The 56,141-nt window shown below is 68.0% G+C and carries 53 protein-coding genes and 2 pseudogenes (2 of these 55 running past the window's edge); 36 read left to right on the top strand and 19 right to left on the bottom strand.

Annotated features, from left to right (window positions below; all coding sequences use genetic code 11):
• The 4 genes from U1F38_RS06030 to fghA form a co-directional block, all read left to right on the top strand.
• Positions 1-782: the 3' end of a heavy metal translocating P-type ATPase gene (locus U1F38_RS06030; protein ID WP_409986139.1), read on the top strand. The gene continues 1,561 nt to the left of window position 1, outside the view; only the last 782 of its 2,343 coding nucleotides appear in the window; the start codon falls outside the window, past its left edge; the stop codon is at positions 780-782.
• Positions 783-867: 85 nt separating this feature from the next.
• On the top strand, positions 868-1,446 hold the full coding sequence (locus U1F38_RS06025) for a hemerythrin domain-containing protein (protein ID WP_409986138.1): 579 nt from the start codon (positions 868-870) through the stop codon (positions 1,444-1,446).
• A gap of 68 nt (positions 1,447-1,514) precedes the next feature.
• Complete coding sequence (locus U1F38_RS06020; protein WP_409986137.1) at positions 1,515-2,627, top strand: S-(hydroxymethyl)glutathione dehydrogenase/class III alcohol dehydrogenase; 1,113 nt, start codon at positions 1,515-1,517, stop codon at positions 2,625-2,627.
• A gap of 77 nt (positions 2,628-2,704) precedes the next feature.
• Positions 2,705-3,538, top strand: coding sequence for an S-formylglutathione hydrolase (fghA, locus tag U1F38_RS06015; protein ID WP_409986136.1), 834 nt, complete (start codon positions 2,705-2,707; stop codon positions 3,536-3,538).
• 249 nt (positions 3,539-3,787) lie between these two features.
• Here the strand turns inward: fghA and U1F38_RS06010 are convergent, their stop codons facing one another.
• The 5 genes from U1F38_RS06010 to U1F38_RS05990 are packed head-to-tail and all read right to left on the bottom strand — an operon-like array spanning position 3,788 to position 8,853.
• Positions 3,788-4,798 (bottom strand): spore coat protein U domain-containing protein, encoded by a 1,011-nt coding sequence (locus U1F38_RS06010; RefSeq protein WP_409986135.1) that lies wholly within the window; start codon positions 4,796-4,798, stop codon positions 3,788-3,790.
• Positions 4,795-7,203 (bottom strand): fimbria/pilus outer membrane usher protein, encoded by a 2,409-nt coding sequence (locus tag U1F38_RS06005; RefSeq protein WP_409986134.1) that lies wholly within the window; start codon positions 7,201-7,203, stop codon positions 4,795-4,797. The genes U1F38_RS06010 and U1F38_RS06005 overlap by 4 nt, the downstream gene beginning before the upstream one ends.
• Entirely contained in the window at positions 7,157-7,885 is a 729-nt protein-coding gene (locus U1F38_RS06000) for a molecular chaperone (protein WP_409986133.1), read from the bottom strand. The genes U1F38_RS06005 and U1F38_RS06000 overlap by 47 nt, the downstream gene beginning before the upstream one ends.
• 28 nt (positions 7,886-7,913) lie before the next feature.
• Positions 7,914-8,282, bottom strand: coding sequence for a hypothetical protein (locus U1F38_RS05995; protein ID WP_409986132.1), 369 nt, complete (start codon positions 8,280-8,282; stop codon positions 7,914-7,916).
• A gap of 34 nt (positions 8,283-8,316) precedes the next feature.
• Positions 8,317-8,853 carry a spore coat U domain-containing protein gene (locus tag U1F38_RS05990; RefSeq protein WP_409986131.1) on the bottom strand — a complete coding sequence of 179 codons (537 nt, stop codon included), beginning with the start codon at positions 8,851-8,853 and terminating at the stop codon, positions 8,317-8,319.
• A gap of 493 nt (positions 8,854-9,346) precedes the next feature.
• On the opposite strand from U1F38_RS05990, the gene U1F38_RS05985 reads away from it, so the two are divergent.
• Genes U1F38_RS05985 through U1F38_RS05975 form a run of 3 tightly spaced genes read left to right on the top strand, consistent with a single transcriptional unit; the run spans position 9,347 to position 13,188 of the window.
• The gene (locus U1F38_RS05985) at positions 9,347-10,081 is read left to right on the top strand and encodes a gluconate 2-dehydrogenase subunit 3 family protein (protein WP_409986130.1); all 735 of its coding nucleotides are present in this window, start codon (positions 9,347-9,349) and stop codon (positions 10,079-10,081) included.
• A gap of 2 nt (positions 10,082-10,083) precedes the next feature.
• Positions 10,084-11,850, top strand: a complete 1,767-nt coding sequence (locus U1F38_RS05980; protein ID WP_409986129.1) for a GMC family oxidoreductase — start codon at positions 10,084-10,086, stop codon at positions 11,848-11,850.
• 15 nt (positions 11,851-11,865) lie between these two features.
• A complete protein-coding gene (locus tag U1F38_RS05975) occupies positions 11,866-13,188 on the top strand; it encodes a c-type cytochrome (RefSeq protein ID WP_409986128.1) in 1,323 nt (440 codons plus the stop codon).
• A gap of 30 nt (positions 13,189-13,218) precedes the next feature.
• Here the strand turns inward: U1F38_RS05975 and U1F38_RS05970 are convergent, their stop codons facing one another.
• Positions 13,219-14,346, bottom strand: a complete 1,128-nt coding sequence (locus U1F38_RS05970) for an alkene reductase (RefSeq protein WP_409986127.1) — start codon at positions 14,344-14,346, stop codon at positions 13,219-13,221.
• A gap of 95 nt (positions 14,347-14,441) precedes the next feature.
• Between U1F38_RS05970 and U1F38_RS05965 the strand changes: the two genes are divergently transcribed.
• The gene (locus tag U1F38_RS05965; protein ID WP_409986126.1) at positions 14,442-15,674 is read left to right on the top strand and encodes a YbfB/YjiJ family MFS transporter; all 1,233 of its coding nucleotides are present in this window, start codon (positions 14,442-14,444) and stop codon (positions 15,672-15,674) included.
• Here U1F38_RS05965 and gstA read toward each other — a convergent pair.
• From gstA to U1F38_RS05950, 3 genes are all read right to left on the bottom strand, one after another.
• Positions 15,671-16,276, bottom strand: coding sequence for a glutathione transferase GstA (gstA, locus tag U1F38_RS05960; RefSeq protein WP_409986125.1), 606 nt, complete (start codon positions 16,274-16,276; stop codon positions 15,671-15,673). The two genes, U1F38_RS05965 and gstA, sit on opposite strands and share 4 nt — an antisense overlap.
• A gap of 135 nt (positions 16,277-16,411) precedes the next feature.
• Positions 16,412-16,846, bottom strand: a complete 435-nt coding sequence (locus U1F38_RS05955; protein WP_409986124.1) for a lysozyme inhibitor LprI family protein — start codon at positions 16,844-16,846, stop codon at positions 16,412-16,414.
• A gap of 87 nt (positions 16,847-16,933) precedes the next feature.
• The gene (locus U1F38_RS05950) at positions 16,934-17,440 is read right to left on the bottom strand and encodes a DUF3011 domain-containing protein (protein ID WP_409986123.1); all 507 of its coding nucleotides are present in this window, start codon (positions 17,438-17,440) and stop codon (positions 16,934-16,936) included.
• Positions 17,441-17,765: 325 nt separating this feature from the next.
• On the opposite strand from U1F38_RS05950, the gene U1F38_RS05945 reads away from it, so the two are divergent.
• Together U1F38_RS05945 and U1F38_RS05940 are read left to right on the top strand one after the other, a co-directional pair.
• Positions 17,766-18,614 (top strand): helix-turn-helix domain-containing protein, encoded by an 849-nt coding sequence (locus U1F38_RS05945; protein ID WP_409986122.1) that lies wholly within the window; start codon positions 17,766-17,768, stop codon positions 18,612-18,614.
• A 186-nt stretch (positions 18,615-18,800) separates the two neighbouring features.
• The gene (locus U1F38_RS05940) at positions 18,801-19,199 is read left to right on the top strand and encodes a hypothetical protein (RefSeq protein ID WP_409986121.1); all 399 of its coding nucleotides are present in this window, start codon (positions 18,801-18,803) and stop codon (positions 19,197-19,199) included.
• A 52-nt stretch (positions 19,200-19,251) separates the two neighbouring features.
• Here the strand turns inward: U1F38_RS05940 and U1F38_RS05935 are convergent, their stop codons facing one another.
• Positions 19,252-20,562, bottom strand: coding sequence for a Glu/Leu/Phe/Val family dehydrogenase (locus U1F38_RS05935; RefSeq protein WP_409986120.1), 1,311 nt, complete (start codon positions 20,560-20,562; stop codon positions 19,252-19,254).
• 248 nt (positions 20,563-20,810) lie between these two features.
• Between U1F38_RS05935 and mnmG the strand changes: the two genes are divergently transcribed.
• From mnmG to U1F38_RS05860, 15 genes and pseudogenes are all read left to right on the top strand, one after another.
• Entirely contained in the window at positions 20,811-22,793 is a 1,983-nt protein-coding gene (gene mnmG, locus U1F38_RS05930; RefSeq protein ID WP_409986119.1) for a tRNA uridine-5-carboxymethylaminomethyl(34) synthesis enzyme MnmG, read from the top strand.
• Between the two features lie 8 nt (positions 22,794-22,801).
• Entirely contained in the window at positions 22,802-23,443 is a 642-nt protein-coding gene (gene rsmG, locus U1F38_RS05925; RefSeq protein ID WP_409986118.1) for a 16S rRNA (guanine(527)-N(7))-methyltransferase RsmG, read from the top strand.
• A 63-nt stretch (positions 23,444-23,506) separates the two neighbouring features.
• Entirely contained in the window at positions 23,507-24,124 is a 618-nt protein-coding gene (locus U1F38_RS05920; RefSeq protein ID WP_409986117.1) for a LysE family transporter, read from the top strand.
• 195 nt (positions 24,125-24,319) lie between these two features.
• Complete coding sequence (locus U1F38_RS05915; RefSeq protein ID WP_409986116.1) at positions 24,320-25,102, top strand: ParA family protein; 783 nt, start codon at positions 24,320-24,322, stop codon at positions 25,100-25,102.
• Positions 25,103-25,339: 237 nt separating this feature from the next.
• Positions 25,340-26,509: an acyltransferase family protein gene (locus U1F38_RS05910; RefSeq protein WP_409986115.1), complete on the top strand. Its 1,170-nt coding sequence runs from the start codon at positions 25,340-25,342 to the stop codon at positions 26,507-26,509.
• Positions 26,510-26,634: 125 nt separating this feature from the next.
• The gene (locus tag U1F38_RS05905; protein WP_409986114.1) at positions 26,635-27,198 is read left to right on the top strand and encodes an RBBP9/YdeN family alpha/beta hydrolase; all 564 of its coding nucleotides are present in this window, start codon (positions 26,635-26,637) and stop codon (positions 27,196-27,198) included.
• A gap of 18 nt (positions 27,199-27,216) precedes the next feature.
• Complete coding sequence (locus tag U1F38_RS05900; protein WP_409986113.1) at positions 27,217-28,176, top strand: ParB/RepB/Spo0J family partition protein; 960 nt, start codon at positions 27,217-27,219, stop codon at positions 28,174-28,176.
• 49 nt (positions 28,177-28,225) lie between these two features.
• On the top strand, positions 28,226-28,828 hold the full coding sequence (locus U1F38_RS05895) for a midcut-by-XrtH protein (protein ID WP_409986112.1): 603 nt from the start codon (positions 28,226-28,228) through the stop codon (positions 28,826-28,828).
• A 65-nt stretch (positions 28,829-28,893) separates the two neighbouring features.
• On the top strand, positions 28,894-29,667 hold the full coding sequence (locus U1F38_RS05890; protein WP_409986111.1) for a sterol desaturase family protein: 774 nt from the start codon (positions 28,894-28,896) through the stop codon (positions 29,665-29,667).
• Positions 29,668-29,769: 102 nt separating this feature from the next.
• Entirely contained in the window at positions 29,770-30,480 is a 711-nt protein-coding gene (locus U1F38_RS05885) for a class I SAM-dependent methyltransferase (protein WP_409986110.1), read from the top strand.
• Between the two features lie 122 nt (positions 30,481-30,602).
• Entirely contained in the window at positions 30,603-31,664 is a 1,062-nt protein-coding gene (locus tag U1F38_RS05880) for a peptidoglycan-binding protein (RefSeq protein ID WP_409986109.1), read from the top strand.
• A 59-nt stretch (positions 31,665-31,723) separates the two neighbouring features.
• Positions 31,724-32,215 (top strand): BON domain-containing protein, encoded by a 492-nt coding sequence (locus U1F38_RS05875; RefSeq protein WP_409986108.1) that lies wholly within the window; start codon positions 31,724-31,726, stop codon positions 32,213-32,215.
• A 55-nt stretch (positions 32,216-32,270) separates the two neighbouring features.
• On the top strand, positions 32,271-32,582 hold the full coding sequence (locus U1F38_RS05870; protein WP_409986107.1) for a HigA family addiction module antitoxin: 312 nt from the start codon (positions 32,271-32,273) through the stop codon (positions 32,580-32,582).
• Between the two features lie 64 nt (positions 32,583-32,646).
• Positions 32,647-32,982 carry a multiprotein-bridging factor 1 family protein gene (locus U1F38_RS05865; protein ID WP_409986106.1) on the top strand — a complete coding sequence of 112 codons (336 nt, stop codon included), beginning with the start codon at positions 32,647-32,649 and terminating at the stop codon, positions 32,980-32,982.
• A pseudogene (locus U1F38_RS05860) lies at positions 32,982-34,268 on the top strand (type II toxin-antitoxin system HipA family toxin). The gene U1F38_RS05865 and the pseudogene U1F38_RS05860 overlap by 1 nt, the downstream one beginning before the upstream one ends.
• Before the next feature lie 39 nt (positions 34,269-34,307).
• Here the strand turns inward: U1F38_RS05860 and U1F38_RS05855 are convergent.
• From U1F38_RS05855 to U1F38_RS05830, 6 genes and pseudogenes are all read right to left on the bottom strand, one after another.
• Positions 34,308-34,459: pseudogene (locus tag U1F38_RS05855) on the bottom strand (FAD-linked oxidase C-terminal domain-containing protein); the annotation flags it as partial.
• A gap of 390 nt (positions 34,460-34,849) precedes the next feature.
• Positions 34,850-35,158, bottom strand: coding sequence for a CRISPR-associated endonuclease Cas2 (cas2, locus tag U1F38_RS05850; RefSeq protein WP_409986105.1), 309 nt, complete (start codon positions 35,156-35,158; stop codon positions 34,850-34,852).
• A 35-nt stretch (positions 35,159-35,193) separates the two neighbouring features.
• On the bottom strand, positions 35,194-36,102 hold the full coding sequence (cas1, locus tag U1F38_RS05845) for a type II CRISPR-associated endonuclease Cas1 (protein ID WP_409986104.1): 909 nt from the start codon (positions 36,100-36,102) through the stop codon (positions 35,194-35,196).
• On the bottom strand, positions 36,089-39,502 hold the full coding sequence (gene cas9 / locus U1F38_RS05840) for a type II CRISPR RNA-guided endonuclease Cas9 (RefSeq protein ID WP_409986103.1): 3,414 nt from the start codon (positions 39,500-39,502) through the stop codon (positions 36,089-36,091). Before cas9 ends, cas1 begins: the two co-directional genes overlap by 14 nt.
• 176 nt (positions 39,503-39,678) lie before the next feature.
• Positions 39,679-41,106 (bottom strand): FAD-binding oxidoreductase, encoded by a 1,428-nt coding sequence (locus U1F38_RS05835; RefSeq protein ID WP_409986102.1) that lies wholly within the window; start codon positions 41,104-41,106, stop codon positions 39,679-39,681.
• Positions 41,107-41,270: 164 nt separating this feature from the next.
• Positions 41,271-42,083, bottom strand: coding sequence for an IclR family transcriptional regulator C-terminal domain-containing protein (locus tag U1F38_RS05830; RefSeq protein WP_409986101.1), 813 nt, complete (start codon positions 42,081-42,083; stop codon positions 41,271-41,273).
• A gap of 201 nt (positions 42,084-42,284) precedes the next feature.
• Between U1F38_RS05830 and U1F38_RS05825 the strand changes: the two genes are divergently transcribed.
• The 8 genes from U1F38_RS05825 (at position 42,285) to U1F38_RS05790 (ending at position 49,656) form a co-directional block, all read left to right on the top strand.
• Complete coding sequence (locus U1F38_RS05825; protein WP_409986100.1) at positions 42,285-43,205, top strand: shikimate dehydrogenase family protein; 921 nt, start codon at positions 42,285-42,287, stop codon at positions 43,203-43,205.
• Positions 43,206-43,257: 52 nt separating this feature from the next.
• Positions 43,258-44,652 (top strand): MFS transporter, encoded by a 1,395-nt coding sequence (locus U1F38_RS05820; RefSeq protein WP_409986099.1) that lies wholly within the window; start codon positions 43,258-43,260, stop codon positions 44,650-44,652.
• A 16-nt stretch (positions 44,653-44,668) separates the two neighbouring features.
• On the top strand, positions 44,669-45,547 hold the full coding sequence (locus U1F38_RS05815; protein ID WP_409986098.1) for a sugar phosphate isomerase/epimerase family protein: 879 nt from the start codon (positions 44,669-44,671) through the stop codon (positions 45,545-45,547).
• Positions 45,548-45,558: 11 nt separating this feature from the next.
• Positions 45,559-46,392 carry a shikimate dehydrogenase family protein gene (locus U1F38_RS05810; RefSeq protein WP_409986097.1) on the top strand — a complete coding sequence of 278 codons (834 nt, stop codon included), beginning with the start codon at positions 45,559-45,561 and terminating at the stop codon, positions 46,390-46,392.
• Positions 46,393-46,401: 9 nt separating this feature from the next.
• A complete protein-coding gene (locus U1F38_RS05805) occupies positions 46,402-47,652 on the top strand; it encodes an MFS transporter (RefSeq protein WP_409986096.1) in 1,251 nt (416 codons plus the stop codon).
• A gap of 69 nt (positions 47,653-47,721) precedes the next feature.
• On the top strand, positions 47,722-48,561 hold the full coding sequence (aroE, locus tag U1F38_RS05800) for a shikimate dehydrogenase (RefSeq protein ID WP_409986095.1): 840 nt from the start codon (positions 47,722-47,724) through the stop codon (positions 48,559-48,561).
• A 56-nt stretch (positions 48,562-48,617) separates the two neighbouring features.
• Positions 48,618-49,067: a type II 3-dehydroquinate dehydratase gene (gene aroQ, locus U1F38_RS05795; protein WP_409986094.1), complete on the top strand. Its 450-nt coding sequence runs from the start codon at positions 48,618-48,620 to the stop codon at positions 49,065-49,067.
• A 7-nt stretch (positions 49,068-49,074) separates the two neighbouring features.
• Complete coding sequence (locus tag U1F38_RS05790; protein ID WP_409986093.1) at positions 49,075-49,656, top strand: cob(I)yrinic acid a,c-diamide adenosyltransferase; 582 nt, start codon at positions 49,075-49,077, stop codon at positions 49,654-49,656.
• Positions 49,657-49,818: 162 nt separating this feature from the next.
• On the opposite strand, the gene U1F38_RS05785 is transcribed toward U1F38_RS05790, so the two are convergent.
• A complete protein-coding gene (locus U1F38_RS05785; RefSeq protein ID WP_409986092.1) occupies positions 49,819-50,451 on the bottom strand; it encodes a peroxiredoxin in 633 nt (210 codons plus the stop codon).
• 214 nt (positions 50,452-50,665) lie between these two features.
• Between U1F38_RS05785 and U1F38_RS05780 the strand changes: the two genes are divergently transcribed.
• The 3 genes from U1F38_RS05780 to U1F38_RS05770 all read left to right on the top strand — a co-directional run bounded on the left by U1F38_RS05780 (position 50,666) and on the right by U1F38_RS05770 (position 54,328).
• Positions 50,666-51,625 (top strand): TAXI family TRAP transporter solute-binding subunit, encoded by a 960-nt coding sequence (locus U1F38_RS05780; RefSeq protein WP_409986091.1) that lies wholly within the window; start codon positions 50,666-50,668, stop codon positions 51,623-51,625.
• A 163-nt stretch (positions 51,626-51,788) separates the two neighbouring features.
• On the top strand, positions 51,789-53,858 hold the full coding sequence (locus tag U1F38_RS05775) for a TRAP transporter permease (RefSeq protein ID WP_409986090.1): 2,070 nt from the start codon (positions 51,789-51,791) through the stop codon (positions 53,856-53,858).
• A 47-nt stretch (positions 53,859-53,905) separates the two neighbouring features.
• Positions 53,906-54,328: a DUF1850 domain-containing protein gene (locus tag U1F38_RS05770; protein WP_409986089.1), complete on the top strand. Its 423-nt coding sequence runs from the start codon at positions 53,906-53,908 to the stop codon at positions 54,326-54,328.
• A gap of 64 nt (positions 54,329-54,392) precedes the next feature.
• Here U1F38_RS05770 and U1F38_RS05765 read toward each other — a convergent pair whose 3' ends face one another.
• Both U1F38_RS05765 and cadR read right to left on the bottom strand, forming a co-directional pair.
• Positions 54,393-55,682, bottom strand: a complete 1,290-nt coding sequence (locus tag U1F38_RS05765) for a solute carrier family 23 protein (protein WP_409986088.1) — start codon at positions 55,680-55,682, stop codon at positions 54,393-54,395.
• Between the two features lie 96 nt (positions 55,683-55,778).
• Positions 55,779-56,141: the 3' portion of a Cd(II)/Pb(II)-responsive transcriptional regulator gene (cadR, locus tag U1F38_RS05760; protein WP_409986087.1), read on the bottom strand. The gene runs 93 nt beyond the window's last position; 363 of the gene's 456 nt are visible here — the last part of the coding sequence; its start codon lies off the right edge, out of view; the stop codon is at positions 55,779-55,781.

Below are 56,141 nucleotides of genomic sequence, written 5' to 3'. Positions count from 1 at the left end.
TGGCGCTTGACCATCAAGCGCAGGGCGCTACGGTTTCGATAGTTGCGGTGCAGGATGAAGCCAACGCGACCCCGCGCCCGCTGGCTCTGCTGGCCTTTGGCGACGAGCCCAAGCCCGGCGCGCGCGCGGCCATCGAACGCCTGCACGCGCGCGGCGTGCGCACGGTGATGATCTCGGGCGACAACCGCGGCGCGGCCGAGGCCATGGCGCGCCGCCTGGGCATGCGCCCCGAGGCCGGCGAGGTGATGGCCGAGGTGCTGCCGGGGGACAAGGCGCAGGCGGTGCGGGCGTTGCAGGGTGGCGTTGACTCCCTCCCCCGCTGGGGGAGGGTTGGGGTGGGGGCCAGCGGCGATGAAAAAGACGGCATGGTCGTGGATGCGCCCTGGCCCCCATCCCAACCTTCCCCCAGAGGGGGAAGGGGTGAAGACCGTCATGTCGTCGCCATGGTCGGCGACGGCGTCAACGACGCGCCCGCGCTGGCTGCGGCCGACGTGGGCCTGGCCATGGGCAGCGGCACCGACGTGGCCATGCACGCGGCCGGCATCACGCTGATGCGCGGCGACGTGGGCCTGGTGGCGGCGGCGCTGGACGTGTCGCACCGCACGGTGGCCAAGATCCGGCAGAACCTGTTCTGGGCCTTCGTCTACAACGCGGCCGGCATTCCGCTGGCGGCGCTGGGCTATCTCAACCCGGTGCTGGCGGGCGGGGCGATGGCGCTGTCGTCGGTCAGCGTGATGAGCAATGCGCTGCTGCTCAAGCGCTGGCGGCCGCCGCAGGCCTGATGGCCCTGTCTGTGCGGGCCTTGATCCATGTCAGTTTCAAAAGCGGACGGGCGCACTAGACTGAACGCAACCGAGGAGACTTGTCATGACCCCCAGCAGCCTGAAGATCATTCGCGATGAGCATTCGTCGCTGGCCGCCATGTTGCAGTCCACGCGCATGCTGGTCGAGCGCGGGCCGCAGGACGATGCGCGCAACTTCTTCGACGTGTTGCGTGCGATGCTGTTCTACATCGACGAGTTTCCCGAGCGCCTGCATCATCCCAAGGAGACGGAGCTGCTGTTTCCGCGCGTGCTCAAGGCCGCGCCCGAGACGGCCACGGCCATCGCCCGGCTGGACCACGACCACGAATACACCGAAAAGGCGGTGCGCGATTTGCAGCACCTCTTGATCGCGTGGGAGCTGATGGGCGAGAGCCGGCGCGCCGCCTTCACCAAGGCCTTCACGCGCTATGTCGATCTGTACCTGGCGCACATGCACCTGGAGGAGCAGGAGATCCTGCCCGCCGCCGTCAAGCACCTGACGGCCGAGGACTGGAAGGCGCTGGACGCGGCGTTCGAGGCCAACCGCGATCCGCTGACGGGCCATCACGCGCCCGAGAAGGACTACGAGCGCCTGTTCTCGCGCATCGTGATGGCGGCGCCGTCGCCCATCGGCCTGGGCTGAGCCGCGGGCACCTGGCGCGGGGCGCTGCGGGCTAGACTCGGGGTGTTTGCCCCTGAGGAGTCCGCCCCATGAAATCCCGCGCCGCCGTTGCCTTTCAGGCCGGCCAACCCCTGCAGATCGTCGAGCTTGACGTGGCCCCGCCCAAGAAGGGCGAGGTGCTGGTCCGCATCACCCACACCGGCGTGTGCCACACCGACGCCTTCACCCTGAGCGGGGACGACCCGGAGGGCGTGTTCCCCGCCGTGCTGGGCCACGAGGGCGCGGGAATCGTCGTCGAGTGCGGCGAGGGCGTGACGTCCGTCAAACCGGGCGACCACGTGATTCCGCTGTACACCGCCGAGTGCGGCGAATGCCTGTTCTGCAAGAGCGGCAAGACCAACCTGTGCGTGGCCGTGCGCGCCACGCAGGGCAAGGGCGTGATGCCCGACGGCACGACGCGCTTTTCGTACAAGGGCCAGCCGATCTATCACTACATGGGCTGCTCCACCTTCAGCGAATACACGGTGGTGGCTGAGGTGTCGCTGGCCAAGGTCAACCCCGGCGCCAATCCCGAGCAGGTGTGCCTGCTGGGCTGCGGCGTGACCACGGGCCTGGGCGCCGTCAAGAACACGGCCAAGGTGCAGCCCGGCGACAGCGTGGCGGTGTTTGGCCTGGGTGGCATCGGCCTGGCGGTGGTGCAAGGCGCCAAGCTGGCCGGGGCCGGACGCATCATCGCCATCGACATGAACCCCGACAAGTTCGCGCTGGCCAAGACCTTCGGCGCGACCGACTGCGTCAACCCCAAGGACCATGACAAGCCCATCCAGCAGGTCATCGTCGAGATGACCACCTGGGGCGTGGACCACAGCTTTGAATGCATCGGCAACGTGAATGTGATGCGCGCGGCGCTGGAATGCGCGCACCGCGGCTGGGGTCAGTCGGTCATCATCGGCGTGGCCGGCGCGGGGCAGGAAATCAGCACGCGGCCGTTTCAGCTCGTCACCGGCCGCCGCTGGCTGGGCACGGCGTTTGGCGGCGTCAAGGGGCGCAGCCAGTTGCCCGGCATCGTCGAAGACGCCATGGCCGGTCGCATCCAGCTCGCGCCGTTTGTCACGCACACCATGCCGCTGCATGAGATCAACCGCGCGTTCGACTTGATGCACGCGGGCGAGTCGATTCGCTCGGTGGTGCATTTCGCTTGATTTTCGGTCCAATCGGTGCTTGGCCGGCCGTGGGCAAGCGCAACATGCTATTGAATTGATAGATTGGGGCGAGCAACGTGGAACGCATCGAACAACACGCCAGTTTTGGTGGCCGGCAAGAGGTGTGGCAGCACGCCAGCCGCAGCACGCACTGCGATATGCGCCTGGGCGTCTATCTGCCGCCGCAGGCGCTGGCGGGCGAGCGCTGCGCGGTGCTGTACTGGCTCTCGGGCCTGACCTGCACCGAGCAGAACTTCATCACCAAGGCCGGCGCGCAGCAGCACGCCGCTCGCCACGGCCTGATCGTTGTCGCGCCCGACACCAGCCCGCGCGGCCCCGGCGTGCCCGACGACGCGGCCTACGACCTGGGCCAGGGCGCGGGCTTTTACGTCAACGCCACGCAGCCGCCCTGGGCCAATCACTTTCAAATGCAGGACTACGTGGCCGAGGAATTGCCGGCGCTCATCGAGCAGCACTTTCCCGCCACCGACGCGCGCGGCATCTTCGGCCACAGCATGGGCGGGCACGGCGCACTGGTCACCGCGCTGCGCCATCCGGGGCGGTATCGCAGCGTGTCGGCCTTTGCACCCATTGCCGCGCCGGCGCAGGTGCCCTGGGGGCAAAAGGCGCTGGCGGCGTATCTGGGCGATGACCCGAAAGCCTGGGCCGAATGGGACGCCGCGGCGCTGATTGCCCAAGCCCGCGGCGAGCGCCTGCCGCTGCTCATCGACCAGGGCGAGGCCGACGAATTTTTGCCGCAGCTGCGCCCGGATTTGCTGCAGGCGGCGTGCGCCCAAGTGGGCCACCCGATCACCCTGCGCATGCAGCCGGGCTACGACCACAGCTACTACTTCATCGCCAGCTTCATGGGCGAGCACGTGGCGCATCACGCGGCGGCATTGCGCGGGTGAATTGCGCGGTTGTTGGGGGCCGAACGTCGGGTTTTCGTGCCTCAACCCGACCTGCGAAGACCTTGGGCGGCGTGCAACGCAGTCGGTCGGGTCGGCGAAGCGTAACCCGACATGATCCTGAAATGATAGCTGTCGTCGCTTGTCCATCAATCGCTACAACCCTGTACGTCGGGTTGGCGAAGCGTCACCCGACATGACGCGCACCCGAGCGGGCGCCACTGCTTGCGCGCCGGCGGGCTTCGGTGGCGCTCAGTAATTGACGACCACCGTCACCGTGTCGCTGTAGCTGTCGGGCTGGTAGTCGGCCGAGGGCGCGCGCACGTATACCGTGTGGGATTTGGCGACGCCGGTGCCGCTGCCGGCCACGCCGTTGCCGGCGCTGGAGGCCGTGGCGGTATTGCCCCAGAGGGTGGTCATGCCGGCGTTCTGGTACAGCTGATACGGCACCTTGTCGGTGTTGCCCGCGGGGGCGGACATCAGGCCGGCGCCCACGGTGCTGTTGTTGGACGGACGCAGGCCGACGTAATACGGCGTGGTGTTGCTGCAGGTGATGCTGATGTTGCCGTTGTTGGCGACGTTGGTGGCGCTGGCGGGGACGGTGCCCAGGTCGACGTCGGAGACGGCGTTCACCACGCATTGCTTGGTGACGGTGGCGCTGACGGTGAAGGGGAAATAGCTGCCTTGATAGGTGCTGGGGCAGGTGCTCGGCGGGGTGCTGCCCGTGACCGCGTTGATTGAAATGGCGGTGTCGACCTGCTGATAGACGTCGGTGTAGTTGCCGGGGATCGCACCCGTTTGCCCGCCGACGACGCGGCCGTACAGCGGGATCGTGCCGCTGGTCCTGGAGCCGGCGCCACTGCTCCCAACCAGCGTGAACTGGACGGCTGCGGGCGTGGCCGAACCAAAGCCGTAGCTGCCCCAGATCACCGAGCGGCCGGGGTCCTGGTAGAGCTGGAACTGAAGCGTGTTGGAGCCGCTCAGCATCAGCCGCGGGTTCCATTGCCGGCCCAATGGTTCGCCGATGTGAAAGCACACCATGGCGGAATCGGTTCCCCCGTCGTTCTTGCTGCAGTTGTAGGTCAGGCTCGCGACGGCGTCGGCCTGACTCGACAGCGGGTTGACGGAGCCGAAATTGACGTCGGTCATCGCGGCGGTGCAAGTGAGGACAGCGTGTGCCGGAGCGCTTGCCAGCATCGACACCAGCAGCACACCGATGGCAGGGAGCGTGCCGAGGAAAAAGGATCGCAGCGACAGTTTCATGGCCGGGTCTCCGGGGTGCAGCGCAGCGGGCCGATGCGGGGAATGGCGCCGTCGGCGTCCTTGCGGTAGTTCAAGCGTACGCTGCAACGGCCGGCAGGGGTTTGCGCGGCCAATTGGTTGTGTTCGTCCAGCGTGTCCAGATAGACCTCGCCGTCATAGCCCACCACCGCCTTGCTCGATTGGCCGTTGACCGTGACGGCGCTGCCCAGCGGCAGCGGCTGGCCGGCGGCGTCGACCAGGATCACCAGCGCCGAGCGCACCGGGGTGATGCCGAACTGCACCAGCGTGCCGGCGCGGTCGGGCGGGGTGGCGATGGCTTCCACGCGGTCGATGCGCAGGTCGGCCGGCAGGTCCATGGGGTTGATGCCCAGCTTGTTGTTCTGCCAGGCGTTCAGCGGCGTGACCAGCAGGTGGCCGCTGGCGTCGGTGGTGCCGATGGGGCGGTTTTCCAGCCGCACGGGCACGCCGGCCACGCCGTCGGTGGACACCAGGGCGAAGGCGTCGTAGATGGGGCGCGCCGCAAACAGGTGCCCGCCCATGAAGACCAGCGCGCCGTTGGCGTCGCCATACGCGGTGCTGGCGCCGTTCATCACGTTCACGCCGGCGGCGTAGCGCCCGTAGGTGCCCAGGTAGTTGACCTCGCCCTGCGCGCCATGCTGGCCGCTGCCGGCGCGCGCCATCGCGTTCCAGCCCCAGCCGCCGTCGCTGGGCGTGGCGTGGCTGGCGCTGGCCGTGATCTGGGTGCCGCCGTTGTCGCGCTGCACGCCGCTGCTGAGACTGGTGCGGCTGTCCAGCGCCCAGCTGAGGTTGACGAACACGCTGTAGAGCTTGCGATCGCTCAGGTCGCGGTTGGCGGTGAGCGAGAGCGTGGCCTGCCGGCCCAGCGACTTGAACCAGCCGGCGCTGGCGTAGCGCGCGGCGGCCTGGCCGGGGTAGTTTTGATAGAGGTAGCTGAGCGAGAAGCTGCCGATGTCGCCCGCGTTGTAGCCCACGGTGGCGCTGCCGCTGGCGCGCGCCAGCGCGGTGCCGCTTTGCGCCGCCACGTCGCGGTATTGGCCCTGCGTGCGCGTGCCGGTGAAGGCGACGTTGAAGCGCTCGTTGTTCCAGTTGTAGCCCAGGTTCAGCTGCGTGCCGTGCTGGCCGCCGCCGCTGGAGCCGGCCAGCGCGCCGCTGGCCACGCCGGCGTTGCCCAGCAGCCAGGCTGCGTCGGCGCCCACGTTGGTCAACCCGCGCGTGGCCTCGGCGTGGGCGGCCACCGTCAGGGTGTCGCTCAGGCCGCGGCGCCAGCTGCCGCTCAGCATGGGGTCGTGGCCGTAGTCGTTGGAGACCAGGCCGTAGTTCTGGCGCACGCGCCCCAGCTCGACCGACCAGCTGGTCAGGCCCGGCTTGAGCAGCTGCTGCGTGCCGTAGAGCGAGAAATTGAGCGTCGTGCTGCGCCCGAACGCGTCGGTCAGCACCACCTGCGCGTTGCCGGCGCCGCTGATACTGGGCAGGGTGTTGAGCTGAAACGGGCCGGCCGGCACCTGGCCGTTGTACTGGCGCATGCCGTTGACGTACAGGTCCAGCTGCGAGGGCAGCGTCGCCGAGCCCAGCAGCGAGGGCACGGGCGTGGTGCTCAGGTAGGGTTGCAGCGCGAAGTTGCTGCCGATCTGGATGCCGCCGATGCGCGTGGCGCGCGTCCACGGCAGGGCCTGGGTCAAGGTGTCGCCCACGCGCACCGTCAGCAGGCGATCGGGCCAGGACTGGGACCAGCTGGTGTCCAGCCGCACGGTGCGGGGCTGCTGCTGGGTGTCCACGTTGCCGTGCGTGCTGCGCGCCAGCATCGTGTTGCTCAGCACACCCCAGTTGCCGAAGGCGCGCAGCTCGGTGAAGGCGCTCAACGAGCCGGTGCTGGCCGAGCCCGCGCCTTGGCTGCGCGCACCGTAGAGGTCATAGTTGAGCAGCAGGCCGGGCGCGCTGCTGACGGGCTGTGCCGCGATGCCCGGCACGGTGAGCGTGGTCTCGGGCAGCTTGAGCAGCTCCAGCGGCGCGATCAGGACGGCGCGCTGCAGGGCGCGGTCGTACTGCTGCTGCACGCCGGGCAGGTCGCGCAGCGCCACCGGATCGGGGCTGTCCACGGGCAGCACGAAGCCGAGCGCGCGCAGGCTGGCCGCCGAGGCCCAGAGCTGGCCGGCGCGCTCGCCAAAGTGCACCAGGCCGCGCGCGCTGCCGTTGAGCGTGACGTCCAGGTACACGTCGTGGCCGCTCGCGCCCGCCAGGCTGGGCTCGGCCGCGCCCAGCACCGCGCCCGCCGCGACCGCCGGGGCATCGGCGGCGTGGGCGGGCAAGGCCAGCAAGGCCGGCGCCAGCAGCAGGGCCTCAGCGAGGACGCTCGGCCAGCGGGACGCTTTGGTCGGTCTTGCCATTGATCATTGCTTCCCAGCGGCCGCCCGCTTGCTGCGCCGCGGCCGGCAGCTTGAGGGCCCAGCGCATGCGCGCGCCCGGCAGGGCGTAGCCCAGCAGGCCGGGCGCCACGGGGGTGCGCTGGCCGGCGGGGTCGATGTAGGTCAGGTCGGCCAGCTGCGCGTGCGTGCCGCCGCTGTTGGCCACTTCCAGCAAGGTCTTGTCGCCCTCGCGCTGCAGCGCCCATTGCAGCTGCGGCTCGCTGGCCGGCGCGCCCAAGGGCTGCACGAACACCGGCACCGAGTAGCGCAGCACGTATTGCAGGCCCTTGCGCGCCGGGTCTTCGCTGGGCAGCTCGTCGATGATGAGGCGGTAGGCCTGCTCGGCGCCGCCGGTGGGCGGCGCGCCCAGGCGAATGGCGCGGATCAGCTGGCGCTCGCCCACGGCCAGCTCGATCATGGGCGGGCTGGCCAAAAGCTCCTTGGTGGGCGTCAGCTGGTCGGCGTCGTTTTCCTGCGTCCAGCGGAACACGCGCACCTGCGCGCGCACCGGGGTGTCGCCGGTGTTGGACAGCCACAGGCCCTCGGCGTTTTGCGTGGCCGGCACGTCGATGGACACCGGGGCCACTTGCAGGCCGCTGGCGCTGGCCGAGGTGCCTGCCAGCAGGGCCGCGCCGGCGAGGACGCAGGAGAGAAATCGGCGCATGGGATGCCTGAGGAAGAAGAGGACCGAGTCAATAGTCCACGTGGACCGTCACGGGTGATTCGGCGGTGCTGCTCGCGCGCACGGTGTCTGCCGCCAGCGTGGCACTGATGGCGTCCATGCCGCGCCCCGTGGCCGCCAGGCCGGCCGTGTCCGGTGCGGACAGGGCGATGGCAAACGGCGTCTTGCGCGAGCAGCGGATCAGCAGGGCCGACGCGCTGCCGCCTGTTGCCACCGGTGCATCGAGCAGAACGCCGTGAGGGGGCTGTGCCGACACCAGACAGGTGGACAGCACTCGCAGCCGAACCGGGAACGTCAGGCTGGCTTGCCCCGCCTGGGCTGCCGTCGCGCCGGCGCACAAGGCCAGCAGGGCGGCTTGGGCGATGGGGCGAAGACGCACGAAAAGCCCGGCCGAGTGCAAGCAGCGCGCCCGATCAGTAGTTGACGTTGACCGTCACGGTGTCCTTGTAACTGTCCGGGGTGAAGTCGGAATTGGTGGCCTTGGCGTAGGCAATGAACGAAACGGTGTTGTCCGTGGGCGTGTTGGACATGCCCTTGCCGGTGCCCTGCTTGCCGTTACCCACCGCGGTCGTGGTGGCGGTATTGCCCCAGACGGTCGAATAGCCGGAGTCCGAATACAGGTTGTAGGGCACCTTGTCGGTGTTGCTGCCGGTGCCCGACATCACGCCGGCTCCATTCGCATTGCCGTTCGACGGTGCCAGGCCGATGTAGAACGGGGTGCCCTTCGAGCAGTTGACCTTGAAGGTGGTGCTGCCGGTCTGGCTGACCGCGACGTCCGTGGCGGCCACGGTTCCCAGGTCGATGTCGGCGATCGAGGCGGTGTTGACCTTGCAGGTCTTGGTGATGGTCATCTTGACCACGAAACTGCTCGTGGTCTGGTCGGCGTGCGCCGCACCGGCGACGGTGCCCAGGGCGATCAGGGCCAGCTTGGCGATGAGTTGCTTATTCATGATGTGTGGACTTTCGTGCGGCGTGCCGCGGAGGTTTATGGGGTGATCAATGGGTATCGGTGAGCAAAGACCCGGAAGTAAAAAGTAGTCTTTGCGGGCGGCGAATCTTAGGGGCGAAGTGGCCGCGGCACCTAATTTTTTCTGCTCAAAATCTGTGCAAAACAACACGCTGTCGCGGGGCAACGACAGGGGTGCTCAGCGGCTTTCGACGTTCCGTGAACAAGTTCACGCGGCAAGGCGCCGGGAGATACGGCGGTTCGCGGGACGAAGTCCAAGGAATTACATGGGTGAACGTGCTCGGGGGCGGGTCCCGGACGAATGGCTTGGGTCTTTCGGTGGACCGCGCGCGCCCGCTTGCCCGGCGAGTCGATCGAGTCCCTCTCGGGCCCGGTCCAGGGTTCTGGCGCCGTGGACAGCGCGGGCGCCGGCGCGTTCACGGAAGTTGTGATACGGTGACCCCGCCTGAACTTTCGCGATGCGAGGGAGCGCGCAAATGAACGACGATCGGCAGCCACCCACCACATGGCATGCGTTGAAGCCGCCGGAAAGCCGGCCCAACCGGCGCTTCATGCTGAAGGCGGCGGTGGGCAGCGGGGCGGTGCTGCTGGCCGGCGGGCCGTCGGCCACGCAAGCGGCCAAGGCGCTGCTGGACGAGTACAAGCCGGTGTACTTCAGCGGTGCCGAGTGGGCCTTCGTGCGCGCGGCCTGCGCGCGCCTGATCCCGTCGGGCGGCGACGGGCCGGGCGCGATCGAGGCGCAGGTGCCGGTGTTCATCGACCGGCAGATGGCCGGTGATTTCGGCAAAGGCAGCGACTGGTTCATGGGCGGCCCGCACGACCCCAACGCGGACCCGCAGCGGGGCTTTCAGTCGCCCCTGGCGCCGGCGCAGATTTACCGCGAGGCCATTGCGGCCGTCGATGGCTGGTGCACGCTGAACAAGGGCAAGCCCTTTGCCGTGCTGGACGAAGCGGCGCAGGACGAGGTGCTCAAGACGCTGCAGGCCGGCCAGCTGGGCCTGCGCGCGGAGCTGCGCGACTTCTTCACCTTCTTGCTGCAGAACACCAAGGAAGGCTTTCTGGCCGACCCGATGTACGGCGGCAACCACCAGATGGTGGGCTGGAAGCACATCGGCTTTCCCGGCGCGCGGGGCGCGTATCTGGAATGGGCCAACGACCAGGGCAAGCCGTATCCGCTGGGGCCGGTGGCCATTTCCGGTGAAAGGGGTTGAGCATGGCGCGGCAGGAGAAAAAAACCGATGCGGTGATCGTGGGCCTGGGCTGGACGGGCTCGATCCTGGCGATGGAGCTGGCCGAGGCCGGGCTGCAGGTGCTGGCGCTGGAGCGCGGCGAGGACCGCGACACGGTGCCCGACTTTGCCTATCCCAGGATGATCGACGAGCTGAAGTACGGCATCCGGCTCAAGCTGATGAACCGGCCCGCGGACTCGACGCTGACGATTCGCCGCTCGCTGCAGGAAACGGCGCTGCCCTATCGCGTGCTGGGCAGCTTTTTGCCCGGCAACGGCGTGGGCGGCGCGGGCGTGCACTGGAACGGCCACACCTGGCGCGCGCTGCCCGAGGAGCTGCGCCTGCGCTCGTACGTGACCGAAAAATTTGGCGCCAAGGTCATCGGCCCCGACCTGACGATCGCGGACTGGGGCGTGACCTATGACGAGCTGGAGCCGTACTTCGACCGCTTCGAATACGTGTGCGGCATCTCCGGCCAGGCGGGCAACCTGGGCGGCCAGACGCAGGCGGGCGGCAACCCGTTCGAAGGGCCGCGCAAGCGCGCCTACCCGCTGCCGCCGCTGCCCACGCTGCTGAACGGCAAGATGTTCGGCGATGCGGCCAAGGCCATGGGCTACCACCCGTTTCCGCTGCCTTCGGCCAACCTGTCGGACACTTGGACCAACGAGTACGGCATGCAGCTGGGGCCATGCAATTTCTGCGGCTTTTGCGAGCGCTTCGGCTGCATCAACTATTCGAAGTCGGCGCCCCAGACTTGCATCCTGGGTGCGCTCAAGCACAAGCCCAACTTCAGCTACCGCACGCGCGCCGAAGTCATCCGCGTGGAGCTGTCCGCCGACAGGAAGACCGCCACCGGCGTGACCTATGTCGATGACCAGGGCGAGGAGGTGTTCCAGCCGGCCGACCTGGTCATCCTGGCCGCCTACCAGTTCTACAACGTGCACCTGCTGCTGCTGTCGGGCATCGGCAAGCCCTATGTGGCGGAGACCGGCGAAGGCGTGGTGGGCAAGAACTACGCCTACCAGATGTCCGGCGGCACCAGCCTGTTCTTCAAGAACGTCAACTTCAATCCGTTCGTCGGCGCCGGCTCCAGCGCGATGGTGATCGACGATTTCTCGATGAACCAGGTGGACTTCGGCCGCGAGGGCTTCATCGGCGGCAGCTACATCAGCAGCGGCCAGTTCAACGGCCGGCCGATCGCCTCGATGCCGCTGCCGCCCGGCACGCCGGCCTGGGGCGCGGGCTGGAAGCAGGGCATCAAGGACTGGTACGGCCATTCGATGAGCATCGGCAGCCACGGCTCCAACATGTCCTGCCGCGATTGCTACCTGGACCTGGACCCGACCTACCGCAACAAGTACGGCCAGCCGAAGCTGCGCATGACCTTCGACTGGAAGCCCAACGACATCCGCATGACGCAGTTCATGCGCAGCAAGATCGAGGCCATCGCCCGGTCGATGAACCCGACGCACTGGGCCTCGGGCTACAAGGGCGAGGGCGCGCACTATGACGTGCGGCCCTACCAGACCACGCACAACGTGGGCGGCGCCATCATGGGCACCGACCCGACGCAAAGCGCCGTCAACCGCTATCTGCAAAGCTGGGACGTGCACAACGTGTTCGTGATGGGTTCCAGCGCCTTTCCGCAGAACCTGCAATACAACCCGACCGGCACCGTGGGCGCGCTGGCGTACTGGTCGGCGCGGGCGATCCGGCAGGACTACCTGAAGAACCCGCGTCCGTTGGCTTGAGGCAAGGAGCCTGGCATGAAAGCGCTGCTTCGCATCGTCGGCGTGCTGATCCTGATCGGCATCGTCGTGGTTCTGGGCCTGATGTTCGTGCCGCCGCAGCGCACCGCGCCGGCGGCGGCGCTGCCGGCCGACTACCAGCCGCCGCCGGGCGCGGGCCGGGCGGTGGCCGTGGCGGGCGACTGCATGGCCTGCCACACGGCGCCCAAGGGCCAGCCCTACGCGGGCGGGCTGGCGGTGCCATCGCCCTTCGGCGTGATTTATTCAACCAACATCACGCCCGACAAGGAAACCGGCATCGGCAACTACACGCTGGACGAGTTTCGCGCCGTGCTGATCGATGGCGTGCGCAAGGATGGCGCGCATCTGTACCCGGCGATGCCGTATCCGAGCTACCGCAAGATGAGCGAGCCCGACGTGCGTGCGCTGTATGCCTACCTGATGAACGACGTCAAGCCGGTGCATGCCGCGGCGCCGGTGACGGCGCTGGAATTTCCGTTCAACCAGCGCTGGGGCATCCGGGCCTGGGACTGGGTGGCCTTGCCCAAGGCGGGTTTCGAGCCGCACATGGGCGACGCCCGGCTGGACCGCGGCGCCTATCTGGTCGAGGGGCTGGCGCACTGCGGCTCCTGCCACACGCCGCGCAACCGCCTGACCTTTGCCGAAAAGGGCTATGACGCCCGCTCGGGCGACTTTTTGACCGGCGCCGTGCTGAACGGCTGGCCGGCGCCCGATTTGCGCGCCAAGGACAGTGACGCGCAGCGCTGGAGCGCGGCGCAGCTGGCGGCCTTGCTGGCCACCGGCCGCAGCGACACCACCGGCGTGGCGGGCGAGATGGCGACGGCCGTGGAGCACTCGCTGCAATACCTGCCCAAGGACGACCTGGACGCCGTCGTCGGCTATCTGCAGGCCATCCGCCAGGACCGCGCGGTCGCGGGCCAGACGGCGCCGCGCGCCAACGCCGTGGCGACCACTGCGACGCTCAATGGCGCCTCACCGCAGATTGACCTGGGCGCGCGCCTGTACCTGGACAATTGCAGCGCCTGCCACTTCACCAACGGCAAGGGCGCCAAGGCGGTGTTTCCGCAACTGGACGGCAACGCGCTGGTGACAGCCCAGGACGCCGGCGGCCTGATCGCCGTGATCCTGAACGGCGCGGCCATCCCCTCGACCCAGCTGCGGCCCGCCCGCCTGGCCATGCCGGACTTCGGCTGGCGCCTGAAGGACGACGAGGTGGCGGCCCTGGCCACCTTCGTGCGCCAGAGCTGGTCCAACGACGCGCCGGCGGTCACCGGCACCGACGTGGCCAAGGTGCGCGCGGCGAGCGCGTCGGCACGCTGAGCGTGTGAGCGCGGGCCGCGCGTTGGGCGCTCAGTCGCCCAGTGCCGGATAGTCGGTATAGCCCGCCGCGCCGCCGCCGTACAGCGTGGCGCGCTCGAGGGCGGCGAAGGGGCCGCCGCGGCGGATGCGCTCGGTCAGGTCGGGCATGCTGATGAAGGCCTTGCCGAAGGCCACCAGGTCGGCGCGGCCGGACTCGATGGCGGCGGCGGCCATGGCGCCGTCGTAGCCGTTGTTGACCATCCATGCGCCGCGGCCGCCGGCGTGGCGGTAGCTGGCCTTCATGGCGGCGTAGTCGAAGGGGCGGCCTTCGACCTCGCGCGGGCCGCCGGTGGCGCCTTCGATGACGTGGATGTAGGCCAGCGGCAACGTCGCCAGCGCGCGCACCAGGTGCCGGAACAGGGGTTGCGGGTCGGTGTCCACGATGTCGTTGGCGGGCGTCACGGGGGAGATGCGCAGGCCCGTGCGCTCGGCGCCGACGGCGTCGGCCACCGCGCGCGTCACCTCCAGCATCAGGCGCGCGCGGTTTTCGATCGAGCCGCCGTAGTCGTCGGTGCGCACGTTGGCGCCGGTTTTGAGGAATTGGTCGAGCAGGTAGCCGTTGGCGCCGTGGATTTCCACCCCGTCGAAGCCCGCCGACTGCACGGCGTTGCGCGCGGCGACGGCGAAGTCGTGCACGATGCCCGGGATCTCATGGCGGTGCAGCGCGCGCGGCTCGCTGGTGAGGGCAAAGCCGCCCTGGCCCTCGCAGTCGATCAGGTAGGTTTTGGTGTTGGCGCGGATGGCCGAGGGCGCCACCGGCAACTGGTGGTTTGGCTGCAGCAGCTGGTGCGACACGCGCCCGACGTGCCACAGCTGGCAGAAGATGCGCCCGCCCCGCGCATGCACGGCCTGGGTCACCCGCTTCCAGCCGTCGAGCTGCTCGGTGTCGTACAGGCCGGGCACGTCGGCGTAGCCCTGGCCCTGCGGGCTGATGGCGGTGGCTTCGCTCACGATCAGGCTGGCGCCGGTGAGCGGGTCGGCGCGCTGGGCGTAGTACTCGGCCATCAGCGCATTGGGCACGGCGCCGGGCGCGCGGTTGCGCGTGAGCGGGGCCATCACCACGCGGTGAGGCAGCGTGAGCGCGCCCAGACGAAACGAGGAAAACAGCGGGTGGGACATGGCCAGTCTCTTTGCAGTGGCGAGGGGTCGTGCCGCCGATTGTGCGACGGGTGCGCCCGCCGTGCCAGCCGCGCGGGCTGCGACACAATGCGCGGATGACCGCACCTGCCGCAGCGCCTGGCCCCGCGCCCGTTTTCCTGGCCCTGGCGCTGTCGCTGGGCGCCGCCGTGTCGCTGGGCATCACGCGCTTTGCCTATGGGCTGCTGCTGCCGGTGATGAAGGGCGACCTGGCCTGGAGCTACACCCTGGCCGGCGCGATGAACACCGTCAACGCGGCGGGCTACCTGCTGGGCGCGCTCGTCACGCCCTGGCTGCTCAAACGCCTGGGCGCCGTGCGGGTGCTGCTGTGGGGCGCGGTGCTGGCCAGCGTGTTCATGGCGCTGTCGGGCTTTTTCATCGACGCCGCGCCGCTGCTGCTGCAGCGCCTGCTGGCGGGTGTGGCCAGCGCCTTTGTCTTCATCGCCGGCGGGTTGCTGGCGGCCCGGCTGGGCACGCGCGCGCCGCAGCAGGCCGGCCTGCTGCTGGGCCTGTACTACGGCGGCGTGGGCTGGGGCATCGCGCTGTCGGCACTGGGCGTGCCGCTGCTGCTGGATGCCGCGCGCGGCGTGGCGCATGGCTGGGCCTGGGCCTGGTGGGGCATGGCGCTGCTGTGCCTGGTGGCCACGGCGGTGCTGGCCTGGCCGGCCAGAATACTACAAAAACAGGAGCTGATTGCGCAGACTGTGCAAGCGCCAGAGCCCCATTTGATTCAAAAAATATCATGGCGGTCCATGGGCTGGGCGCTGGCCGGCTACACGCTGTTTGGCGTGGGCTACATCGGCTACATGACCTTCGTGATCGCCCTGCTGCGCGAGCAGGGCGCCAGCGCCGGCGCGGTCACGCTGTTCTACACGCTGCTGGGCCTGGCGGTGGTGGCGTCGGCGCGCATCTGGGCGCGGCTTTTGGACCGGTCCAAGGGCGGCGGCGCGCTGGCGCTGCTCAACGCCTTGCTGGGCGTGGCCACCGTGCTGCCGGCACTGACGTCGGCGTGGCCGGTGGTGCTGGCCTCGGGCTTGCTGTTCGGCGCTGTGTTTTTGTCGCTGGTGGCGTCGACCACCGCCTTCGTGCGCCACAACCTGCCCAGCGCGCAGTGGGCGGCGGGCATCAGCGCCTTCACCATCTTGTTTGCCTTCGGCCAGATCGTGGGGCCCACCGTGGTGGGCTGGATTGCCGACGGCCCCGGCGGGCTGGCGCGCGGCCTGCTGTATTCGGCCGGCGCGCTGTGGCTGGGGGCGCTGCTGGCGTGGCGGCAAAGGCCGCTGGCGCGGCGCCCGGATGCCGGCGCTTAAAGCAGCCCCTCGGCCTTCATCGCACGCTGCACGGCCGGGCGGGCGGCCACGCGCTCGCGCCAGGCGCTCAGGTTGGCGAAGGGGGCCAGGTCCAGCTGCATGGGCTTGGCCCAGTTGGTGACGGTGAAGAGGTAGGCGTCGGCGACGGTGAAGTCCTGGCCCATCAGCCAGGTCTTGCCGGCCAGTTCGCCGTCGACCCATTTCAGGCGCTCGAGCAGGCGATCGGCGCTGAGCTTTTTGGCCTCGGCGGGCATGGCGGGGTTGAACAAGGGCGAGAAGCCCTTGTGCACCTCGGTGCCGATGAAGTTGAGCCAGCTCTGCAATTGATAGCGCGCCAGCGTGCCGTTGGCGGGCGCCAGGTTCTTTTCGGGTGCCTGGTCGGCGATGTACTGCACGATCGCCGGGCCTTCGCGCAGGCCGGTGCCGTCATCCAGCACCAGGTAGGGCACGTAGCCCAGGGGGTTGACCTTGCGGTAGTCGCTGCCGTCGGGCAGTTGCTTGGTCTTGGTGGGGGCGGAGATGGCCTCGTACTTGAGGCCGGCTTCTTCCAGCGCGATGTGGGGTGACAGCGAGCAGGCGCCGGCGGAGTAATAGAGTTTCATGCGATGTTCCTGGTTGCGTTGCCGCACGGATGGGCGTGACGGGCGCGTCGCGCGGTCCCGGCGCCTGTTTCGTGGGCCCGTCAGCGTAGCAAAAGTGCGGCGGGCTTGCAGGCCTGGCTTGGCCGCGCCCCGGCTTCAGCGGGGAATGGCGCAGTCGAGGGCCGATTGTTCGTCCGCGCCCTTGCCGCAGGCGAGGTGGTTCTGCAGCTCGATGACGCGGTTTCGCGTCAACTCGGCCAGGCAGCTGTCGAAGTTCATGGCGTGAATGCTGCCGCCGGCGCTGCGCACCGCGGCAAAGGCGCACTCGGCATCGCGAAAGCCGATCCACTGGCGCTGCGCCTGGGTCAGCAGCGCCTTGGCCGGGTCGTCCCGCTTGAGCCGACTCTGCATTTGCCCATACAGGCGGTTGAGTTCCTGGTCCTGGCGCTTGAGGGCATCGGCGGCGCAGGCCGTCAGCTGACTCTGCGTCTGGGCCTTCTCGTAACAGGGGTCGTCGGTGGCATGGGCCAGCGTGCCGCTGGCCAGGCCGGCGATGCCCAGCAGGGCGGAAATGAGTACGGTTCTTTTCATGGCGATCACCCCAACGGTCTGCGAGGAAATTTGCGGCCAAGGCGGCTGCAGGTGTCGAGCTGCCCACGTGGCTTGCGGCGCGCGCCTTCACTGCATTTCCAGTTGGCCAGGCTCGGGCGGGTCGTCCGGGCTCGTCACCAGGCAGCCCGATCCGTGGCAGCCATCGTAGCCGCTGTCGCGGGGGCGGCGGCGCTCGTGGTCGTCGTCCGAGGCTGCGCTGCCGAGAATGGCGCCCAGCACCAACCCGCCGATCAGCGCGCCGGCGTCGCGGCCCCGCGCATCGTAGTGCCGCGCACCTTCGTCGTAGGTGTCGCCGCGTCCGTGGTGGTAGCCGCCGACATCCGCGAACGTTCCCGAGCACCCTTCGCTTACCCAGATATAGCCGCTTCTGGGGTTGTAGCCCCAGGTTCGGTTCACGATGCAGGCGCTGCCTGAAATCTGGTGGATCAGCTGCGGGCGCGAGAGCTCGCCGGCATAGCATTCGTTGTACCGGTAGTCGCGTGACCAGCACTCGATCGTGGCCTGGGCCGTGGCCGGCGGCAGGATGGCCAGTGGCGCGACCAGAAAGACGGTGTTGATGAGGAGTCTGCGCATGGGGTTTCTTTCGGAGAGAGGGTTGCGGGGTTCAGGGCCCCGGGCGTGGTGCCGGGCGGTGGACAGTGGCCTGGCCGGGGCTGCGCGGTTGTCGATCTGGAGCCTGGCGCGGGCCTGGTTGCGCGTCGCGCCCGCCAGGCCGGCACGGCGCCTTGGCATGGCGAATGGGGCGCTGATTCGGCCAGCGTCGGCTTGCGGATGGCACGGGGTCAAGTCTGGCGCATCGGGCTGTCAGGAATCGACCGTCGTTGCATCGCCTGCGCATCGCCTGTAAGGTCGGTGCAGAATCGGCGACGGCGTGCCGCGCCGGGCATGGGAAACAGTCATGTTGCAAGCAATTCCGGAACACTGGGGCAGAAAGCTCGAAACCGAACACGGCGCGGTCAGCCATTCCCGCGTCGGTCCGAACGCGATCCGGCTTCGCGCGCAGGGGCACTACGCGCTGATTCTGTTGAGTCCCCAGACGGCACGCCACGTGGCGCTCAACAGCGACCGGATGATGGCGGGGGCGGCGCCGGTGGGTTCGATCGAAGTGGTACCCATGGGGTCGGATCTGTCGGCCCAATGGGAAACGCCGAAGGAAAACGTGCTGGCCGGCTTGACGACGCAAAGGTTGCAGGCGCTGGCCGGTGCAGAGTTCGGTACGGACAGCTTTGAGCTTTACCCGCCACGACTCGGCTGCGTGGATACCAAGGCGCTGGCCATGGGCCGCGCGATCCGCGACGAGCTGCAGTGCGGCACCTTTGCGGTGAGCGAATGCGTCGATGCCTGGCTCACGGTTCTGGGCGTCCATCTGCTGCGCCGGTATTCGAGCCTGGGCAACCGCACCCGCTCGGGTGCGCGCGGCGGGCTGTCGCCGGCGACCTGGCGCAGGGTGGAGGACTACATCCGCATGCATCTGGCCGAGCGCATCACGGTGGAGCAGCTGGCCGAAACGGCGCGCCTGTCGCCGAGCCACTTTGCCCGTTCCTTTCTGGCGCGCACGGGGCAGGCGCCGCACCAATACATCCTGGCGATGCGGCTGGAGGCTGCGCGCGAGCGCATTCTGGCCGGCAAGGAGCCGCTGGAGCGGGTGGCCCGGCTCGCCGGCTTTTCCAGTCACAGCCACCTGACGTCCACCATGCGGCGTTTCTGGGGAATTGGGCCGACGGAGATCCGCCGCCAGGGGCGTTGACGCGTGCCGCCGCTTGTCGCGGGGCGCTGCGACCATCGGAATGCGACTGCACTGTCAGGAATCGACCTTGATGTCGGGCCTGCCGGGAACGGGCGGCGATCGTGCGCGCGGAACTGGCGTTTGGACGGGCTAGGATCATCGCGTCGAGGCCGCCCGCCGCGCGGCATCCATGATCAGGAGCTTTTCATGTCCGTTTTCAGATGCTGCGTGGGGGCTTTGGCGACCGCGGCCTTGCTGTCGGGTTGCGCGACGGTCCGGCAGTCGGATCTCGACGCGTGGGTGGGAGTGCCGGTGCAGGCGCTGGACACGCACCCGCTGTTCCTCACCATGCCGCTGTACCGCACCCAGACAGCCAACGGGGTCGAGATTCGCAATTATTTCAACAGCAAGGACGTGGAACAGTGCTTCGCCAGCGCGGGGCACGGCGATCGGCGCCATGTCAGTCACAGCGCGTTCGTCACCTGCTCTGAAACGCGCCTGGCGTGCAGCAACCTTTTCTATATCGAGAACGGCAAGGTGACGCGCTACGCGCCCACGGGCAATTGCTATACCGACAGCAGCGTCCGGCCGCAGGCGGGCTATTGACCGGCGCCGTGGCGGACGCGCCTGCCGTGCAGGCGCCCCGTCGGCCCCGCGCTCAGGGATAGAGCCCGCGCAGGTCGCGCGCGTTCAGGATGCGCGTGCAGGCGACGATGTAGGCGGCGGTGCGCAGGCTGACCTGGTGCTCCTGCGCCGTTTGCCAGACGGCGTCGAAGGCGTGCTTCATGATGCCGACCAGGCGCCGGTTGATCTCGTCCTCGTCCCAGAAGAAGCTGGAAAAGTCCTGCACCCACTCGAAGTAGCTGACGGTGACGCCGCCGGCGTTGGCGATGACGTCGGGCACCACCAGCACGCCCCTGTCGTGCAGGATGTCGTCGGCCTCGGGGGTGGTGGGGCCGTTGGCGCCTTCGATCAGCATCTTGGCCTTGATCTTGCCGGCATTGGCCTGGGTGACCTGGCCTTCCAGCGCGGCGGGCACCATGATGTCGCACTTGCAGGCCCAGAAATCGGTCGGCGTGATGGCTTCGCCGCCCTTGAAGCCGGCCACGCCACCGGTCTTGGCCACGTGCTCCAGCAGCTTGGGCACGGCCAGGCCCTTGTCGTTGGCCACGCCGCCGGTGTGGTCCTGCACCGCCACCACCAGCGCGCCGGCCTCGGCAAACAGCTTGCCGGCAATGCCGCCGACGTTGCCAAAACCCTGCACGGCCACGCGCGCGCCCTCGATCGGCAGGCCGATCTGCTTGGCCGCCTCGCAGGCCACGGTGAACACGCCGCGCCCGGTGGCCTCGCGCCGGCCCAGCGAGCCGCCCATGTCCACCGGCTTGCCGGTGACCACGCCGGTGGCGGTGGAGCCCACGTTCATGGAGTAGGTGTCCATCATCCAGGCCATGATCTTGTCGTTGGTGTTGACGTCGGGCGCGGGAATGTCCTTGCTGGGGCCGATGATGATGCCGATCTCGCTGGTGTAGCGGCGCGTCAGGCGCTCCAGCTCCTTGTGCGAGAGCGTGCGCGGATCGACGCGGATGCCGCCCTTGGCGCCGCCGTAGGGCACGTTGACGGCGGCGTTCTTGATCGACATCCAGGCCGACAGCGCCATCACCTCGGACAGCGTCACGTCCTGGTGAAAGCGCACGCCGCCCTTGCCGGGGCCGCGGCTGGTGTTGTGCTGCACGCGGTAACCCTCGAAGTGGGCGATGGTGCCGTTATCCAGCTCGATGGGCACGTCCACGATCAGCGCGCGCTTGGGGCGCTTGAGCGTCTCGACCCAGCGCGCCAGACTGCCCAGGTAGGGCGTGACGCGGTCGATCTGCTGCAGGTAGATGCCCCAGGGACCCAGATGCTTGGGATCGAGGTAGGACGGCAGGGCGTGCGTGGTGGACACCGGCGCCGCGGGTTTGGCTGTGGCCATGAGAGAGTCTCCTTGTTCAAACCGCCGCCCCTCGGTCGTGCTGCGGAGGCGACGGCCCGATTGTCTCGCAGGACGCGGCGTCGGCTGCGGCGCGGTGGCTTTTCCGCGGCGGCGACCGGACCTCGCGTCAACGCTATTCAATTCATAGCTGGCGACGACATGCCGACAGCGCGAACAGCCCCAACGCCTATAAAATAGGCAGTTTGGCGCCACGGCCCGTCCTGTGGCGCGCCCCGGAGCATCAGCGCGTGACTTCCTACACCCATCCCCAGCATTTCGACGTGATCGTCGTCGGCGGCGGCCATGCCGGCACCGAGGCGGCGCTGGCGGCCGCGCGCATGGGCGCGCAAACCCTGCTGCTGACGCACAACATCGAAACCCTGGGGCAGATGAGCTGCAACCCCAGCATCGGCGGCATCGGCAAGGGCCACCTGGTGCGCGAGGTGGACGCGCTGGGCGGGGCGATGGCCATCGCCACCGACGAGGCGGGCATCCAGTTTCGCATCCTGAACGGCAGCAAGGGCCCGGCCGTGCGTGCCACGCGCGCGCAGGCCGACCGGGTGCTGTACAAGGCCGCCATTCGCCGCCGGCTGGAGAACCAGTCCAATCTGCTGCTGTTCCAGCAGGCGGTGGATGATTTGCTGCTGGACGGTGACCGGGTGGTGGGCGCCGTCACGCAGGCGGGCATTGCCTTTCGCGCCCGCGCGGTGGTGCTGACGGCGGGCACCTTTCTGGACGGCCGCATCCATGTGGGGCTGGACAACTACGCCGCCGGCCGCGCAGGCGACCCGCCGGCCGTGTCGCTCTCGCGCCGGTTGAAGGAGCTGCAACTGCCGCAGGGGCGCCTGAAGACCGGCACCCCGCCGCGCCTGGATGGCCGCACCATCGACTTCAGCCGTTGCGAGGCGCAGCCGGGCGACGGCATGCCCGGCGGGCAGGGCAGCGCGATGCCGGTGTTCAGCTTCATGGGGCGCGCGGACATGCACCCGCGCCAGCTGCCGTGCTGGATCACGCACACCAACGAGCGCACGCACGCCATCATCCGCTCAGGTTTTGATCGCAGCCCCATGTTCACCGGCAAGATCGACGGCGTGGGCCCGCGCTATTGCCCCAGCGTGGAAGACAAGATCAACCGCTTTGCCGGCAAGGACAGCCACCCCATCTTTCTGGAGCCCGAGGGCCTGGACACGCACGAGGTGTATCCCAACGGCATCTCCACCAGCCTGCCGTTCGACATACAGTACCAGCTGGTGCGCAGCATCGCGGGCCTGGAGAATGCGCACATCCTGCGGCCGGGCTACGCCATCGAGTACGACTACTTCGATCCGCGCGCCCTCAAGAGCAGCTTCGAGACGCGGCAGATCGCCGGCCTGTTCTTTGCCGGCCAGATCAACGGCACCACCGGCTACGAGGAGGCGGCGGCGCAAGGCCTGTTTGCCGGCATCAACGCCGCGCTGCTGTGCCGCGGCGACGCGGCCTGGCTGCCGCGTCGCGACGAGGCCTATCTGGGCGTGCTGGTGGACGATTTGATCACCAAGGGCGTGACCGAGCCCTACCGCATGTTCACCAGCCGGGCCGAATACCGCCTGCAACTGCGCGAGGACAACGCCGACATGCGCTTGACCGAAACCGGCCGCCGCCTGGGCCTGGTGGATGACGCGCGCTGGGACGCCTTCAACCGCAAGCGCGACGCTGTTTCACGTGAAACCGAGCGGCTCAAGTCCATCTGGGTGAGCCCGCAAAACCTGCCAGTCAGCGAGAGCGAGCGCGTGCTGGGCAAGGCGATCGAGCACGAGCACAAGCTGTTCGATTTGCTGCGGCGCCCCGACGTGGGCTATGCGGACCTGATGGGGATGAACGCCGGCCAGTACGCCACCACCGATGTTTCACGTGAAACCTTGGGCGACCTGGCCCAGGCCGTCATCGAGCAGGTGGAGATCGCGGCCAAATATTCGGGCTACATCGATCGCCAGCGCGAGGAAGTGGGGCGCGCCGCGCTCCACGAGAATCTTCGCCTGCCGGCCGACCTGGACTACATGCAGGTTGGGGCGCTGTCGATCGAAGTGCGCCAGAAGCTGCAAAAGCACCGGCCCGAAACCCTGGGGCAGGCCTCGCGGATTTCGGGGGTCACGCCGGCGGCGATTTCGCTGCTGCTGATCCACCTGAAAAAAAAGAGCGGCCTGGGGACCTTGCAGGCCGATTTGCCGGCGCCGGGCGCCCGCGCCGCGTGAGCGCGGGTTTGCAGACCCCGTTGCGCCAGGGTGCCGCCGCGCTCGGCTTGACACTGGGGGACGAGGTGCTTGCGCGCCTGCTGGACTATCTGGGCCTGCTGTCGAAATGGAACCGGGTCTACAACCTGACGGCGGTGCGTGACCCCGCGCAGATGCTGACGCACCACCTGCTCGACAGCCTGGCGGTCATCGGGCCGTTGCGCCGCCACACCCAGGGCGCTGCCGCAAACCTGCTGGACGTGGGCAGCGGTGGCGGCTTGCCGGGCGCCGTGATCGCCATCTGTTGCCCCGAGTTGTCGGTGAGTTGCGTGGACACGGTGGCCAAGAAGGCCAGCTTCATTCAGCACGCGGCAGGCGCCCTTGGCTTGAAAAACCTGCGCGGCGTGCATGCCCGGGTTGAATCGGTCGAGGAGCGCTTCGACGTGGTGACCTCGCGAGCCTTCGCCTCGCTGGCCGATTTCGTCACCGGCTCGCACCGGGCCTTGGGCGAGCAGGGCGTCTGGATGGCGATGAAGGGCAAGCGGCCGGATGAGGAAATTGCGGCCCTGCCACCGTTTGCCCAAGTGTTTCACGTGGAACCGTTGACGGTGCCCGGCCTCGATGCCGAGCGCTGCCTGGTCTGGATGCGCGAGCAAAACACCAGCATCTGACGGCTCTGTCACGGGTTTTCGCAAGCGCATCACGTACACTGGGCAACCCACCCGGTTGACCCCATGTTTTTTGGCATTTCCGACTACCCGGCCTATGTGGCCGCCTTGCTGCTGTTCCTGCTGCTGCCCGGCCCTGGCAACCTGGCCATCGTCTCCAGCACGGCGCAGGGTGGCGTGCGCGGGGGCGTGGCGGCCACGCTGGGCATCATCGTGGGCGACCAGATTCTGCTGTGGTGCGCCGTGGCCGGCGTGGCGGCGCTGTTGCAGAGCTATCCCGGCGTGTTCGCCGGCGTGCAGTGGCTGGGCGCCACCTATCTGGCATGGCTGGGCTGGCACCTGCTGCGCGCCAAGCCGGGCGCCGCGCCGGTGCTCACCATCCGGCCACACCATTTCTTCAAGCAGGCCTTTTTCATCACCTTGCTCAACCCCAAGGCGATTGTTTTCTACATGGCGTTTTTTCCGCTGTTCGTCGATCCGGTGCGCCATCAGGGCTTGCTGACCTTCGGCGTGATGGCGCTCACCATTGCCGTGCTGGGATTTTTCTATGGCCTGGTGGCCAGCATGCTGACCCAGCGCCTGGCGCAGCGCCTGCGCGCCAGCCCGCGCATGACGCAATGGCTCAACCGCGTGGCCGGCGTGTTCCTGATCGGTTTTGGCCTGCGCCTGGCGCTGACGCCTTGATGCACGCCAGAAACAACCGGACGCAGAGGACGCAAAGGATTCGCAAAAGACGCAAAAGGAACACCAGAAATTCGGTTTTTGCTCCATTCCAATTCAACCTGTTTTTGAATTTTTTGCGTCCTCTGCGTCATTTTTGCGTCCTCTGCGTCCGGCTGTTCAAACCGCTTCCAACCCCCGCCACGATCACCTCCACCCATGGCCCAGATCTTTTGCATTGCCAACCAGAAGGGCGGCGTCGGCAAGACCACCACCACCATCAACCTGGCGGCCGGCCTGGCCAAGATCGGCCAGCGGGTGCTGCTGGTGGACCTGGACCCGCAGGGCAATGCCACCATGGGATCGGGCATCGACAAGCGGGCGATGGACTTGTCGGTGTATGACGTGCTGCTGGAATCCTGCACCATTGCCGAGGCGGCCGTGGTGCCCGACAAGCTGAAGGAGGCCGGCGCCGCCTACGCCGTGCTGGGCGCCAACCGCGAGCTGGCCGGCGCCGAGGTGGAGCTGGTGGGCGAAGAGCGCCGCGAGCGCCGCCTGAAGGACGCACTGGCGCAAGTGAGCGCCGACTATGACTTTGTGCTGATCGACTGCCCGCCGTCCCTGAGCATGCTCACCTTGAACGGGCTGTGCGCCGCCCAGGGCGTGATCGTGCCCATGCAGTGCGAATACTTCGCGCTGGAGGGCCTGGCCGACTTGACCAACACCATCCGGCAGGTGCACGCCAACCTCAACCGCGATTTGCGCCTGATCGGCCTCTTGCGCGTGATGTTCGACGCGCGCATCACGCTGCAGCAGCAGGTCAGCGACCAGCTCAAGGCGCACTACGGCTCCAAGGTGTTCGACACCATCATCCCGCGCAACGTGCGCCTGGCCGAGGCGCCCAGCTACGGCCTGCCGGGGGTGGTGTTCGATCCGTCGGCCAAGGGCAGCAAGGCTTTTGTCGAGTTTGCTCAGGAAATGGTGCGTCGCGGGTTGACATGACACACCCCCAATCTCCACTGGCTGCGCGATGGCATGCCCATCCTCTTGCCGAGACCGCCGCCCGGGGCTGCGGCGACCCCGGCCACGGCGATTGCTGGCCTGCTTCGTGGCCTTTTGGCGCTGTGGATTTCATGGGCTGCGGGTGGTGCTCCGCGCCGTGGACTTCTGCGATGAAGCCGGATTCGCGGCAAAATAGCGGCCCTGCCGGCGTGTGCACTGCGCTGGGCGCTATCAAAAATGAATCAATTCGTTACTGGCCGGCCGGCTGCCAGCGCGGCGGCGACCGAGCCCTGGATCGACTGGGGCAAGGCCCTGGCTTCGCAACTCATCGTGTGGCACCACCTGGTGCATTACGGGCCCCTAGCGCCGCGTCTGTCGGCGTTCGCGCCCGGCCTGCTGGCCTGGCTCAACGACCGCGCACTGTATGCCGTGCAGGTGTTTCTGGTCATCGGCGGTTATCTGGCTGCGCGCAGCCTGTGGCCGCAGCCGGGGTGCCCGCGCGTGGGCCCCGCCGACTGGGCGCCGCGCGTGGCCCAGCGCTGGCGCCGGCTGATGCCGCTGTATGCCGCCGCCCTGGTGCTGGCCGTGGTCTGCGCCGCCGCCGCCCGCGCGCTGATGCAGGACAACGACACGCCCGGTGCCCCCACCCTGGCGCAGTTGCTCGCGCACGCGCTGATGCTGCAAGACCTGCTCAGTCAGCCCGCGCTCAGCGCCGGCGTGTGGTATGTGGCCATCGACTTGCAGCTTTACGCGCTGCTGGCCGGCCTGGCCGCCCTGCTGGCCTGGGTGCAGGCGCATGCCGCGCCCGCGGCCAGCCCGAGCGAGCCGCGCTGGGGCGGCCTGGGTGCGCTGGCGCTGGTGGCCCTGGCGCTGGCGTCCATCGGCGTGTTCAACCTGCGTGCCGAGCTGGAAGTTTCGGCCCTCTATTTTTTCTGCAGCTATGCGCTGGGCGTGCTGGCGGCTTGGGGCCGTGGCGCCGCCAGCGACGCGGCGCGCGAGCGCTGGGGCCTGTTGATCGTGCTGCTGGCCGCCTGCGGCCTGCTGCTGGCCTGGCGCGACCGGCTGGCCCTGGCGGCCCTGTGCGCCGCCTTGCTGCTGTGGCAGCCCGAACGCGGCGCGCCGCGCGCGGGTGCCTGGGCGGCGGCCGGGCGCATCGCGACGGCATTGGCGGCCCTCTCGTATGCGCTGTTTCTGGTGCACTACCCCGTCAGCCTGCTGGTGACGGGGGCGACCGTGCACTGGCTGCCGGTCGGTGCGGGCTACGCCACCGCCGCCCTGGTGCTGACCTGGGCTCTGAGCCTGGCCCTCGCCTGGGCGCTCACCCAGGCGCTGGCGCCGGGCGTGCTGGCGCGCCGCGTGTGGCAACCCGGCGTGGCGTGGGCGCGCGCGGGGCACTGGGGGCATTGACATGAACGCGCCGGGTCGCTCCCAAGCGCGAATCCCGCAGCGCACAGCGCGGAGGGTAGTCCAGTGACCGCGCCGGGCCGCTCCCAAGCGCGAATCCCGCAGCGCGCAGCGTGGAGGGTCGTTTAATGACCGCGCCCGGCGTCCTTCTTCTGCCGGGCTGGTTGGACAGCGGCCCCGGCCACTGGCAAACCCGCTGGCAGGAGCGCCACGGCTTTGCGCGCGTCGAGCAGCACGACTGGCAGCGCCCGCTGCGCGGCGACTGGTGCGCGCGCCTTGAAGAGGTGGTGCTGGCCCAGCCGGCAGGGCGCCCGCTGCTGCTGGCCGCACACAGCCTGGGCTGCCTGCTGGTGGCGTGGTGGGCCGCGCATTCGCGTTCCACGCCGCGCGTGGCCGGCGCGCTGCTGGTGGCGCCGCCCGAGATCGAGCGCGCCGACCTGCGCCAGCAAATCCCGGGCTGGGCGCCGCCCGCGCGGCAGCGCCTGCCCTTTGCCAGCGCGGTCGTGGCCAGCAGCGACGACCCGTTTGCCAGCCTGGAGTACGCCACCCAACTGGCCGCCGACTGGGGTGCGGCCCTGCACGGCATCGGCGCGCGCGGTCACATCAATGCCGACTCGGGTCTGGGCGACTGGCCCCAGGGCTTGCAGTGGCTGCAGGATCTGGCCGCCGAGCCTTTGCCAGCCAATCGTTAGAACGCAGGAGCATCCTTCATGGTCACCAAAAAACCCAAGGGCCTGGGCCGCGGCCTCGACGCCTTGCTTGGCCCCACGGCCCCCGCCATCGACCCGGCGGCCAACCCCGCCGGCACGCCCATGCTGCTGGCCCTGGACGAGATGGGCCCCGGCCAGTACCAGCCGCGCACGCGCATGGACGAAGGCGCGCTCTACGAGCTGGCCGAGTCCATCAAGGCGCAGGGCATCATGCAGCCGATCCTGGTGCGGCGGCTTTCAGGGTCAAAAGCGGCTCCAGCACAGGATGGGAAAGCGCAAGCAGCTATCAATTCGGGAATAAACTACGAAATCATCGCCGGCGAACGCCGCTTTCGCGCGGCCCGGCTGGCGGGCCTGGCCGAGGTGCCCGTGCTGGTGCGCGACGTGCCCGACGAGGCCGCCGCCGCCATGGCGCTGATCGAGAACATCCAGCGCGAAGACCTCAACCCGCTGGAAGAAGCCCAAGGCCTGCAGCGCCTGATCCGCGAATTCGGCCTGACGCACGAGCAGGCCGCCCAGGCCGTGGGCCGCAGCCGCAGCGCCGCCAGCAACCTGCTGCGCCTGCTGCAGCTGACCGAGCCGGTGCAAACCATGCTGATGGCCGGCGATCTGGACATGGGTCATGCGCGCGCGCTGCTCACGCTGGACGGCGCCGCGCAAATCACCGCCGCCAACCAGGTGGCGGCGCGCAAGCTGAGCGTGCGCGAGGCCGAGGCGCTGGCGCGCAAGCTCTCGGCCGAGTTCAACCTCACGGCCCCGCGCAAGCCCGCCGGCGCGCCCGACAAGTCCGGCGACGTGCGCCGGGTGGAGGAAGAGCTGTCGGACCTGCTGATGGCGCAGGTCGAGGTGCGCGTCAAGAAGTCCGGCCGGCGCAGCGATGCACAGGCCGGCGAGCTGGCGATCGCGTTTGCGTCGCTGGATGAGCTCAACGGCTTGATCGAGCGCCTGCGCGGGCCGTAGCCAAAGGGGCGCCCGGAACCCGGTGGGTTGTCCGGGGCGAATCGGCCCCTTGCATGAATCGGGATTTCGTGTTGGAATTCGCGAAATTTCGGCAAAGAAAGTGTGGGTATTCACCATGGCGCGCGCACCAATGAAACAGGCCAAGGCCGCCGCGGCCTTGCTGGCATGGGGCGTTCTGCCCAGCGCTTGGGCCGGCGTGCCCGTCGTCCCGGGTGCCATCGTCTACGCGCCCCTGTCCAACGCCGCTTCCGTTCCAACCCTGGGCGAATGGTCGCTGACGCTGATGGCCCTGTTGCTGGCCGTGGTGGCCTATCGCGTCTTGCGCGGTCGTGTCAACGGACGCTTGTTGACTCCGCTGCTGCTGACCGGCGGGCTGACCGCGGCGGGGCTGGCCGGCCATGATCTGGTGGGTTTGGCCCAGGCCGTGGTGCCGCAGGCGCAATTCAACCAGGCGGCCGGAGGCAGTGTCGGCGTGGGTGTCGGGGAGACGCAAATCATCAACACCTCGGGTGTGCCGCAGCAGGTCAAGTCGATGTCGACGCAGGCGGGCTATTCTTTCGTCGTGCCACCCAGTTCACCGCAATGCCAGGTCGGCACCACCGTCGCGCCGAGCGGCATATGCTATGTGGATATCTCGAGTCCAGTGGAGTGAGCTGCTCGGGTTCGTTTGACCGAGGTTCAGGACCGCGCATGACCGCCTGAGCGCTGCGAACACCGATGGTTCAGCTGTACATCGCCGCCGCCGTCCTCTGTCTGGCGGCGGTTCTTTTTCTGGAATCGCTGGCGCCCCTGCACTCGGGCGACGTACCCCTGCGCCGCTGGGCCCACAACGGGGCGCTCTCGGTGCTCTCGGTCGGCACGGTGCTGGCAACGCCCTTGTTGTTCTGGGCGGCCGCGGGCGCCCTGGGCCTGCGGCCGGGCAGCGGCTGGCTGGCGCGCTGGGGGCTGCCCCCCTGGGGTCAGTGGATGATCACGTTCATCGTGATGGACGGCCTGGCCTATGCGCTGCATCGCCTCTCGCACGTCGTGCCCTGGCTGTGGCGCCTGCACGCCGTGCACCACAGCGACGTGCAGCTGGACGCCACCACCACGCACCGCCATCACCCGCTGGAGAGCCTGTTGACCACCGCTGCCACCGTGCCGGTGCTGGTGCTGCTGGGGCCGCCGGTGCTGGCGGTGCTGGCCTACAGTGTGGTGGCGCTGGCCGTCAGCACCGCGTCGCACGGCAACCTGCGCCTGCCCGCCGCGCTGGACCGGTGGCTGTGGCCCTGGGTGGAGACGCCGGCGTATCACCGCTTGCACCACAGCGCCCACCAGCCGCAGACCGACAGCAACTACGCCACCGTGCTGCCCTTGTTCGACCACCTGCTGCGCAGCGCCGGCGAGGTGCCGGGTGATGCGGGCCAACTGCTGACCATGGGCCTGCGGTCGCAACGCGATGCGGCCAGCCAGACCGTGTGGGCCTTGCTGCGCGCGCCGTTTCGAGACTGAGCAGTCACGGTGGGCCCGATCGGCCGCTTTTTTTCCGTTGCATGCCTGCCGCGCACAAGGTGTAAGCTGCGCGCTCGCCGACATGCGGCAAAACCTACCACCATGCCATTGCCCCGCAGCCGAGTCCCCGATCCGCTTGAAATGCTGGCGCTGGCGCGCGCCTTGGCCGAGCATCCCGTCACCGCGGTGCGCGCCGCCCGGGCGGGCGTGGTGCGCTTGCGGCGCGCGGTCACGCGCTCGCCGCGCTCGCTGTTTTTGCGCGAACTGGTCAGCCAGCCGCTGGCGGTGGGCGCCATCTGCGCCAGCTCGCCGCACCTGGCCGCGCGCATGGCGGCACTGGTCGATCCGGCCAGCGACGGGCTGGTGGTGGAGCTGGGCGGCGGCACGGGTGTCATCACCGCGGCGCTGCTGGCGCGCGGCGTGCCGCCGCAGCGGCTGGTGGTGGTCGAGCAGTCCGCGCGCCTGACGGCCCACCTGCGCCAGCGCTTTGCGGCGGTGCAGGTGCTGCAGGGCGACGCGGCCGATCTGCCGCAGCTGCTGGCGCGGCTGGACGACGAGCGTCGGCGCTTGCCGGTGTTGCACATCGTCTCGGGCCTTCCGCTGCTGTCCATCCCGCAGCCGTGCCGGGGGCGCATCCTGCACGCCGGCGCCGCCGTGCTGGCGCCACAGGGGCGCCTGCTGCAGTTCACCTACGCGCTGCGCGGCCCCTCGCCGTGGCAGCAGGCGGGCCTGGCCTGCCTGCGGCGCGAGCGCGTGCTGGCCAATCTGCCGCCGGCGCGGGTGGACGTGCTGGGCCCGGCCCCGCGCGCGTGACTTTGGGCCTCGGCTGAGGCTTTGCCCACGCGGCCACTGCGGGTATCATCACCGCCCGCCGGCGCGCGCGCTCCGGCCATTCCCATCGAACGAAATCCACCCAAGGAAGAGGAGCCTTTTTCATGTCCACCCCCAAGCATCTTGCATTGACTGCCGCCGCCGTGCTGGCCGCGCTGGCCCTGGCCGGCTGTGAAACCACCGACATGAAAATGGGCAGCGCCGACGCGAAAACGGTGGCCACCGGCAGCGCCGCCGGCGCCGCCACGTCGGGCGCGAGCGGGCAACTGGAGCGCTGCGCATCGCCGCTGGGCACCGTCTCGCTGGTCGAGAACCAGAACGCCGGCTGGTACACCATCCTGCGCAACGAATACAAGCTGCCGCCCACGGCCAACCTGCTGCGCCTGCTGGTGCAACAGTCCAACTGCTTCATTGTGGTCGAGCGCAGCGCCGCCGGCATGAACGCCATGAACCGCGAGCGCGAGCTGATGGCCTCGGGCCAGATGCGCCAGGGCAGCCAGATGGGGGGCGGCCAGATGGTCGCGTCCGACTACGCCATGTCGCCCGAGATCATCTTCAGCGAAGGCGACACCGGCGGCGTGGGCGGTGCGCTGGGTGGGCTGATCGGCGGGCGCGCCGGCGGCCTGTTCGGCGCCGTGGCCGCGGGCACCAAGACGCGCGAGGCCAGCACCATGCTGACCCTGGTGGACAACCGCTCGGGCGTGCAGGTCGCGGCGTCGGAGGGCAGCGCCTCCAAGACCGACTTCGGCGGCTTTGGCAGCCTGTTTGGCGGCAGCGCCGGCGGCGGCCTGGGCGGCTACCAGAACACGCCGCAGGGCAAGGTCATCACCGCCGCCTTCATGGATGCGTACAACCAGATGGTGCGCGCGCTGCGCGGCTACAAGGCGCAAAGCGTGCAGGGCCAGGGCCTGGGCGGCGGCGGCCGGCTGGGCGTGGACGGCGGCGCCGGCCCCTCGCGCACCTCCATCCCCGGTCAGGGCGGCAAGACCTTGTCCATGCGCGACGCGCAGGCGCGCCTGAACGAGCTGGGCTACAACGTCGGCACCCCCGACGGCAGCGCCGGCCCCAAAACCGCCGCTGCGCTGCGCGCCTTCCAGCGCGACAACGGCCTGCAACCCAGCGGCCGGCTGGACGCCGCCACGCAGGACGTGCTGGCCGGCAAGTGAGCGGGGTGGGGCCCGGCCCCATCCCCCTTGCGGCCCGCAGTCGCGGACGGGCAATCCCCATGCGCTGGCCCCTGCTTGCCCTGTGCCTGGCCGGCGCGGCCCACGCCGACGGGCCGGCCACCCCAGCGCGCACCAACGCCTTCAACGACCCTTTCGTGCAGGTCACCGCGGCCATCGCCCACTGCCCCGTGCCCGAGGGGCCGCTGTATACCGAGCAGGAGGTGCGCGAGCAGCAGCACGAGCGCACCCAGCACGGCACCAGCTGCTACACCTCGGGGCGCTGCCGCCTGCCCAATTCGTACCAGTACGACGCCGAGATCATCCCGCGCGTGCAGAAGTACATCCAGTACGACCCGCGCTTTGCCGACACCAGCGTGTGGGTGCTGGGCCAGCGCCGCATCGTCACGCTCAAGGGCTGCGTGCAGTCGGTGGAGCAGGGCCGCCTGCTGGAGCAGTCGGTGGGCCTGGTCGATGACGTGATGGGGGTGGTCAACCAGCTCGCTGTGCCAGGCGTGACAAAGGGGCCGGCGCCGTACAGGGTGGCGCGATGAAAAGCGTGGAAATCGTCGATTGCCACTGACGCCAGCACCATGCAAGGAGAAAGACATGTTCAAGAACGGTATGCGCCCCATCCACCCCGGCGAAGTGCTGCGCGAGGACTACCTCAAGTCCATGGAGATGAGCGCCAACGCCCTGGCCAGGCAGCTGCATGTGCCCGCCTCACGCATCAACGACATCGTGTTGGAGCGCCAGGGCATCAGCGCCGACACCGCCCTGCGCCTGTGCCGCTTTTTTGGTGGCGATGCGCAGTCGTGGCTGAAATTGCAGACGGCGTATGACCTGCGCGTGGCCGAGCTCGATGAGGCGCTGCAACGGGCGGTGCAGGCGGTTTACCCCATGCAAGAACAAATCGCGTAAGCGTTCGAATTATTCATAATGATTCCAATGAGGCTGTTTATATATATCAAACAACCTCATTGGAATGCTTAAATCAACACCTTCCATTCCACTGCCAGTCAATCGCGCCCTGCTCAAGCTCGGCGCCGATCTGTCTTTGGCGCGCCGGCGTCGGCATATCTCGCAAGCCTCGCTGGCCGAGCGCATGGGGGCCTCGCTCTCGACCGTGCGGCGCATGGAAAAGGGCGATGCGCGCGTGCCCATCCATTTTTTTGCCCGTGCGCTGCATGTGTTTGGCGAACTGCAAGCACTGGAGCATTTGCTGGACACACCCCATGACGAAATCGGACTGGCGCTGATGGATGAGCAACTGCCCAAGCGGGTGCGCAGCAAGTCCGGCCAGCCTTCGGGGGCGCTGTGATGGCGACACCTACAACCCTGCGCCAGGAGGTTCAGGTCGGCATCGGCAAAGCCGCGCTGGCGCTGGGCACGCTGGTGTACGCCCGGCAGGGGCGGCGCGAGCACTGCGCCTTTGCCTATGACCAGGCCTGGCTGAACCATCCCGAGCGCTTTGGCGTATCGGCCGATCTGCCGCTGGTGGCGGGCTACCAGGCGCACAAGGCGGCCAGCGCGCACGATTCGGTCTTTCACGGGGCCATTGCCGATACCGCCCCCGATGCCTGGGGGCGGCGCGTCAACGGCCCGCGACCACGCCAAGCGCCGCCGCACCGACCCGCAACTGCCCGCGTTGACGGAGCTGGACTATGTGCTGGCGGTGGACGATTTCAGCCGCTTGGGCGCATTGCGGCTGGGTGGCGCGGACGGCGCATGGCAGCGCACCGTGGAGCAGGGCCAGCGCAGCACGCCGCCCTTGATCGAGTTGGAGCCGATCTTCCATGCCAGCCGGGCGGTGGAGCGTGGGCAGGAAACCGCCGAAGACCTGCGCTACCTGCAGGGCAAGGGCACGTCGCTGGGCGGCATGCGACCCAAGTGCACGCTGATTGACCCAGATGGTCGCCTGGCCATCGGCAAGTTTCCCAGCGTGCAGGACGTGCGCAGCGTGACGCGCGGCGAGGTGCTGGCGCTGCGGCTGGCTGCCTTGGCGGACCGGCGCGCGTGGTGCTGCTGGGCAGCGGCAACGAGCAGGTGCCGGTTGCCGTTATCAAGCGCTTTGACCGCGATGGCGAGGGTGGGCGCATTCCCTACCAGTCGGCGGCCTCCTTGCTGCAAGCCGCGCGCGAGGACGAGCGCAGCTACACCGAAGCGGCCGACGCCATCCGCTCCCATGGCTACGCCCCCGCGCAAGACCTGCATCAGCTTTGGCGGCGCCTGCTGTTCAACCTGCTCATCACCAATGTGGACGACCACTTGCAAAACCACGGTTTTCTGCATGTGGCGCACGGGCAATGGCGGCTGGCGCCGGCGTTTGATCTGAACCCCTTCCCCGACAAAGAGCGCGAATCCAAGACCTGGCTGTCCGAGCAGGACGGGCCCATCACCGACGTGGTCATGTTGCTGGCGCGCGCCGCCTACTTTGCCCTGGACAAAGCTCAGGCCTTGGCGGTGCTGGGCGAAGTGCATGGTGCGGTGCGCCAATGGAGGCAGTTCGCACAAGCGCCCGAGGTGGGCTTGCAGGCACGGGAGCTTGACGATTTCGCGCCTGCTTTTGAGCACGTACAAATGGATGCGGCGGCGGGCTTGCTGTGATGGCGCCCGTGGGGCGGTGCCCGGTTCGCCGCGCTCAACTCAACGGAACACCTTCCCTGGGTTCATGATGTCCAGCGGGTCCAGCGCCCGCTTGATGGTGCGCATCAGCGCCACCGCGCCTTCGCCCGCCTCGTCCACCAAAAAGCTCTCTTGTGCAGACCCACGCCGTGCTCGCCGGTGCAGGCGCCGCCCGTCGGGGGCACGATCTTGGGCGCGCGTCGCACCCTGATGAACATGCGCGAAGCGCTGACTTGGATTGGGAGGGTTTACCCGCCCAATCCAAGTCATAGCTCCCTCTCTCACCCCGGATAGCTACACTAGGCGCGCTTGATTTCCACTCACACATTTTGTTGTAGCTCCCTCTCTCACCCCGGATAGCTACACTCCAGCTCGATGAGACCATGCGCAAGGCTGGGTTGTAGCTCCCTCTCTCACCCCGGATAGCTACACTTTTGCTGCGTTCGGCCACCAGCGAGCCAGAGTTGTAGCTCCCTCTCTCACCCCGGATAGCTACACTTGGCCCCCGCGAAACCCGCGCCCCGCCTTGCGGAGCGCGGGTTCTCGTCCTTGCAAATCGCGGTTCAGAACAGCGCAATCTGCGCTGCGTTGACCTTTTTTTCCTGAAACAACGGCAGGCCGACCAGCAGTTTCATGCTGGTGAACTGCTTTTCCGTCACCGTCAGCATGCGCACCGAGCCTTCTGGCGGCAGGTTGGCGACCAGGCGTTGCATGTGTTTTTCGGCCGCATCGCTGCCGTTCAGGATGCGGCCATAGACCGAGAACTGGATCATGTCGTAGCCGTCGTTGAGCAGAAAGCGGCGAAACACGGTGTAGGCGCGTCGGTCGGACTTTGTGACCACGGGCAGGTCGAAGAACACCAGCATGCGCATGAATCGCCTCGTGTCCTGGCCCATGGCGCGCGCCGCTACATCTCGAACGCGTGCTGCCGCAGCTTGATCAGGCCGGGCAGCTCCAGCACCTGTTCGCTGCCGCCGTCGTACAGGCGCGCCAGCGATTCGGCTGCCTGTTCGATCGAGGCCAGCACGCTCATCTGCCCGCGCGGCATGGCCACGTCCACGTTGAGCAGGCCGACCAGCGCCACCTTGTCGACGGGCTGCAGTTTGGCGTCGTCGGGGCGCGCCGGCTGCTGCGCCACGTGCAAATCGACGATGGGACGGTAGGGCTCGATCAGGTCGTCGGCCAGGTTGAAGGCGTTCTGCTCGCTGCTGTGAAACAGGCCGATGCTGGGCAGCATGCCATGCGCCACCAGCGCGCGGGCGCAGGCGCCGCGCAGCACCGCGTAGCCGTAGTCCAGGGCGGCATTCGTCCAATTCTCCTGGCTGCGGTGAAAGCTGCGACCGAACACCTGCGGAAAATAGTAGGCGCTGGCCTGCGCTTCAAGATTGCCACTGTCGCCGGAGCGCACGCGCCGCGCATACGACGCCAGCCGGTCGGCCCCGGCCACGCGCACCAGCTCCATGCAGCGCGCCTGATTGTTGATCTTGCTTTGCACGATGCGCGCCCATGCGCGCTTGGTGCTTGGTTTGTCCAGGTCGAGTTGCAGGCGCTGCATGCGCGTGGCGCGGCTGTGCTGCAGGAAGGGCATGAACACGCCGTTGGGTTGGTGGTTGTCGCCCGTGCTGTACAGGCCGATGCCGTAATCCGCGCAGGCCGAAAGCACCGGGTGCGTGAGTGTGATTTCGCGGTGATTGAGCACGATGACAGCAATGTCCTCGAACGGCACACGTGCGCTTTGCTCCTGCTCCACCACCAGCGCGAAATGCTCGCGCCTGAGCTTTGCTGGTTGGTTGATGATCACGCTACGCCAGACCACGGCGGGTCTCCTTGGGCGCGGGATAGCAATTGCCCAGTACATCAACGTTGAACCTCTCGAAGAACAGGGCGGTTTTGACGCCGATGCCTTCGATCGCGCCATCCTTGCGATCAACGGTGCTGCGATCGTGCAGCCACAGATTGATGTTGCCCGTGCCACGGTGGGCGCTGGAAAAGTACCCTTCGATGATGGGCTTTCCCTTCTGCTGAACGCGGATGAAGTCATTGGGATATACCGAAAACAAGAATTCAAAGCTCTCGTCGATCAGAGTCCACTCGGTTTCGTCCTTGAACGCCACAATCGCCCGATTCGGCAATCCCGTCACCCGGTGATGCACATACACCGGCACCAGGTGGAACTTGCCTGCCTTGGTGAACACGTCCACGCGCAGCATGGCGTCGTTCTTGGCCAGGCCGCCGCGGATCGGAATGCCGCTTTGCTTGTCGCGCACCAGCTTGACGCTGCGCACGATGGGGCCGGTGGGCTGGCCGTTCTTGTCTGGTTTGCGCAGGGGGTTGTCGGGGCCAAAGGCCTTATCGGCCTTGCCGCCGTGGGCTTGCAACCGCTCCCGGATGGCGGCGTAAAGTCGCTCGTTGCGGTGCGGCTCCAACAGGCGCTCAAGGTCTGGCAGCTTCAGGCTGGTGAGCAGCACTTTCTCGATCACGCCGCCCTGGGCCTTCAGGCTGTCGGGCTGCGCATAAATGGTTTCCTTGTGCACGGCGCCGCCGTTGCGCCGCTGCGGCGCGCGTGACACGAACACGGTGCGCATATCCGCCAATGCCTGCGGCGAATAGCTGCCCAGCCGCAGCATGTCTTCGCGCAGCGCCGCCAGATCGTCGGTGAACAGCCTCGCCTGCAGTTCGTGGCGGAAGTGCGGCCAGGGCTCGGGAAAGTGCTTCTTGCCCTTGTCGAACGCGGCGGGGTTGAGAACTTCGCCGGTTTCCGGATCCGGAAAGCCTTCACTCAGGAACTCCAACTCCTTGGTGCGCGCGTGGTCGGCCAAAGCCTTGACCATGCCGTGCGTGCAAGCGGCCACCACGGCGGCGTCCAGCGCGTGGTGACGGTCGCTCTCGGCGCGTACCTTGGTCAGACCCCAGCGGGCGCGCAAGAAGCCGGTGAGCTGGCCGCTGACCACCACGCAGCGGCGGTTGCGGTCGCCATCGGGGCGCTCAGCCAGTTGCAGGTGTTCTTCAACGTAGTTCTTGAAGAACTTGCAGATGTAACGCGTGTCGTTGAGATTGCGGTCGATGAAGCCCCGCGCTTCGTCCTGGCCGTAGTTCTTGCGCAGCAGGCGTGTGCGCTTGGCCATGCGGTAGGCCTTGTTGCCCTGCACCCAGGCGGCGAAGGCGCGCCAGCGCTCGCCGTCTTCGCCGCCCGGAAAGCTGGTCAAGTATTCATAGGCCGTGCGGTTGCCCTTGTTCTGGTTTTCGCGGGTGAGCACCAGCACCTTGTTGTTCTTGCTGTCGTCGTAGCTGCGCGAATAAGGCAGGGCGTGGTCGACCTGGGTGTTGCCATCCAGAAAGATCTCATTGCAGTCGCCGCTGGGCGCCAGCGGTTGCAGCGAGTAGGCGCATTGGCCACCCTGCTCCTTGTAGAGCAGCCATTTCTCGAAGTCCTTGCCGTTGGGTTTGCGCTTGAACAAAGTCTCGAAGTCGTCGCGCAGTTTTTGGTTGCGTTCCTTGAACTCGTCCTGGAGCTTTTGCACTTCGCGGCGTTCGTCCAGCGGGCGCGAGAGGTCGCGCGCCATCTCGATGTGCACGGCCATGGGGCTGCCGTGGCGCCGGATCAGCGCATTGACCACCTTGCGCGCCTGGTTGAGCGCGCGTAGCACCACCGGGTTGCGCGGGACGTTGGCGTCTTCACGGAATTGCATCGAGCCCACGCGGTCGCTCTTACCGTACTTGCGTTCGTGCTCGTAGAACGGAGGCAGGTACAGGCGTTTACTGGCGTCGGGCGTCGTCAACTGACTGTGGTGGCCATACTCCGAGATTTGCGCCACGGCTTCGTCGTAGCGCAGGCCCTTTTCCATCAAGGGCACGATGCGGCGCAGCGCCTTGAGCGAGAGGCTGGAAAACTTGTCGAAGCTCAACTGCTCCAGCACGGCGATGCAGGTGTCGGACTCGGGCAAGTTCAGCCGGCGCAACTGTTGCACCACCTCAGCGCCGTCCTTGAAGACGCTGAGCACCCAAGCGATCTGATCGAGCAGCTCGGGCTGGCCCTCAAGCGCGGGCGTGCCGATGCGTTGCCACAGTGACCCGTGGCCGGCTTTCTCGAAAGCCTTGCGCAGGGTGTTCCACGTGGGCAGTTTGACCAGTGCTTGATCTTCTGGGTCTTTGGCCTTGTCGTTCTCCTTCTGCGCGGTACTGGGGTAAGACAGGCCACCGAAACGCACGTCGGCGCTCCACAGCCCGGCCTTGACCAGCGTGTTTTTGAGTGACTTGTACTTGAAATTTTCGGTCTGGTAAGGCAGTGCCAACGCAGCAGCGCGCTCGGCCTCGTTCAACGGCCGCGAGCGGCCGTCTTCGACGATGCGCAGATTGTTGAGTTTGGTCAGCCAGACATGGCGCTCGGCCGTGAAACTGGCCTTGGGCGCGCGGAACTCTGTCTTCTCGAAAGTGCATTTGCCCAGCATCTTGAGCAGGTCCGCGCCCGACAGGGCGGGTTTTTGCTGCCAAAACAGGCCACCCTTGCGGTCGCCCGAGCCCAGCAAAAGCGCCTCGAATCGTTCACTCGCGTGCGGGTTGCCCAGCCGACGCTGGGTGGCAAACAGCAGCGCGAACTCCTGGCCAAGCAGCACGCGCGCCAGCGCCTTGTCGTACTGCCCTTGTTTGTTGCGCTGTGCCGTGGGGAATTCGGCCAGAACCATCTCGGCGGCGCTGCGATAGCCCTTGGCCTCCATCAGCGCTTTGGTGCTTTTGAGGCCTTGCTTGACCCGCCCGCCTTCTGCGTCGCTGTCGGCGGCGGCTTCTTCGGCTTTGCTGATCCAGTGAAAGCCCCGGTGCTTGCACAGGTGATAGATCACGCGCGCCCATTCCAGCGGGGCGAGCCGCCGATCCAGCCCCGCCCGGCGCAGTTCCCAGGCGCTGACCAGGTGTTGGCGCTTGGCGTTCGTGGGATCCGGTTCGACGAAGGCGGGGCTGTGCGCGAACAGCCTGGCATCCTCGATCAGGCCTTCGCGCTTGAGCAGCCGCGCCAGTTGCGTCAGCCGCCAGGCGCGCCGGTACAGGCGGCGGCGCAGCAGCCGCGCCTGGCGGCGGGTGAGGTTGAGCGGGTCGCCCTCCTTGGCGGTTTCGGCCTTGTCAAAGCAGCGCACACCCAGATCGACGATGCGCTGCTCATCCAGGACAGCCCAGCCCACCGAGGCGATGCCGATGTCCAGCCCAAAAACGTACTGCGCCATGAAACCTCCCTTGCTATACTCGGCCCCGATTGTGGTTATCCGGGGTGAGAGCCGTTGCTGCAATAAGGAGGGGTCGAAAGACCCCGTCCGTACCCAAAAGCCTGGCGGGGCGACCTGCCAGGCTTTTTCTATTCTGATTGACGGAGGCGCAGTGGATCTTGATTCACTGAGTGCAATTACCGCGCAAACACCTTCCCCGGATTCATGATGTCCAGCGGGTCCAGCGCGCGCTTGATGGTGCGCATCATGTTGACCGCGGCGGCGCCGGCCTCTTGCTGCAAGAAGCCCATCTTGTGCAGGCCCACGCCGTGCTCGCCGCTGCACGTGCCGCCCAGTGCCAGCGCGCGTTCGACGACCTGGCGGTTGAGCTGCTCGGCGCGGGCGCGTTCGGCGTCGTCGTCCGGGTCGATCAAATAGCCCATGTGGAAGTTGCCGTCGCCCACGTGACCGACCAGGAAGTAGGGGATGGCGCTGTCGTCGGCCTCTTTCACGCTGTCCAGCAGCGCGTCGGCCAGGCGCGAGATGGGCACGCACACGTCGGTGGTGATGCAGCGGCAGCCGGGGCGGCTTTGCACGCCGGCAAAGTAGGCGTTGTGCCGCGCGGTCCACAGGCGGGTGCGCTCCTCGGGCGTGTCGGCCCATTCAAAGCCGGCGCCGCCGTTGTCACTGGCCAGCTGCTGCACGGTCTCGGCCTGCTCCTTGACGCTGGCGGGCGAGCCGTGGAACTCCATCAGCAGCATCGGCTGCTCGCGCAGCGTGAGCTTGCTGTGCTGGTTGACGGCGCGCACGGTCTTGTCATCCAGCAGCTCGACACGGGCAATCGGCACGCCCAGCTGGATGATCTGGATCACGGTGTTGACGGCATCGCCGATGCTGGCAAACGAGCAGATGGCGGCCGACACCGCCTCGGGCAGCGGGTAGATGCGCAGCGTGGCCTCGGTGATCACGCCCAGCGTGCCTTCGCTGCCGACGAACAGGCGCGTCAGGTCATACCCCGCGCTGCTCTTTTTGGCCCGCGTGCCGGTGCGGATGGCTTCGCCCTGCGCGGTGACGACTTGCAGCGCCAGCACGTTCTCGCGCATGGTGCCGTAGCGCACGGCGTTGGTGCCGCTGGCGCGCGTGGCGCACATGCCACCCAGGCTGGCGTTGGCGCCGGGGTCGATGGGAAAGAACAGGCCCGCGCTCTTGATCTCGGCGTTGAGCTGCTCGCGCGTGACGCCCGGCTGCACCGTCACCGTCAGGTCCTCGGCGTTGAAACTCAGCACCTGGTTCATGCGGCTCACGTCCAGGCTGACGCCGCCCTGCACCGCCAGCAGATGGCCCTCCAGCGAGGAGCCCACGCCATAGGGGATGACGGGCACCCGGTGCTGCGCGCACAGCTTGACGGCGTCCTGCACGTCCAGCGTGCTTTCGGCAAACACCACGGCGGCCGGCGGCGGCACGGTGGTAAAGGCCGACTCGTCGCGCCCGTGCTGCTCGCGCACCGCCTGGGCCTGGGAGAACTGGGCGCCAAAGCGGGCCTTCAGCGCTTCGATCAGCGCCGGCGGCACGGGGCGCTGGTTGATTGCGGGCATGACGTGGGTGGGCTGGCTGGGGGCGTTCATGGGGGACTCCTGCGGGTGAGGGACAGTGTACGGCGCGTCCGCTGCGCGTGCGTTGTCCGCATCAATGCACCGGTCGCTAGCATATCAATAGCTGTTTGCGCTTGATACACAAGGGCCAACGACACATTTCATCGTAGGCCACTGCTCGCACTCGGTGCGCGAGCTCAGATCAGGTCGCGCATCACCTGCGCCGTCTCGCGCAGCACGGGCAAGGTGCGGGCCACGGCGTCCTCGCTTTTCTCGCGGCCGATCGGCATGGTGATGCTCAAGGCGCCCGCCACCGCGCCGTGGCGATCGCGCAGCGGCACGGCAATGCCGCGCGAATTCAAGTCCAGTTGCTGCTCTGACAGTGCCCAGTCCTGGGCGCGAAAGCGCACGAGCTCCAGCCACAGCCGCTCGAGGCTGGCAATCGTGTGCGGCGTGAAGATGGTTGGCGGGTGAGTGTCCAGCCAGCGGCGCAGCTCGGCGTCGGGCCGCTGCGCCAGCAGCAGCATGCCGGCGGCGGTCAGTTGCGCCGGCGCGCGCGCGCCCAGCACATAGCCGGTGTTCATGTTGCGGTTGGGGCCGTTGCGGGCGATGAAGACGATCTCGTCGCCGTCCAGCACGCTCAGGTAAGCGGTTTCGGCCGTGCCGTTGGTCACGCGCTGCAAATAGGGCTGTACCAGTCGCGGCAGGCGGGCCGATTCCAGATAGGCCTGGCCCAGACGCAGCACGCGCGGGGTGAGCCAGAACAGCTTGCCGTCACCGGCCACGAAACCCAGGTGCTGCCACGTCAGCAGATAGCGCCGCGCGGCGGTGCGTGTCAGGCCAATGCGTTTGCCCACTTCACTGGCGGTCATGCGCTGATGCGCCTCGTCAAACGCCTCCAGCAGCGCCACGCCGCGCTCCAGCCCGGCGATCCAGTCGCGTGCCAGCAGGGGCGGTGCGCCAGGTCGTTCGCCCGGTTTCACGCTGTCGGTTGGATGGGTGGACGTCATGCAAACGAACGGGCAAACCGGGGTGCCAAAACACGCCGGTGCGGCTGTGGCACTTGAGGGGTTCAAGACCCGTGAAAACCCTTGGTATGCGCGATTATCGATCAAACTCGATCAATCATCGAACGTCGATGCATTCGGCCCCGTAGCGGTTTGCCGCCGCAATGCATAAATTGCGTTTCAGCTTCTTCGGAGCACAGTTTCATGGACTTCATTTCCGGCAACACCGACCTGTATCTGATCCCGGGTGATCCCGTCACCAACGTGCGCCTGCCGCGCATGTTCAACCGCCTGTTTGCCGAGTACGGCGTGGCGGCGCGCATGGTGCCGGTGCGGGTGCGCGCACGCGACTTCGCGGTCTGGCTCAAGGCCAGTTTTCTGGCCGACAACGTCAAGGGCATGGTGATCGCGCCGCCGCACAAGCCGCTGGCGGTGCCGTTGCTCGACGGCGTGGGCTTGTACGCGCGTGTGGCCGGCTCGGTCAACGTGGTGCGCCGTGCCGGCTACGGCAAGCTGGAAGGCGATCTGTTCGACGGCGAAGGCATCGTCGCCGCGCTGGATTACTACGGCATGCCGTTTCGCGGCAAGCGGGTGTTGATACTGGGCGCGGGCGTGAGCGGCGCGGCCATTGGCGTCTCACTCACGCAGGGCGGCGAAGGCCAGGGCGCCGCCGAGCTGGCGTTTTTCGACCCATCGCCCGGCAAGTCGGCGGGTCTGGCCGCGCGCATCGACGCCGCTTTCGATGCCGTGGTGCGTGCTGTTGCCAGCGCCGATCCCGCGGGCTACGACCTGATCGTCAACGCCACGGCGCTCGGCCTTGCGCCGGACGATCCGCTGCCCTGCGACGCGGCGCGGCTCGAGCCACATGCCGCCGTGTTCGACATCCTCTTGCGCGGACAGCCCACGCCGCTGGTGCGTGCGGCGCGCGCGCGCGGCCTCACGGCGCAGGGCGGCTTTGAAATGCTTGTGCAGCAGGTTCCGTACTACTTCGAGTATTTCGGCTTGCCCGAGCTGGCCGAGCGCGCGCGCGGCGACGCCAGGCTGCTGCGCGAACTCATCTATCCCGAAGCACTGCGCGACGAGATCGACCGCCCGCGCCGCTACGGCGTTGGCGACATCCATTAGCCGCGTCATCACCCGGGCCAACACGGCCCCAGACCATCAAGGAGACAGACCCATGAACCCCTCTGCCGCAGCCGAATCCCCCGGCCGCCACCAGTCCAGGAAGGCCGCCGCCAGCGGCTGGATCGGATCGGCGCTGGAGTATTACGACTTCTTCATCTACGCCACCGCCGCCGCGCTGGTGTTTCCGCAGATATTCTTTCCACACGGCGACCCGGCGATTGCCATCATTGCCTCGCTGGCCACCTATGGCGTGGGCTACGTGGCGCGGCCCATCGGCGCCTTCGTGCTGGGCCACCTGGGCGACACGCACGGGCGCAAGGGCGTGCTGCTGTGGTGCATGTTTCTGATGGGTTTTTCGACCATCGCCGTCGGCCTGCTGCCCACGTACGACCAGGTGGGCCTGCTGGCGCCGGCGCTGCTGGTGCTGTTGCGCCTGATCCAGGGCTTTGCGGTGGCGGGCGAGATCTCGGGCGCCAGCTCGATGATTCTCGAGCACGCACCGTTCGGGCGCCGGGGCTTTTTTGCCAGCTTCACGCTGCAGGGCGTGCAGGCCGGTCAGATTCTGGCCGCCGCCGTGTTCCTGCCGCTGGCGCACTACATGGAGCCCGACGCCTTCAACAGCTGGGGCTGGCGCATTCCGTTCCTGCTCAGCTTCGTCGTCATCATCGCCGGCTGGATCATTCGCCGCGAAGTGCACGAAACGCCCGCCTTCACCGATGAAGTCAGGCACGAGGCGCGCCCGCGCTCACCCATCGTCGACGCCTTCAAATACAGCTGGCGTGACATGCTGCGCGTGGTATGCATGGCGCTGATGAACGTGATCCCTGTCGTGGCCACCATCTTCGGCGCCGCCTACGCGGTGCAACCCGCCTACGGCATCGGGTTTGCCAAGGACGTCTATCTGTGGATTCCGGTGCTGGGCAACATCTTGGCGGTGCTTGTGATTCCCTTTGTCGGCAACCTGTCGGATCGCATCGGCCGCAGGCCGCCCGTCATCGTCGGCTCGCTGCTGGCCGGGTTGATGGCGTTTGGCTACCTGTACGCCATCAGCATCAAGAACGTGCCCCTGGCCGTCGTCATGTCGCTGCTGATGTGGGGCGTGGTCTATCAGGGCTACAACGCGGTGTTTCCCAGCTTCTACCCCGAGCTGTTTCCAACCCGCACGCGGGTGTCGGCCATGGCCATTTCGCAAAACGTCGGTACCACCATCACCGCCATGCTGCCGGCCATCTTCACGGCCATTGCGCCGCCCGGAGCCGACCATATCTGGCTCACGGTGGGCTCACTGGCTTTTGGCATCACCGTCATCTCGGCCCTGGCGGCGCTGAGCGCGCGTGAAACCTTCCGCATCCACATGAACGACCTCGGCCAGCCGGACGCTGCCCCGGTCGCCAAACCCGAGTACGACCGCCTGCGCGCGGCCGCCGTGCGAGGCGCCGTTGCCTGAGCCTGGCACAGCCATCATGCCGATCGATCTGTCTCGCTTTGGCTTCAACACCGTCACCATGGGCGGCACGCTGGAGCACAAACTCGACTGCATGAAAGCCGCCGGTTTTCACGGCGTGGAGCTGTGGGCGCGCGATTTGATCGCGCACCCGCAGGGTGTGGACGCGGCCGCGCAGGCGGTCAAGGCCAGCGGCCTGCGCGTGACCGACTTCCAGCCGCTGCGCGACTTCGAGTGCGCGCCCGACGCCATGCGCGCGCACCGGCTGGACATGGCGCGCGAGCAGCTGCGCCAGATGACGCTGGTGGGTGCCGACCTGCTGCTGGTGTGCTCCACCACCAGTCCGCTGGCCATCAACGACCCAGACCGCGCCGCGGGCGATTTGCGCACTCTGGCCACACTGGCGGCGCCGCTGGGCATCCGCATCTGCTACGAAGCCCTGTCCTGGGGCCGGCACGTCAATCGCTGGCACCAGGCCTGGGACATCGTGCGCCGTTGCGACCACGCGGGCGTGGGCCTGAACCTGGACAGCTTTCACATGGCGGTGCACGGCGACGACTCCCCCGAGACGCTGGCTCGCCTGGCCGAGGTACCGGCGGAGAAGATATTCCTGGTGCAGCTGGCCGACTACTTCTTCGAGTACAGCGACCGCCAGGCCGACATCATCGAGCTGGCGCGCCACCAGCGCCTGTTCCCCGGCGAAGGCCTGCACGACGTGCGCCCGCTGGTGCAGCTGCTGGAATCGCGCGGCTACCGGGGCGACTACACCTTCGAGGTGTTCAACGACGACTACGTCAATTCCGACCCCATGGTGGTCGCCCAGCGCGGCATGCAGGCCGCGCGCTGGCTCGGTGACCACGCCGTGACCCGTGCCGCCGCCGTTTCGACAATCCTTTGACCCCGACTCCCATGCTCTCCGGCAAAACCCAGCTCATCGCCCACATCGGCTACCCGACCGAGACGTTCAAGGCGCCCATGATCTACAACCCCTGGTTCGATGCGCAGGGCATCGACGCGCGGGTGGTGCCCATGGGCGTCAAGGCCGAGGACTTCGTCACTGCGCTGCCCCTGATCATGCGCATGAGCAACGTGCGCGGCGCGCTCATCACCATGCCGCACAAGGTGACGGCGCTGGGCCTGCTGGCCGAGGTCAGCCCCACGGCGCAGATCGCCGGTGCGTGCAACGCGGTGCGCGCGCGCGAGGACGGTGCCCTGGTGGGCGACATGTTCGACGGCGCGGGCTTTGTGCGCGGCGTCGAGCGCAAGGGCCGCAGCCTGCGCGGCGCGCGCGTGCTCGTAAACGGCGCGGGCGGCGTGGGCTCGGCCATCGCGGCGTCCATCGCGGCTGCTGGCGCGGTCGAGCTGATGCTGCATGACGCGCGGCCAGAATCGGCCGTGGCCTTGGGTGAGCGACTGCATCAGCACTACCCTCGGCTCAAGGTGCGCACGGGCTCCAACGACCCCGCAGGCTGGGACGTGATCGTCAACGCCACGCCGCTGGGCATGAAGCCGGGCGACCCCTTGCCCTTCGACGTGGCGCGCATCGCTGCCGGCACCTTCGTCGGCGAGGTGGTGATGAAGACAGAACACACGCCCCTGCTGCAGGCTGCCCTGGCCAAGGGCTGTCCGGTGCAGGTGGGCACCGACATGCTGTTCGAGCAGATTCCCGCGTACCTGGAGTTCTTCGGCTACGGCACCACCACGGCCGACGTGCTGCGCGGCACCGCCCGGCTCAGCTACTGAATGGCCGGTGTGGCGCGCGATCCGCAGCAAACCCCTCCAGCGTCGTACGCGCGCTTTGCCGTGCTGCTGCCCCTGCTGCTGGCAGCTCAGCCGGTGGCGACCGACAGCTACCTGCCGGCCCTGCCCGCCATCGCGCGCGATCTGGGATCGGCCACCACCAGCCTGACGGCGTTCGTGCTCGCCTTCGGCGCCGCGCAGCTGGGCTTTGGCCCGCTGGCCGACCGCGTGGGCCGGCGGCCGGTGCTGCTGGTCGGCCTGGTGGTGTACGTGCTGGCGGCGTTCGCCTGCGCGCTGGCGCCGGATACCTTCTGGTTGACCACCGCGCGCGCCGCGCAAGGCCTGGCCATGGCGGCCATCCTGGTGTGCGCGCGCGCGTCGGTGCGCGATCTGTATTCGGCGCGGCACGGCCTGCAGGTGATGGCGCGCGGCCTGAGCGGCCTGGGCGCGGTGGCCCTGGTGGCGCCCTTGCTGGGTGCCTGGCTGGTGCAGGCGCTGGGCTGGCGCGCGGTGCTGGCGGCCATGGGCGCGTACGGCCTGGCCCTCGTTGGGATCTGCTGGCGCTGGTTTGGCGAGAGCCTGCCGGCGAGCGCAGGCGCGGCGGCGGGCGTCGCGCCCGATACCCGTCCCCCGTGGCGGCAGGTGCTGGGCAACCGTGCGTTCCAGGTCTGGAGCGCCGTGTCTGCGACCAGCTACGGCGGCATCTTCTGCTTTTTGCTGCTCTCGCCCATGGTCTATATCACCCTGCTGGGCTTTTCTCCGGTTGTGTACGGCTGGATTCCGGCCGGTGCGTCACTCGTGTACATCGTCAGCACGCAGGCGTGCGGGCGTTTGCTGCCGCGCCTGGGCGTGGAGCGCACGGTGCAGCTGGCGGCCTGCTGCAGCCTGGCCGGCGCGCTGATTCAGGCCGTCGGCTGGCTGCTCTGGCCCGGCTCGGCGCTGCCACTGCTGGCTGGGCACGCCGTGTACGTGCTGGGCCACGGCGTGCACCAGCCTTGCGGACAAGCCGGCTCGGTGCAGGATCTGCCCGAGCAGGCCGGCCGTGCGGTGTCCTGGTCGGGTTTCCTGATGATGTCGTGCGCCTTCACCGCCGGCCAGATCGCCGCGTTGTTTGCGCCACCCGACGTGCGCTTCGGCCCCTGGCCAATGGTGCTGCCGTTGGTGCTGGCCGGCGTGGTGCTGGCGTGGCTGGCATTCGCCGTGGTGCCGGGCGTCGAGCGCGCCGGCACACGCGCCCCGCATCCTTCCACCGGAGCGGCATAAGATGGCGCCGCTCCTGTTCATCGCTATCGGTGCGGCGCCATCCCGCCCGCCACGCACTGCTTCACCACCATGACCGACCGCTACGCCGTCATTGGCCACCCCGTTGCCCACAGCAAATCACCGTTGATCCACGGCCTGTTTGCCCAGGCCACGGGGCAGGACATGCACTATGGCTTGATCGACGCCGGCCCCGCGCCCGGCGCCTTTGCCGGCGCACTGGCCGCGTTTCGCGCCGCAGGTGGCCGGGGCATGAACGTCACGCTGCCCTTCAAGCTGGAGGCGCTGGCCGCCGCCGACGTGGCCAGCGCGGACGCACGCCTGGCCGGCGCCGCGAATGCGCTGCGCTTCGAGGGCGATCGGGTCGAGGCGCAGAACTTCGACGGCCTGGGCCTGGTGCGCGACATCGAGGTCAACATGGGGCTGCCGCTGGCTGGCCGCCATGTGCTGCTGCTCGGTGCCGGCGGCGCCACGCGCGGCGCGCTGCTGCCGTTGGCGCGCGCCGGCGCGGCGCGCATCCACATCGCCAACCGCACCGCCGCCAAGGCCGATGCGCTGGCTGCCGAGCTGGCACCGCACATGCGCGACTGCGCGCTTTCCGGCGGTGGGCTGGACACGCTGGTGCCGGGCGAGGTGTTCGATGTGGTGCTGAACGCCACCTCGGCCAGCCTGGACGGTGACACGCTGCCGGTGCCTGCCAGCGCGTTCGCGCCCGGCGCTCTGGCCTACGAAATGATGTACGGCCAGGGTCTGACGCCGTTTCTCAATCTTGCAAAAGCAGCCGGTTGCGCGCGCCTGGCCGACGGCGTTGGCATGCTGGTGGAGCAGGCGGCCGAAGCCTTCGCCTGGTGGCGCGGCGTGCGCCCCGACACGCGCGCGGTGCTGGCGCGGCTGGCGGTGCCGCTGGCCTGATGCCCGGTGCGGCGTGCGGCATATCCCTGTCGGCAACGTTCTTCATAATGGCAAGCATGAAACTCCTCGTCCTGCACGGCGTCAACCTCAATATGTTCGGCCAGCGCGATCCGGCGCAGTACGGCACGGCCACCTTGGCCGACATCGATGCCGGCTTGCGCACGTTGGCCAGTGAGCTCGGTGCAGACGTCGAGTGCTTTCAGACCAACCACGAGGGCGTGCTGTGCGAGCGCATCCACCAGGCGCATCGCGACGGCGTCGATGGCGTGCTGATCAACGCCGGCGCCTGGACGCACACCAGCATCGCCATCCGCGACGCGCTGGCCATCCTGCGCTGCCCGATCGTCGAGGTGCACATGTCCAACATCCACGCGCGCGAGCCGTTTCGCCACCGCTCCTTCATCGCGCCGATCGCCGCCGGCCAGGTTTGCGGCTTTGGCGTCGATTCATACCTTTTGGGCTTGCGCGCACTTGTGGGACAAGCGCAATCGGCTATTAAAAAGTGAGTAAACCATGGGCAAGCGCCTGACACAGATCGCCACCCGCACGGGCGACGACGGCACCACCGGCCTGGGCAACAACACCCGCGTGTCCAAGGCCAGCGCCCGCCCGCACGCCATGGGCGACGTGGACGAGCTCAACAGCCACATCGGCGTGCTGCTGTGCGAGCCGCTGCCGGCCGATGTGCGCCAGCTCTTGACCGACATTCAGCAGCAGCTGTTCAACCTGGGCGGCGAGATTTCAATCCCCGGCTTCGAGTTGCTCAAGGACGAGGCGCTGGCCGAGCTGGATGCGGCGCTTGAAAAGTACAACGCCACGCTGCCGCGCCTGCAGGAATTCATTTTGCCCAACGGCACGCGCGCTGCCGCGCAGGCGCACGTGTGCCGCACCGTGGCGCGCCGTGCCGAGCGCGCGGTGGTGGCGCTGGGCGAGCAGGAGGCGCTGCGTCCGGCGCCGCGCCGCTATCTCAACCGCCTGTCGGACCTGATGTTCGTGCTGGCGCGCGTGTTCAACCGCGACGCCAGCGGACATGAATTGAACGACGAGGTCTACTGGCACAGCCGCAAGCTCGAGCGCAGCGAAGCATCCAAGTAGCACTCGGCACCGTGGTGCCACTCACCGTCGGCAGCCTCTGATTGCCAAAGAGCCCCATGGCCGCGGAGCAGGCCAACGCAGCGAACGCCGTGGCCGGGCTTGCACCGGCCACTGGCGTTGTCCCCCTGCAAGGGGAAAGGCGCGCAGCGCCTCAGGGGGTGGCTATTTCTCTGCCGGCACGAAGCGCAGATAGCTGGTGACCTTGCGGATCTTGCCCGGGTAGCGCTTTTCGGCATCCGCGTCCGACACGCTGGGCGGCACCACCACGTCCTGGCCGGGGCGCCAGTCCACCGGGGTGGCCACGCCTTGCCTGTCGGCCTGCTGCAGCGCGTCCAGCGCACGCAGGATCTCGTCGATGTTGCGGCCGATGCTGGGCGGGTAGGTCAGGATCAGGCGCACCTTGTGCTTGGGGTCGATCAAAAACACCGAGCGCACGGTGACGGTGGCGTCGGCCTCGGGGTGGAACATGCCGTACTGCTTGGCGATCTTCAGGTCGGGGTCGGCCACGATGGGGTAGCTGACCTCGGCGCCGCCGACCTTGGCCACGTCCTTGATCCACTCGCGGTGGCTGTTGGGTGGGTCCACCGACAGGCCGATCAGCTGCGCCCCGCGCTGGTCGAACTCGGCCTTGCGCCGGGCGAACTGTCCCAGCTCGGTGGTGCAGATCGGCGTGAAGTCTTTCGGGTGCGAGAAAAACACCGTCCACTTGCCCTTGGCCCAGTCGTGGAAGTGGATCGTGTCCTGGCTTGATTCGGCCGTGAAGTCCGGCGCCGTTTGTCCCAGTTGCAAACTCATCGTGATGCCTCTTGAATTGAAAGGTTGAACACGCGGCCGCCGCGCAGGCGACCGTGCGGCCTCAGGTATAGACCCAAGTGCGGCCTTTGGGAACGATTTTTTTGTCCTATTCATATGAGGGACCAGGCAGCACCTTTGGTAACAACCCCCATTGCGCCGTCGTCGTCGTGCCATAACATCGGGTGACACCCATTTCATGAGAGGAACATTGCACATGCGTTTGAAGATCAAGATCGCGGCGGGCCTGGCCGCCGGCTTGCTGGCCTTCGGGGGCACCGTGCTGGCGCAAAAGCCCCAGTTCATCAACGTGCTGACAGGCGGCCAAAGCGGCGTGTACTACCCGCTGGGCGTGTCGCTGGCGCAGATCTTCGCCAAGGCCATTCCCGACGCGCGCGCCACCGCGCAGGTCACCAAGGCCTCGGCCGAAAACCTCAACCTGCTGCAGGCCGGTCGTGGCGAGCTGGCGTTCTCGCTGGGCGACGCGGTGGCCGACGCCTGGGCCGGCGACGCCGAGGCGGGCTTCAAGGAGCCGCTGAAGAACCTGCGCGGCTTTTCGGCCACCTACAACAACTACATCCAGATCGTCGCCAGCGAGGACTCGGGCATCAAGACCCTGGCCGACCTGAAGGGCAAGCGCGTGTCGGTGGGCGCGGCCAAGTCGGGCACCGAGCTGAACGCGCGCGCCATCTTCAAGGCGGCGGGCCTGACATACAAGGACTTGGCCAAGGTCGAGTACCTGCCCTTCGGCGAATCGGTCGAGCTGATCAAGAACCGCCAGCTCGATGCCACGCTGCAATCGGCGGGCCTGGGCGTGGCCTCCATCCGCGACCTGGCCAGCTCGGTCAAGATCCGTGTGGTGGCCGTGCCCAAGGACGTGGTGGCCAAGATCGGCAGCCCGGCCTACGTGGCCACCGAGATTCCGGCCGACACCTACACCGGCCAGACCGAGGCGGTGCCGACGGTGGCCATCCCCAACTTCCTGATCACGCAGTCCAAGGTGCCCGACGAGCTGGTCTACCAGATGGCCAAGGCCATGTACGGCAACCTCGACACCCTGTACGCCGCGCACAACGCGGCCAAGGCGATCAAGCTGCAGAACGCGCTGACGGGCATGCCCATTCCGCTGCACCCGGGCGCCGAGCGCTACTTCCGCGAGGCCGGCATCTTGAAATGATGCAAGCCGCTCAAGGGGCGCGCATCGCCTGAATGACTGAAATGCCGGGCCCGACCCGACGAGAGCCAGCGATGCAGAAGTCCGTCTGAAAACCGGCGCCACATGGCGCCGATTTTTTGATGGGATCGACCGAAAATTTCGACCCGCGCACAGAAAGTTCGCCATGACCGATGCCGCCGCCGTCAGCCACACGCCGCTCGACGCCCCGCCCGCCCCCACCCACGACAAGCTGGCCTGGCGCAGCGCGGTGTTCTGGGTGGCGCTGGTGTTTTCCAGCTTCCAGGTCATCACGGCCGCCTTCAGTCCCATCTCCAGCCAGGTGGTGCGGGCGGTGCACGTGGGCTTCGTGCTGTTGATGATCTTTTTGATCGAGCCGGGCTTCAGCAAGCGGCACGGCGCGCGCGCGGGCTTCAAGCCCATGGCGTGGGTGCTGGGCCTGGCGGGCTTTGCCACCGGCATCTACCAGTGGGTGTTCGAGGCCGACCTGGTGCAGCGCGCCGGTACCCTGACCGACGCCGACTGGGTGGTGGGCGTGGTGCTGCTGGTGCTGGTGTTCGAGGCTGCGCGGCGCACCATGGGCTGGGCGCTGCCCATCATCTGTGCGCTGTTCCTGGGCTACGGGCTGTGGGGCGAATACCTGCCCACGGCCTTCCAGCACCGCGGCTACGGGCTGGACCAGATCATCGGCACCCTGTCCTTCGGCACCGAGGGCCTGTACGGCACGCCGACCTACGTGTCGTCCAGCTACATCTTCCTGTTCATCCTGTTCGGCGCCTTCCTGGAGCAGGCGGGCATGATCCAGCTGTTCACCGACTTCGCCATGGGCACGGTGGGCCACACGCGCGGCGGGCCGGCCAAGGTGGCGGTCATCAGCTCGGGGTTGATGGGCACCATCAACGGCTCGGGCGTGGCCAACGTGGTCACCACGGGGCAGTTCACCATTCCGCTGATGAAGCGCTTCGGCTATTCCAGCGCGTTTGCCGGCGGCGTGGAGGCCACCTCCAGCATGGGCGGGCAGATCATGCCGCCGGTGATGGGCGCGGTGGCCTTCATCATGGCCGAGACGCTGAACATCCCCTACGTGGACGTGTGCAAGGCGGCGGCCATCCCGGCCATCCTCTACTACATCACCGCGTTCTGGATGGTGCACCTGGAGGCCGGCCGCAAGAACCTGCTGGGCCTGCCAAAGGACGAGTGCCCCAACCCATGGCTGGCCATCCGGCGCCAGTGGTTTTTGCTGCTGCCGCTGATCGGGCTGGTGGTGCTGCTGTTCTCGGGCTACACGCCGCTGTTTTCGGGCACCGTGGGCCTGGGGCTGACGGCAATCCTGATCTTCGGCGCGGCCTGCATGGTGGGCGTGGGGAGCACCGCGCTGCGCGTGCTGTTCTGGGTGCTGCTGGGCATCGCCACGGCGGGCTTCTTCAAGTTCGGCGTGGGCACCTTCTTCGTGCTGGTGGCGCTGCTGGTGGCCGTCACGTTCGCCCTGCACAAGGGGCAGGACGCGCGCCGCCTGGGCGTGCAGGCGCTGGTGGACGGCGCGCATCACGCGCTGCCGGTGGCCATTGCCTGCGCGCTGGTGGGCGTGATCATCGGCATCATCAACCTGACGGGCGTGGCGGCCGAGATGGGCGGCTACGTCATCGCCCTGGGGCGCAACAACCTGCTGGCGGCGCTGGTGCTGACCATGCTGACCTGCCTGGTGCTGGGCATGGGCATTCCCACCATTCCCAACTACATCATCACCAGCTCGCTGGCCGCGCCCATCCTGCTGGAGCTGGGCGTGCCGCTGATCGTCTCGCACATGTTCGTGTTTTATTTCGGCATCATGGCCGACCTGACGCCGCCGGTGGCGCTGGCCGCCTTTGCCGCCGCACCCATCGCGCGCGAGAGCGGGCTGAAGATCGGCCTGCACGCCATGCGCATCGCGATTGCCGGCTTCATCACGCCCTACATGATGGTGTATTCGCCCGCGCTGCTGCTGCTGGGTGACAGCTGGGGGGCCACCGTGTACGTGACGGTCAAGGCGCTGGTGGCCATCGGCCTGTGGGGCGCGGCGGCCATCGGCTACCTGTTTACGCCGCTGAACTGGGCCGAGCGCCTGTACTGCCTGCTGGCGGCGTGCTTTCTGGTGGCGGCCGTGCCCTGGACCGATGAAATCGGCTTTGCCGCCAGCGCCGCTTTCCTCGTGTGGCATCTGTGGCGCGCGCGCCAGCTGCGCACGGCAGCGGCGTGAGTGGGGCCGCGGGCGTTCTGGGTGTGTGCCTCGCGCTGGCGGCGTCCGTGCCCTCGGGTGCCGATGCGAGCGGCGCCTTGCCCGCCGCGCGCGACGCGCGTGTGCGCTTCGAGCCGCTGGCGCGCTTCACGCTGGCCTGGACGCATTCGATCGAGAAAACCCGCTGGGAAGAGGACTACCGTGTGCAGCGCGACGCCGCCGGCCAGCCGCGCCTGCGCCTGACGCGGGCGCGCATCCAGGGCACCGGCGCCGGCATGGAGCCGCCGCCGGATGCAGTGCGCCGCGGCGGCTGGTACGAGTACGTGCCGGCCAACCAGCCGCAGGGCGCGCTGCGCCTCACGCGCTCGCCCTACACGGCCGACTTCGAACTGTGCCCGGCCGGCCGGCCATGCCGCCCGATGGGCACGTGGCTGCCGTCCGACGGCGATATCACGCTGCTGTGGGCGTGCGATCGGGTGGGCAATCCGTAGCTATGTTGTTGATAGCTGTTGGCGCTTGCTGGACGGGCGAAAAAGCCTTGTTTGGCATCAATTTTCAAGTCTTGCGCCGCAGCAGCAGGGCCGCCAGCAGCACCGCCCCGAAGGTCGCGGTGCCGATGCCGCCCAGCGCAAAACTGCCGAACTTGAGCGTGAAGTCGCCCGTGCCCAGAATCAGCGTGAGCGCGGCGATCAAGAGGTTGGCGGGGTCGGAAAAGTCCACCCGGTTGTCCACCCAGATGCGCGCGCCGGCAATGGCGATCAGGCCGAACACCACGATCGACACGCCGCCCATCACCGGCAGCGGGATGGCCTGGATCAGCGCGCCGAACTTGGGCGAAAAACCCAGCACCAGCGCGACGATGGCGGCGACGATGAACACCGCGGTGGAATAGATGCGCGTGGCCGCCATCACGCCGATGTTCTCGGCGTAGGTGGTCACGCCGGTGCCGCCGGCGCTGCCCGAGACCATGGTGGCGATGCCGTCGCCGATGAAGGCGCGGCCCAGGTACGGGTCCAGGTTGCGGCCGGTCATCGCGCTCACGGCCTTGATGTGGCCCAGGTTCTCGGCCACCAGGATCAGGGCCACGGGCGCGATCAGCAGGATGGCCGTGCTGTCGAACACCGGCGCCTGGAACTTGGGCCAGCCCAGCCACGCAGCCGCGGCGATGCCCGAGAAATCCATCGGCTTGCCCAGGCCCATGCCGTTGGTCAGCACCAGGTAGATGAGGGTGGCGATGGCCAGTCCCACCAGGATCAGCAGGCGCTGCACCATGCCGCGCGTGAACACCGCCACCAGCGCCACGCTGACGAAGGTGATGGCCTGCATCCAGCTGTCGAAGCCGCTGGCGGCCATGTTCTTGACCGGGATCGAGGCCAGGTTCAGCCCGATCACGGCGACCACCGCGCCAGTGACCACCGGCGGCATCAGCCGCTCGATCCAGGCTGTGCCGATGGCCTGCACCACCACGCCGATCAGCGCGTAGATTGCTCCGCACACGATGATGGCGCCCAGGGCAACCGGGATGTTGGCGTTGAGCCCCTTGCCGCCATACGCCGTGGCGGCAATCACCACGCCGATGAAGGCAAACGACGAGCCCAGATAGCTGGGCACCTTGCCGCCGGTGATGAAGTAGAAGATGAGCGTGCCGATGCCGCTCATGAAGATCGCCAGGTTGGGGTCGAACCCCATCAGGATGGGCGCCAGCACGGTGGAGCCGAACATGGCCACCACGTGCTGCACGCCCATGGCGGTGGTCTGGGGCCAGGGCAGGCGCTCATCGGGGGCGATCACGCCCTCGTTGGCCAGTGCGGTGACGGGTTTTTCCTGCCAGTTCAAGAGGCTCATCGGCGGTGCTCCTTTGTTGTTGTTGCCGGGGGTTGAGGCAACGCTGAATCCAGCGTCGCCTTGAACCGGCGCAATGGTATCGGAGCGCCGCGCCGCTCAATGTCGCCCGTGCGCGCCGCCGATGTGCTGGTGCGGCGGGGCGGCCGGCGGCGCGCCGGTCTCGGTGTGGCTCAGGCCCACCAGAATGCCGCAGTGCGCGGTGTCGCTGGCCTGCCGGCACTGCGCGCGCAGCGCCTTGAGCTGGCGCTCCAGCGCGCGCAGCTCGCGGATGCGGGTGGCGATGTGCTGGATGTGCTCGTCCACCAGGGCGTTCACGGCGCCGCAGTCGGCGCCAGGCTGGGCCTGCCAGCGCAGCAGCACGCGGATTTCGTCGAGTGACATGTCCAGCCCGCGCGCCTGGCGGATGAAGGCCAGGCGCTCGGCGTGCTCGGCGCCGTACACGCGGTAGTTGTTGCCACC

Source organism: Ottowia sp. (assembly GCF_046348305.1).
Lineage (GTDB): Bacteria > Pseudomonadota > Gammaproteobacteria > Burkholderiales > Burkholderiaceae_C > Ottowia.
The sequence above is the reverse complement of the archived record's forward strand: the minus strand, read 5'-3'. Positions and strand labels throughout refer to the sequence as shown.

Bases quoted from the DNA above. Each gene is read 5' to 3' on its own strand.
- U1F38_RS05820 (WP_409986099.1), top strand. From the start codon at position 43,258: ATGAACCCCTCTGCCGCAGCCGAATCCCCCGGCCGCCACCAGTCCAGG.
- U1F38_RS05890 (WP_409986111.1), top strand. From the start codon at position 28,894: ATGGTTCAGCTGTACATCGCCGCCGCCGTCCTCTGTCTGGCGGCGGTT.
- U1F38_RS05990 (WP_409986131.1), bottom strand. From the start codon at position 8,853: ATGAATAAGCAACTCATCGCCAAGCTGGCCCTGATCGCCCTGGGCACC.
- U1F38_RS05905 (WP_409986114.1), top strand. From the start codon at position 26,635: ATGACCGCGCCCGGCGTCCTTCTTCTGCCGGGCTGGTTGGACAGCGGC.
- U1F38_RS05875 (WP_409986108.1), top strand. From the start codon at position 31,724: ATGCGCTGGCCCCTGCTTGCCCTGTGCCTGGCCGGCGCGGCCCACGCC.
- U1F38_RS05910 (WP_409986115.1), top strand. From the start codon at position 25,340: ATGAATCAATTCGTTACTGGCCGGCCGGCTGCCAGCGCGGCGGCGACC.
- U1F38_RS05950 (WP_409986123.1), bottom strand. From the start codon at position 17,440: ATGCGCAGACTCCTCATCAACACCGTCTTTCTGGTCGCGCCACTGGCC.
- U1F38_RS05775 (WP_409986090.1), top strand. From the start codon at position 51,789: ATGACCGATGCCGCCGCCGTCAGCCACACGCCGCTCGACGCCCCGCCC.
- U1F38_RS06000 (WP_409986133.1), bottom strand. From the start codon at position 7,885: ATGCGCCGATTTCTCTCCTGCGTCCTCGCCGGCGCGGCCCTGCTGGCA.
- U1F38_RS05835 (WP_409986102.1), bottom strand. From the start codon at position 41,106: ATGAACGCCCCCAGCCAGCCCACCCACGTCATGCCCGCAATCAACCAG.
- U1F38_RS05980 (WP_409986129.1), top strand. From the start codon at position 10,084: ATGGCGCGGCAGGAGAAAAAAACCGATGCGGTGATCGTGGGCCTGGGC.
- U1F38_RS05945 (WP_409986122.1), top strand. From the start codon at position 17,766: ATGTTGCAAGCAATTCCGGAACACTGGGGCAGAAAGCTCGAAACCGAA.
- U1F38_RS05810 (WP_409986097.1), top strand. From the start codon at position 45,559: ATGCTCTCCGGCAAAACCCAGCTCATCGCCCACATCGGCTACCCGACC.
- U1F38_RS05765 (WP_409986088.1), bottom strand. From the start codon at position 55,682: ATGAGCCTCTTGAACTGGCAGGAAAAACCCGTCACCGCACTGGCCAAC.
- U1F38_RS06010 (WP_409986135.1), bottom strand. From the start codon at position 4,798: ATGAAACTGTCGCTGCGATCCTTTTTCCTCGGCACGCTCCCTGCCATC.
- gstA (WP_409986125.1), bottom strand. From the start codon at position 16,276: ATGAAACTCTATTACTCCGCCGGCGCCTGCTCGCTGTCACCCCACATC.
- U1F38_RS05920 (WP_409986117.1), top strand. From the start codon at position 23,507: ATGTTTTTTGGCATTTCCGACTACCCGGCCTATGTGGCCGCCTTGCTG.
- U1F38_RS06005 (WP_409986134.1), bottom strand. From the start codon at position 7,203: ATGGCAAGACCGACCAAAGCGTCCCGCTGGCCGAGCGTCCTCGCTGAG.
- aroE (WP_409986095.1), top strand. From the start codon at position 47,722: ATGACCGACCGCTACGCCGTCATTGGCCACCCCGTTGCCCACAGCAAA.
- cas2 (WP_409986105.1), bottom strand. From the start codon at position 35,158: ATGCGCATGCTGGTGTTCTTCGACCTGCCCGTGGTCACAAAGTCCGAC.
- U1F38_RS05970 (WP_409986127.1), bottom strand. From the start codon at position 14,346: ATGTCCCACCCGCTGTTTTCCTCGTTTCGTCTGGGCGCGCTCACGCTG.
- U1F38_RS05900 (WP_409986113.1), top strand. From the start codon at position 27,217: ATGGTCACCAAAAAACCCAAGGGCCTGGGCCGCGGCCTCGACGCCTTG.
- U1F38_RS05965 (WP_409986126.1), top strand. From the start codon at position 14,442: ATGACCGCACCTGCCGCAGCGCCTGGCCCCGCGCCCGTTTTCCTGGCC.
- aroQ (WP_409986094.1), top strand. From the start codon at position 48,618: ATGAAACTCCTCGTCCTGCACGGCGTCAACCTCAATATGTTCGGCCAG.
- U1F38_RS06025 (WP_409986138.1), top strand. From the start codon at position 868: ATGACCCCCAGCAGCCTGAAGATCATTCGCGATGAGCATTCGTCGCTG.
- U1F38_RS05885 (WP_409986110.1), top strand. From the start codon at position 29,770: ATGCCATTGCCCCGCAGCCGAGTCCCCGATCCGCTTGAAATGCTGGCG.
- U1F38_RS05955 (WP_409986124.1), bottom strand. From the start codon at position 16,846: ATGAAAAGAACCGTACTCATTTCCGCCCTGCTGGGCATCGCCGGCCTG.
- U1F38_RS05975 (WP_409986128.1), top strand. From the start codon at position 11,866: ATGAAAGCGCTGCTTCGCATCGTCGGCGTGCTGATCCTGATCGGCATC.
- U1F38_RS05780 (WP_409986091.1), top strand. From the start codon at position 50,666: ATGCGTTTGAAGATCAAGATCGCGGCGGGCCTGGCCGCCGGCTTGCTG.
- U1F38_RS05915 (WP_409986116.1), top strand. From the start codon at position 24,320: ATGGCCCAGATCTTTTGCATTGCCAACCAGAAGGGCGGCGTCGGCAAG.
- U1F38_RS05870 (WP_409986107.1), top strand. From the start codon at position 32,271: ATGTTCAAGAACGGTATGCGCCCCATCCACCCCGGCGAAGTGCTGCGC.
- U1F38_RS05825 (WP_409986100.1), top strand. From the start codon at position 42,285: ATGGACTTCATTTCCGGCAACACCGACCTGTATCTGATCCCGGGTGAT.
- U1F38_RS05880 (WP_409986109.1), top strand. From the start codon at position 30,603: ATGTCCACCCCCAAGCATCTTGCATTGACTGCCGCCGCCGTGCTGGCC.
- U1F38_RS06020 (WP_409986137.1), top strand. From the start codon at position 1,515: ATGAAATCCCGCGCCGCCGTTGCCTTTCAGGCCGGCCAACCCCTGCAG.
- U1F38_RS05985 (WP_409986130.1), top strand. From the start codon at position 9,347: ATGAACGACGATCGGCAGCCACCCACCACATGGCATGCGTTGAAGCCG.
- U1F38_RS05940 (WP_409986121.1), top strand. From the start codon at position 18,801: ATGTCCGTTTTCAGATGCTGCGTGGGGGCTTTGGCGACCGCGGCCTTG.
- U1F38_RS05865 (WP_409986106.1), top strand. From the start codon at position 32,647: ATGCTTAAATCAACACCTTCCATTCCACTGCCAGTCAATCGCGCCCTG.
- U1F38_RS05815 (WP_409986098.1), top strand. From the start codon at position 44,669: ATGCCGATCGATCTGTCTCGCTTTGGCTTCAACACCGTCACCATGGGC.
- cas9 (WP_409986103.1), bottom strand. From the start codon at position 39,502: ATGGCGCAGTACGTTTTTGGGCTGGACATCGGCATCGCCTCGGTGGGC.
- U1F38_RS05830 (WP_409986101.1), bottom strand. From the start codon at position 42,083: ATGACGTCCACCCATCCAACCGACAGCGTGAAACCGGGCGAACGACCT.
- U1F38_RS05785 (WP_409986092.1), bottom strand. From the start codon at position 50,451: ATGAGTTTGCAACTGGGACAAACGGCGCCGGACTTCACGGCCGAATCA.
- U1F38_RS05935 (WP_409986120.1), bottom strand. From the start codon at position 20,562: ATGGCCACAGCCAAACCCGCGGCGCCGGTGTCCACCACGCACGCCCTG.
- U1F38_RS05790 (WP_409986093.1), top strand. From the start codon at position 49,075: ATGGGCAAGCGCCTGACACAGATCGCCACCCGCACGGGCGACGACGGC.